The organism is Glaciimonas sp. Gout2 (assembly GCF_035018905.1).
GTDB lineage: Bacteria > Pseudomonadota > Gammaproteobacteria > Burkholderiales > Burkholderiaceae_D > Glaciimonas.
Window position 1 is genome coordinate 57,672 of the sequence record NZ_JASJXA010000007.1, and the last position, 57,671, is coordinate 115,342.

Below are 57,671 nucleotides of genomic sequence, written 5' to 3' on the forward strand. Positions count from 1 at the left end.
GCATTTACCCGCGCTAAATCGTCCTCGACATTATCGCCAGAATTACGGACTTTTGTCGATCAAAAATTGAGCCAGATGCCGCGCTAATAGCCATCCTATCTTAAATAAAATGTCCTTTAAAAAAACAATACAGCATTTGGCTTCGGCGCTTGGGCTACTGACTGCACCAATTACGCTTATTACCGCTATTGCCGCTATTGCGCTGAGTTACAGCGCCAGACTGCAATTCATTATCCGAAGGCGTGCGACGCAGAGTCAAGAGCGCCTTTCTATCGCCGGAATGGTCAAAATATCGTCTTATCCAAAAGCATGGATCAATGCGCGTCCTAACTCAAATTTTATCCGTCACCAAACATCCTCTCTGCGTACTCACCTCCGGCGGTGGTTATTTTTACTAATCGTCCTACCGTTACTGTTACTGACAGCATTGCCGGCACAAGCTATCGACTACACTTTTCCAGGCTATCTTCCGGCCGGTTGCAGCGGCGGTAGCGGCTCCTACACATGTGGCACCTTGTCTCTCGCTGCTGGCGATACGATCAGTATTTACGCCCCAGCCACCGTCACCGTAAATGGCGCTTTTTCTGCGGGCGCCAGTTGCCAGATCAATAAAGGGGGTTCGGCTTCGAATCTGAACTTCAACGTAAGCGGCGCAATCGGATTCGGCGCCAGTTGCATTTCGAACGCTAACTTAACTTCTGGTGGGGCAATTGATATCGGCGCTAATAGCACGCTCAGCGGCAATATCACCACGAATATCGGGGCCGTCACGGTGGGTGCCGGTACTGACATAAACGGCACTATCAGCACCGTTCAAGGCGCAGTAACAGTCGGCGCGGGAAGCTCAGTCAGCGGCAGTCTTACCACCATCCAGACTGGTGCGATCACGATTGGCGCGACGGTTATGATTGGTGGCAGCATTAGTACTGCTACCGGCGGCGTCGGTATCGGTGCAGGCACTAGCGTTGGTGGCTCCATTTCTAGTAGCGCTGTCGGTGCCATCACGTTAGGCGCATCAATAACTGTGAACGGAAACGTCGGTACCGCTTCCGGTAACATCGCTGTGGGAGCAAACACCACAGTCAGCGGTTTGATCTCAACGAATATGTCCGACCCTATTACTCTCGGTAACATGGCCATTATCAACAGCGTGTGTTGCCTGGCAACTGGTGACAGTAGCTGCGTGACCAATAACACCAACTTACCCTCGCCGCTTGTATGTCCAGCCCCAGCAGGTGCTGGCGGTGCATCGCATGTCAGTACCTTTGACTGCCTGGAAAAGGATAGCAATACGCCATGGGTAGCAACGGCAAGAAAACCGCTCTTTACTAAGCTGGTCAACGCTAACTTTACCTTCGACATCGCGGCGCTTAAATCCGATGGCACACTGGCGACCGGTTACAGCGGCACTACTAGCACCCCCAAGTCGGTCAGAGTGGATTTATTCAACGATACAACCCCACCGACCAGTTGCACAGCCCTGGCTAGCCAAACCCCTGTGGCATCTCAAACAGTGAACTTCTCCGTAAGTGCTGCCGGGCGCACGTCGACCGGCAATTTCAACCTTGCAAATGCCGCCCCAATATTACGGTGTCGCGTCCGGGAATGCACCGATAGTAGCTGTGGAAGCTTCACCGCTTTGGCTCCGGCTTGCTCTTCCGATCAGTTCTCGGTGCGCCCTTCCACGGTCACGCTATCGACCTCAGCAACGGCGACAGCACCCTCAACAACCGCACTCCCAATCATCAATGGAGGCAGTGGTTTCAGCCTGCTCGCTGCTACTCATGCCAATGATGGCTATGCGGGAGCCATGGCCCTCGACACCACAAAATTAACGGCTCAAACTACCACGCAAGCCGCAACGCAACAAAGCGGCGGCGTAGCCGGCATCCTGTCGCCCGCTACATTAGCCGTCAATACCAAAGCGATCAATGCGACTTATACCGAAGTGGGCTATCTTTATCTCGCCCCCGGTGCGTATCGCGACGACACGTTCACGGCCATAGATAGCGCCAATGGGGATTGCATAACAAGTACCTCAGCTGATAGCAATCTCTCTGATACCTTAATCGGAGGAAAATATGGCTGCAGCATTGGCAATACCGGCACACTGTCGTTCGGACGCTTCATACCGGATCACTTCGCCATAAGCCCTTCCCCGATCACCGCCGCGTGCGCCGCTTCCAGCACCCCTTTTAGTTATTTCGGACAAGACGGTTTCATTACTGCGTTTGGCTTGATGGCGCAAAACACGGCAAACGGTATCACCCAAAATTACACTGGCGTATTTGCCAAGTTAAATCTGACTAATTATGCTGGTTACCGTTTTAGTACGAGCGCATTGCCGACAGGATCAAACTTAACCAGCAGCGCCACCGGCGTGAGCGGCAACTGGACCAACGGCTCTGCCAGCGTATCAGCAGGCCAGCAAATCAGCCGACCAAATGTCGCAACAATAGAAACCTTCGTTACCGTACTTGCGGCACCAAGTGATGGTGAAGTCACAGCAAGCACACCCACCGCGGTCGGCAGTGCCACCAGATTGCGCTACGGACGGCTCAAGATGCAGAACGCGTACGGTTCAGAGTTATTGGCATTACCGATACCGCTTGAGGCCCAATACTGGACGGGGTCCTACTATGTCACCAATATGGCTGACAGCTGCACTGTCATCCCTGCATCCAGCATCAAAATGAATAACTATCTTAAGCAACTCAGTGCGTGCAAAACCCAGCTGTCTCCCGCTGGCAGTACAACACTGATTGCAGGAAAACTACCAGCACCGGGATTAATCCTCACCAAACCCGGTGCAAAAAATGCTGGCAGTGTGGACCTAACTGTCAACATCAGTACCAGCGCAACGGATAACACTTGCGTAAGCACAACCGAGTCGGCAGCCACCAGCGCCAACATTCCCTGGTTTGGTATCAACCCTGCTTCTCGAGCGACTTTTGGGCTTTATAAATCATCGATTATTTATCAGCGAGAGATGTACTAATTGGAATTAATTGGTATTAGTAATTTTTTTGACTTTCAGCGTTAGAGGCGCGCCAGAGGCGCATCTGCGGCACAAAATACAAGCGTCGTTCATGAAGAAGAAGCGGTGAATTTATTAAAAAAATTCCATGCGGCAATATTATAAGCACGAGGCCTTTATTACTATTTCAATCTAATAAAATTGATTAATAAAATTAAATTTCTGTACAGAAATACTTCACGAGACCTCGCGCCTTCATCACCGCAATTTAACGCGGATTAACCACATTTTATTATCAAATGTTAAATTTTTTAGTGCAAATCGTTATATATTCATTGCTGTAAATCAAAAGGCTTCTTCTTCCAATGTATTATTCAAATGTACTTTCTGAATAACGAATCAAGGGTGCATTTTTGGTTTTCCACGTGTAACTTTTGTTTGCATACTAAACAATTATTTCCGTAAAAGTAGTACAAGTCGTATCACTTCACACAGCCGACCAACGTTGATTCTCAGCATTGGTATTTTGTATTATTTAGCAACGGAGATATTTAATGAAAAAGCAGCAATCGGGTTTTACCCTCATCGAATTAGTCATGGTCATCGTTATTTTGGGAATATTGGCTGCGGTGGCCTTGCCTAAATTTGCCGATTTAAAATCCGACGCACAAGTTGCTGCGCTCGCAGGTGTTAAAGGATCAATTGAATCAGGTAGCGCAATTAACTATGCTGCCGTTATTGCCGGACATGGTACAACAACAATCGGCTTGAATTGCTCCACCGCTGCTTTAGCGGTGCTACAAGGCCCTCTGCCAGCAGGCTATTCATTGGACACAGGCGTTGCCATCGTATCTGGCGATAATGCATGCGTACTGACCGGCCTCGCACTACCTACATCGATTGCGCACATTGTCGGTATTTAATTCATAAAAGCGCACTGAACCAATTCTCCCGGGGACAACATGTTGCAGGACTCTGCAATCTTTCCCGGGTTTATTGCAATACACTTTTATGCCAAGTTGGTTTTGATAAAATCAAAGCCTTCCAGCTAGCAAAGGTATGACAATTTCAAAAAACAGTAATGGATTTACCTTGATCGAGCTGGTCATGGTGATCGTTATCACAGGCGTTATTGCCGTCGTCGCTATCCCGCGTTTCTCAGGACGCCAGACATTCCAAGCACGTGGCTTTTATGATCAAACTTTGTCAATGCTGCGTTACGCACAAAAAATCGCCATAGCACAACACACCCCAACGTTCGTCAATGTGAGCAGCGTAAACGGAACGATATGCCTTACCTATCTCTCCGATATCAATTGCACCAACAGCGATGCCAAACAAGTCGTGCTCGGTCCGTCTGACCAGCAAAAATTCAGTAAAGTCACACCAAACGGTATCACTATCGAATCAACAAACTCCTCGTTTTTTTTCTCAGCATTAGGGAAGCCATCGCCAGACGCGACCGTCCAGTTGTCCATCGTCGGCGATGGCATGAAAAGAATAATTACTGTTGAGCGAGAGACCGGATATGTCCACTAACACGTCTCTGAATCAGCAAAAAGGGATCTCGCTGATTGAACTCATTCTGTTCATCGTCATCGTTAGCGTGGGGATTGCAGGCATTCTATCGGTGATGAACATCACTACAAAAAATAGTGAAGATCCTGTGCAACGCAAGCAGGCGCTGGCAATAGCAAAATCAATGCTGGAGGAAATCAGCTTGCAACCCTTCACCTATTGCGCCCCATCCGACGCCAATGCGTTGACTGCTAACAGTGTCGGCGATTGTGCTGGCATCCCGGGAATAGCAAACGAAGACGATTTACCGTCGACGTCCCGCGTCAGCAACGTTGCGCAACGCGAAGCTGATAACGTGGCTGATTACAACAATTTTTCAATGAGTCCAATATTAGATATCTCAGGTACACCGATCACCGGACTCGCGTCCTACTCAGTATCGGTCGCCATCAAACAAGTTGGCGATACTTTAGCACCAGCAGCGGCCAAAAATGATGTTTTGCAAATTGACGTAAGAGCTGTATCAAGTTCTGCCGATATTACGGTCACGGGTTATCGTTTTCGTTATGCACCTAATGCCGTACCCTAATGCCATGTTAGCCACCTCAATCCGGCAGCGTGGTTTTACGCTGATCGAAGCGGTAATGGTCATCACCATCACCGGCATCATCGCCGCAGTGGTGGCGATCTTCATGCGTAGCCCGATTCAAGGCTATTTTGATCTGGAACGACGCGTGGAGGTCACCGACACAGCCGATACAGCACTGCGCCGAATTGGTCGAGACTTGCGCCTGGCGCTGCCAAATAGTGTGCGCAGCGTTGGCGCATCACCACTATGCCTGGAATACCTGCCAACAGCCAGCGGCGGACGCTATCGGGTTGATGCTCCCGGCGCAGCGCTCAATTTTACGGCCCCGACTACAACCTTCGACGTGCTATCAACCCTCAATCCAATACCCGCCAGCGGCGACCAATTGGTCGTCTATAATCTGGGAATACCTGGTGCGGATGCTTATTCCGGCGAGAATCGAGCAACTATTTCGACTGCCACCGCCAACAGTATTACACTGACTTCAGCAAAACAGTTTCCGTTTGCATCACCCGGCAATCGCTTTCAGATCATGCCAGCTGCGGAGCAAGCAGTGTTTTATGTTTGCACCAACAGCGGCACCGGGATTGATGCAGCCGGTAACGGAAACGGCAGCCTATATCGCTTATCGGGTTACGGAATTAACGCGGCCGCTCCCACCTCCTGCCCCGCAATACCAGCTAACGCGCCAGTGCTGGCACAAAATATCAGTCACTGCGAATTCACATATACGGTCGGCGTGACGCAACGCAACAGCTTGATTTCACTGCGTATCGCGATCACTAAAAACAATGAAACGGCCAGCCTCTACTATGCAGTTCATGTCAGTAACTCACCCTAAACGGGCCTTATCAAACGGAGGTTGCCGCTCCAGACCACATGCACAGCGCGGCTTTGCATTGATGACGGCTATTTTTTTATTGGTTGTATTAGCAGGGCTAGGCGCTGTCATGGTCACGCTTTCAACCGTGCAGCAAACAACTTCAGCGCAAGATTTACAGGGGTCGCGCGCGTATCAAGCTGCCCGGACCGGGATAGAATGGGGTGTGTATCAGGCCATGAAGCCCGAGCAGACCAATTTACCATCGGGCCAGACACCTTATGTTTGCCCCGCAAACCCGACAACCCTCAGTCACCTGGCTGGTGCTTTAACTGGTTTTAGTGTGCGGGTCGACTGTACATCGACGACCTACACGGAAGGACCAAATCAAATTGGTGCAATGCAGTTTATCGTCACGGCTAGTCTTGGGACACCCCGCAGTACCCAATACGTGGAGCGTCAGATGTCCGCAACGATCAGCACTTGCCGGACGGCTGGCGTGCCCTGCATTGAGTGAATCTTGGTATTTGGATATTGAATACTGAGCAAACAACGGGAACAGTTAGAAAGTGGGTCGTAGAGTAACCTGTCGAATGATGCATCATCTTGCCCTCTCCGGCGCTCTATCGTACGATCAAACTTATCGACTAATAGTAGGTAGCGAGATATCCGGCGCGTTCACTAATGCGCGTTTTATTTCGCCAGGAATCAAAGAGCACGAGCAATTGGTGGCAAATTAAACGTAAACTTCCGCAACCCGGCTCGTTTGCCTCACATATTAAATACACACTGCACATGGTGCAATGTAAGAAGTTTCAAGGAGCACTCATGGCCAGACCGGAAAAAATTCGTTTAGGTGAAATTTTACTGCAGCAAAAATTGCTATCCCAAGAACAATTGCAATTGGGATTAAGCGAGCAGCAGCGAACAGGACGAAAGTTGGGGCGTATTTTTGTTGAAAATGGTTTTGCGACGGAAGACGCTATTTCTGCCGCTCTGGCCCGCCAACTCCGCATTCCTTACATCCACCTCAAGCAGTACCATATCAAATCGAACATAGTGCTTCTCCTGCCTGAAATACAGGCGCGCCGGTTTCGCGCCATTGTTATGGAAGAGCAGCCCGCCGGACTATTAATCGGAATGGCTGATCCGACCGATTTGTTTGCATACGATGAAATTGCCCGCCTACTTAAGCGCGACATTACGCTCGCCGTTGTCAATGAAAGTGAACTCCTTCAAACCATCGACAGACTGTACCGCCGGACCAATGAAATTACGGGTTTGGCTCGCGAGCTAGAGCAAGAGCTCGGTGATAATAGTATCGATTTCGGCACTTTAGGGAGCGGAACTGGTCTGGAGGACGCCCCCGTCGTCAAGCTTCTGCAATCGGTATTTGATGATGCAACGCAAGTCGGTGCCTCGGATATTCATATCGAGCCACAAGAAAAACGACTACATATCCGATTTCGTATCGATGGCGTTTTACATTTGCAGACCGAAGCCGATATCAAGATTGCACCGTCGCTGGCGCTGCGACTGAAACTGATGGCGGATCTTGATATTTCAGAAAAACGTCTGCCGCAAGACGGACGCTTTGCGATCAAAGTCAAGCAACAACAGATCGACGTGCGGATGTCGACGATGCCGACGCAATATGGAGAATCAGTCGTCATGCGCCTGCTCAATCAGAGCGGCGGCATACTCAATCTGGATGCTATCGGTATGCCAAAGGAAATGCTAAAACGGTTTCGTGCAATCGTGCAGCGCCCTAACGGACTGGTGCTGGTAACAGGGCCAACCGGTAGCGGCAAGACAACAACGTTATACGGCGCATTGTCTGAACTCAATACGCTCGAGAAAAAACTCATCACGGTAGAAGATCCCGTCGAGTATCGGTTACCCGGCATCAATCAGGTACAAGTTAACGACAAAATCGAACTAAGCTTTTCCAGAGTTCTTCGCTCCGCTTTACGCCAGGATCCAGACGTCGTGTTAGTCGGAGAAATGCGCGATCAGGAAACCGCACAGATCGGCATGCGCGCCGCAATGACAGGCCACATGGTATTGTCGACGTTGCACACCAACGATGCTATCAGCACGCCGATACGTTTGCTCGACATGGGTGTGCCGGGTTATATGGTTGCCAGTTCCTTACAAGCAGTCGTCGCACAACGTTTACTGCGTTTAATTTGCGAAAGCTGCTCGGAAGACGCCACCTTACAAGTCAACGAAATTGAGTGGTTAAAGACTGAGCTTAAAGAGACCGTGAATACACACCAATACGCCCATGGTCGGGGCTGCACCCATTGCAACGGTACTGGTTATCGTGGTCGGGTCGGGGTCTATGAAATGCTTGAAATAACCAGAGAAGTGGCGGATGCAGCAAATGGCGATGATCCCGCCCTTTTTATGAAAGTAGCGCGAGCCCAGTTAGCCGGTGAAACCTTACGTCGTCATGCGGTGGCGTTGGTCCTGGAGCGACGAACGACGGTCAGCGAAGCAATGCGTATCAGTATTCAGCTTGAGGATTAAGCATGCCTTTCTTCGCATATAAAGCACGTAACGCCCGCGGTGAGCAAGTGCAAGGCGTCCTGGAAGGTAGCGATAGTAGCGGTATCGCCAGTCAGCTATTTAACGCCGGTATAACACCGATTGACATTACGCCGACCAGCGGCCCCATTAGCGGTACAAGTGCTGAAAATGACTGGTGGTCACGCCTCAACGAAGAAAAAGTCCGCTCCATCGACGTACAATTATTTAGTCGCCAACTTTATACTCTGCTAAAAGCCGGTATTCCTATCATGCGCGGCTTGGCTGGCTTACAGGAATCAGCAACCAACAAGTCATTTGCAAGAGTGCTAAAAGACATCAGGGAATCACTTGATGCTGGCCGAGAACTATCAGCGTCAATGCGGCGTCATCCACGCGTATTCTCCAATTTTTATCTGAATATGGTACGCGTCGGAGAAATGACTGGGCGTCTTGAGGAGGTTTTTCTACGGCTGTTCGGGCATCTCGAATTCGAGCGAGAAATGGGCGAAAGAGTACGGACCGCGATGCGCTACCCTTCTTTTGTAGTGGTGGCCATGCTGGCAGCCATGGTCGTCATCAATATCTTTGTCATTCCGTCCTTCGCCAATGTTTACGCTGGATTTCATGCCCAGTTACCCTTGCCAACACGGTTCTTAATGGCGACCTCTGCATTCACCGTCCATTATTGGCCCTTGCTGCTGGCGATCATTGCCGCCGCTGCGTTTGCATTCAAAACCTATCTCGCCACCGTCGATGGTTTGTACAAATGGGATAAACTTAAATTGCGCTTTCCTATTGTCGGCAAAATCATCTTAAAAGCGACGTTAGCCCGATTCGCGCGCAGCTTTGCGCTATCAAGTAAAAGCGGCGTACCAATCGTGATGGGACTTACCGTGGTCGCTCAAACAGTCGACAACAGTTATATCGCTAGTCGTATCGAACAAATGCGTGATGGCGTCGAACGTGGTGAAAGTATTTTACGTACAGCTTCAGTTACCGGTGTGTTTACACCGGTCGTTTTACAAATGATCGCAGTCGGCGAGGAAACTGGCGAGCTTGATGATTTGATGGACGAGATAGCAAGAATGTACGAGCATGAAGTCGATTACGAACTAAAGACGTTGTCTTCGCAAATAGAACCGATTTTGATCGGCGTGCTGGGCATCATCGTCCTGATCCTGGCGCTGGGCATCTTTTTGCCAATGTGGGACCTTGGTAAGGTCGCCATTAAAAATTAGCTTATTCGATGCTGATATTCTGCCATTTCAAAACTATTTGATGCAACCAAATTCAAAAGTTACAAATCCGCAATGTGAGAATACAGTTTGTATATTTCACTGAGTTTGAATGCGTTTGAAGCGAGCAACTCAACGAAAGTGCTATCCGTGATAGTGAATGAAATGCATTTGTGCATCTTACTCAGGGCGCAAAACCACAATGGTTTTCAGCTCGATCCAGCGGCCAACCGTCGCTATAAATTCATTGGCGGTACAAGGTTTAGTAAGATAGTCATCCATTCCTGCGGCGAGACAACGCTCGCGGTCACCCTTGATCGCACTGGCGGTGAGACCAATAATCGGCATTCTCGGGGCGCCGGTTGCGGCCTCTTTTTCTCTAAGAAGTCTGGTTGCCTCATAACCGTCCATTACCGGCATCATACAATCCATGAGAACCAAGTCAAAATGCCGCAGAGCAAGTGCATCGAGTGCTAACTCACCGTTTTCAACCTCTTCAACCACGCATCCCCTTTTTGTCAGCAGGATACGCACCAGTTGCCGGTTGATTTCTGTGTCCTCAATAACCAGTACGCGTGGTGCATACGTTTGCAATACTGGCGTTAATGGCAATGGTGCGAGGTTCGCTGGCGGAATACTTTCAATCGATGAGAGATCGACGGGTTCCTTCTCTGAAATCCGAGAGCGAATCCGGAACGTAAAACTTGATCCCAAACCTAAGCTGCTGACGCAACTGATTTGACCATGCATCAGCTCGACCAGGCGCTTGCATATGGCTAGGCCCAGGCCAGTACCGCCGTATTTGCGACTCGTCGTATTGTCTGCCTGTATAAACGGTTCAAATAAATTGATTTGCGCTTCCTCGCTGATCCCAATACCACTATCCAGAACCGAATACCGCAAATGCACCATATCCAGATTAGCAACATCAGCATGCGCGCTGAAGTAAATGGTTATCTTCCCCGATGGTGTGAATTTGATCGCATTGACAATCAGATTACCCAAAATCTGTCTTATCCGTATGGGATCTCCATCTACCCACTTTGGAGCAGTTAAGCTGATAGAGGTATCAATCACCAGGTTTTTTTGCTTGGCATTGGCTTTATGCAGATCAATGACATCGAATATCAGGTGGACCGGATCGAAGGAGATCATTTCGAACTCCATATGACCAGCTTCGATTTTTGAAAAATCCAAAATCTCGTTAAGAATTCGCATAAGTCCGCGCGCACCACTCCGCACGTTACTGGCATATGCCAGCTGGACGCTATCGAGTTTAGTCTCCAACATCAATTCCGACATCCCAATAATGCCATGCATCGGAGTACGGATTTCATGACTCATCATCGCCAGAAAGCGTGATTTTGATTCGTTGGCGGAGTCGGCTTGGGTCTTCAGTAAAAAGGCTTCTTTTGCGTCCTGCTCCCGCCGCTTCAGGACAATCGCGATCAGTACAAACGCAATCGATAGCGCAAGCAAGCTTACCAACGCAATACCACCCAACAATTGTACCGTTCCACGCCAACCACCGAGGAACAAATCTTCAGTGATGGTGACATTCACAATCAGCGGATAACCTCTGACTAACCGGATCGCACTCATCCGATACACTTTCTTGAAGTCATCTGCCGCCCGTGGACTTCTGGACAGAATAACGTCGTGGTTTTTATTTTCCTCAATTACTGCAAAGGTTGGACCTGCAAGGAATTTTTTTCCTAGCAGGGCGTTCGTAGGCGGCCAACGCGCAACTAATGTGTAATCTCGGAGATACAGCGACACGGCAGATTGATTACCAAGGCTAACATTTTTGTAAAAATCGCCAAAAAAATCGCTCGCCAGTCCTAACAGAACCACGCCAAGAAAATGCCCATTGGCATCCTCGATACGCCGGCTAATGTAGAAAAGCCATTTACCGTTAACTTTGTTTTGCACCGGTTGGCTGATAAATATACCGGGATCAGCGTTGTGGCTATGATATTTAAAATAGTCGCGATCACTCAGATTCAGTACCGGCACAGGAAACGAACGGGTAATATTTATTACTTCGCCATCTACACCGATAATAGTAGCTACATTGATTTGTGGCAGTCCACTGATTTTGTCATGCATCATCTGGTGAGTCGAAGAGGTTCTGAAGGCCTTTATTAACCCCGCTTGATCATGCACATTCGCAGACTCGACGTTCTCGACCAAACTATCCAGCACCAGCGAAGCCGACGTCATCGTCTGTGAAGTATTTTCCGCCAACACGAGAGACAAGTTACCAAGTTCCGTGCGCCACGCCTCTATCGTCCGATCATGCAATATCTTGGTTGACACGACGATTAATAATGCGAGCAACGTGATTACCACGATACCGATAACGGCCGTGGCCCTCCTCGCACTAAGGCGCCATCGTGCGTTCCCGAAATATAGCGTTCGCTTATCTGTCGATCGTGTCATTTGCATCGCATGCGATTTCCAGAACTTTTAAATAAACTGCGAACTAAACAATATCTTCACCACGGACGCATGCGGAAACAAGGCGTCGGTGGTAAGGCTTACCCTGCTAATTTTCACCACATTCGGGGTATCCCCGAAAATGCACAATACTATCTCGTACATCTTGCATCACCAACGAGAACAAGCGCCATAACTCGGGAAGATGATGATCTAGACGGCATGTCTGATCACCTAGCAACAAACTTTCCAACTCCACCAGTTTGGTCGTCAGTTCCACCGCGCCAACCAGCGATGTTGTACCTTTAAGTGAATGAATTTCATGCGACATCGCCTTAAACTCACCGACTAAAATCGCCGCTTTCAAACGTTCAAACATCGGTGCCGCGATCACAATAAACGTATGAGACAGCGCACGAAACGAATCAAGATCTTCGCCGGTTGCGTTGAACAGCACGCTTGGATCGATATACAGGTATGGGTTATGCCGCTTCATGGTACGTTGTGCACTAACTATTTATCCAGAAAACGCTAATACCCCGGTGTTAAGCAGGACGTTGAAGCAGGACGTTGAAAAATATTGCTCTTATCGTTGTATTTAGGTAAATTCGACCACAATCGCTTTCACCACAAATATTTCACGCATCATTAATGGCACCAGCCTTGTATATTTCACTGCCAGTGCGAACTGTTCTGCAATTATTTGAATGACAATTAAAGCATTATTTAACTGCAACCGAAGTACAAAGTACCATGGATTCTTTGCGAATCATCAGCAATTGGTATCAAAAATACACACCTGAGCGATCATTCTTCGTACGAAAAGAATCCTATACTCCTAATTGGTCACGCTTCTGACGACGTTTTGGGCGCAGCATGCACGTAAGTAGCCACGTAATTCGTCGTAGTTCATTGGTTTACTAAAAAAAACAACCCCTTCCGGAACACCACCACGCAAGTTAAGCTCCTCAGGCGTGAGGCTTGAAAGGATTGCAATGTTCATGTGTGCCAATTCCGGATATCGTAATATGGTATTGATAACTTCGTAACCATCGATCCCATCCATCACGATATCTGCCAGCAAAATACTCGGCCTGTGTGTTGCTATCTCAACCAGAGCCTGATAGCCATTCTCACAAAATCTCAGGTCGGCCGACAGGTTCCAGGATGAAATCTGTTTTTCATAGATTCCACGCTGGAGCGCATTATCCTCAACTACCAGGATTGATGCCTTTTTACCGGACGATGCCTCGCTCGCATTAACCTTTAACGCCGTCGTCAACGATGCTTTATAAGCTTGGACGGCAGCCATAGGAATACGACGGTGCCCTCCCCCGGTTTTCCAAGCTTCAATTACTCCAGCCTCAACTAATTGTTGAACCGACGTAACCGAAATTCCAAGTATTTGAGCGACCTTCTGTGTTGTACATATTTCAGAATAAGGCATTTATCTTCTTATATTCTCTAAAGTCTTATTTTAACCAAATTAAATAAATTTCCCAATAATTGGTTCGTTTCTAAAAGAGATGTTTTTAATCTCTATTTTTATCGCCATTCACTCTTCTTGACGGAGACATACACAATGCATGTTTCGCATAATCTAATATGCAATAAGAAACTCGGGAAACCTCATACCAACCAATTCAATTTGCAAAAAACGCTTTGTAAAAGCGATTAATTTCAGATTAAAGATGTCACCTTTTCCAAGACTCAATCAGCGTGAAAAAATCGCGAATATTTAACCAATACAAACGATCAAAACACACCAAAGCATCCAACCCATCCTGACAGTCACCCTTACAACGTTAAACCAAGACTCACAACATAGTCTTCATTAGTTTCATCATTCCCTAACAGTTCACGCATTTCTGAAAAAGCAATGCCAAACGTCTCATGAATACGAATCATCACATCGCCACTAATCCTAATCTTGCCATGGCGAACCTTACTGATTAAAGGCGGTGCAAGTTTCAATAGCCGACATAATGCTGCATCGTTTTTTAACGCTTTACGATGAAGCAGTTCGTCAAGCAACCGACTCTGATCATATCCTTGAGTTTTCTCGATATTTTCATTATTTTGATTATTTTCTAATGTCATTTTATGCTCCCTTTGAAGTGCTATATGATAAAAATTTAAATTCACAGACGCGCATTATTTTCGCCCCACACATGCTTCCTTGGCTGCGCAAGCCAAGGAAGCAAATCGTCGCCATTCATCGGCTTACCAAAGTAATATCCCTGCCCAGCATCACAGCCCAGTGCCTGAATAAAATCTGCATCGCTTCTTGACTCTATTCCCTCGGCAACTGTCGAGAGATTGAGATTTTTTGCCAAGTCAAATATCGACTGTAGTATTGCCACCGATCGTTGAGCACCTTGGGCACCAACTATAAAAGAGCGATCTACTTTAATTTCAGAAAATGGCATACGACTCAACTGTTGGAGAGAAGAATAGCCAGTCCCAAAATCGTCTAGCGACAAGTTAAATCCATGCATGCGCAAACGGGTAACGGTTTCTAGTAAACCATCATAGTCCGTTGCAAGCGCCGTTTCCGTTACCTCAACAGTGATTAATTCCGGCTCGATAGAATGTTCGTTTGCAATAGCACGCCAACGATTGGGAATGGCAACTTTCTGCAAAGTCGAGCGCGAAGCATTCAGTGCAATACCCATTTGTGGTGCGATATCACGCCATTTTTTCATTGCCTCAAGTGCTTTATGCAGCAACTGTTCGGTCAACTGATCAATAACTCCGCTCGCCTCCATCAATGGAACAAATTGCGATGGCGGGATTTCACCAAACGCCGGATGACACCAACGCGCCAGAATCTCAACCCCAACCGGATCCTGCCCAAATTGCACCTTAGGCTGGAAATAAGGAACAAATTGCTGGCACTCAAGCGCGACGATAAGATCATTTTTTGTCCACAACCTTGATGACGATTTCTCATCAATAACTGGCGCTGTTTCCAGCACCTCGACATCCAACATCATGATTTTTTTTAAATATAAAAAATCAATCGGCTTGATTAAACTACCGGCAATCCGGGCGCCACTATCCCGCGCCACTTTCTCTGCCGACCGCAATAAATCTTCAGTCACGGCTGAAACGAGTATGACTGATCCAATACGCTGGCCGGCCGCATAATGAAGAAATTCGATGCCGTCCATGACATCCATTCGCAAATCGCAAATCGTAAAATCAAATACAACGTTATTTATTTCCAGCAGTTCTAGTGCCTCGCGACCGTTGGCTGCCTCAGCAACGTAACCAATCCCCATTCCTTTCAATCTACCGACCAGCAACTTACGCTGAAATTCGTCGTCCTCCAGCACCAGCACTTTCTGATCAATAAAAAATTCAGATGGCTGTGCCAGTCTATTATTTGCCTTCGCATTTTCCACGTTCGTCGCTATATTTTTTGCCATATCAATCGGCGCGCGCTTCAACCATTTATTCACACATGCCCCTGATAACAATCTGACCCGTCTAAATCCTTAAGAAAAAATTCAGACACAACTTGACGCGACATTGTCGGCACCGTCGACAATGTATTTCTAACGATCAGATTGCTTTCTACCTCTTGCATTACCAGAAGAAGCATCGTCTTGATTTCGGAAAATTCAGCATCGCTGTATTTGAATAATTTTTGTCTGGCGTCAGTTTCAATATCCTGCATTTTTTCGCCGATACACGTCGCCCCAACGATGAACAGACAATTCGCCAGAGAATGCGCCTGATGGGCTATCTCCTTCAGATTTCCGATAGCTACAAACTCATCCAGGCGCTCAATCATTTCCGGATAAATCCGAAGAAAAACGCGTGACATAGCATCAAATGCATCCTCGTCATGCTCCACTGCGCGCATCAATATCGAAGGATCAGTGAGTTTGATATCGGCGCTCAAATCACTCCTTATTCCGCGGCGCTAAAAGCGTCTGTAGAAGTTGTACTTGTGTGGAAAATAGCGTTATCAAAGGTGTCGTTCAATAAGCACGCATCAATTTTTCGCAGCAGCGTTGCTCTATCGACTGGCTTGCTGAGTAATCCTGTCGCGTTGTATTTTTTTGCATCGTCGAACACTTCCTGCACGGTCATACCCGTATGGACGATGACCGGTATCGCGCCCAACGAGTCAGAATTTTTTATTTGTGTCAGAATTGAAATCCCATCAATGTGGGGCATAACGATATCAAGCAAAATCAGTGATGGTGTGCAGTTTCGCAATATTGATAGCGCTTGCAATCCATCTCTCGCTGCAATCACTTCATAGCCACCAGCGTACAGAGCATGTTGCAACATGTCGCTGTAGGTTACGTCATCATCAATAACAAGAATTAACTTCGATGTTGATAGCGGCATCCCCAATGAGACTAGGGAAAATTCTCGCGCTGCAATGACAGACTGTCTTCTATGGAATCCCTGATCCACTGCCGACTTCAACATGATCGGGTCCAACAATGGACGCCCCGGCAGAAGGGCATCAAATGGACCGGTAGGGTACAGCGCAGTTGCCAGTGTCAGCTGATCATCTCCGCAGAGCAATAATATCTGACATGAAATATCTAAAAAATGATCACATTCACGACTTAACATAATAATAAAATGTTCAGCTTCATGAATATTTGAAAAGGATAAAATCAGTACATCTGGATGCACTTCTCCGAACAGCTCAATTCCCTGCGGCGCATAGTATGTCGACCAGACCCCCGACGCTTCATGGACGACAGTCTCGTGCAAGGTAAGCGATTCAGCCATACTGTCTGTAACGATTAAAACTTTAGGATTCATTCATTTTCCATCATGGAGTGACGAGTGGCAGCACGGCATTCACCGCTTCCTCAATTTCAATGAACGTCCGATTCATCTCCTTCATCAGGATTTGTCTTGGATCATTTTCCGGGTCGCCCTTGACGTCATTTTGGATCAAGGCTATTTTTTCCATCGATCCGCACATCGTCGCAAATTTAAAAGCGCCAATTGCCAATGCCGATGTCTTTAATGTATGCGCAAGTGCAGAGATATCACGCCATTGCTTCAAGATAATCATGCTTCGCATTTTTTCCATACCAATACGAAGCGCCTCAAAAAACCGAACAAGAAAATGCCTGATAACTTCAATATCGTCGCCCACAAACTCGCGCAAAATATCTAGATCTATTGCCCGCCCATCTTTTTTATCGAGGCTGGCAAGATTCATTCGTCATCTTTCGGAATCCATTGGCTCAAGATTCTTTGGATGGTCGCAATTTGGGTAGGTTTCGATAAATAATCATCCATACCTGATTCAAAACAACGCGCTCTATCGTCGTCCATTGCACTCGCAGTAATCGCAATAATGCTGAGATGTCGACCCGTCATTTTTTCTTCCTGTCTAATTCTTTTGGTCATCTCATATCCATCCATCTTCGGCATCTGGCAGTCGGCAAGAACTATCAGGCATTCATTCTTTGATAGCCAGGCAATGGCATCCTCGCCATTCTGTAACACAACCACTTCATCGAACCCAATGCGTTTCAACTGAAACCTTAACAACTGTTGGTTCATCTCGTTATCTTCCACAACGACAATCGGTAGTCTGTTTTTTATCATTACGCGAGATAACTTTTTGTCGTCAATCGATCTATCCGATTCGATCTGACACGCATGTGTTTTAACGGAACCGTAAACGCAACGGTTGTCCCCACGCCTGGCGTCGATAGCAATATGATGATCCCACCCATTAATTCGACCAACTGACTGACAATGGCAAGACCCAAACCACTCCCCTCATGCGCGGCACGTTCGATACCATTCACTTGAAAGAATTTTTCAAATATCGCGCCTTGGTATTCAATCGGAATACCCGCCCCGGTATCGGTCATTGAGAACTTTATGCACTGTCTTTCAGCAGTTACTTTCAAAACTATTTCTCCGCTATCGGTGAACTTGATCGCGTTATGAAAAAGATTGTTTAACACCTGTACCACCCTCATATGATCGCACTGAATTTTCTCTGGAACATTGGGCGCGATGGATAACGAAATGGTAATATTTTTTGCAGTAGCGCTGCCGATGTGTGCATTAACTGCACGCGCTAATAGCGCGCGCAAATTCTCGTCTTTCATATTAAGGTCAACCTCACCCGCCTCAATCTTTCCGAGAAAAAGCAATGAGTTAACCAACAAGAGTAAATGCATGCCACTTTCATGAACGTACTGCGCAAATGACCGCTGCTGTGCATCAACCAGGTCTTCCTTGAGTAACTCCGCATAACCTAAAATGCCATTCAGCGGAGTGCGTAATTCGTGCGACATATTTGACAAAAAAAGCGTCTTTGCGCGATTTGCCGACTCTGCCTCTACTTCATGTAACGTCAGATGTCGTATAAGGAAAATGATCAAACCCGTCACGATCAAAATTACCAATGTAAACAGTGCGGCTAACGTAATGACTTGCCGGTAGGTACTATTAAAGGGTATCAATTCATCTTCTACGCTAATACCCACCACCACCAGTAATGGATACTTCCCCAATTTACGGTAGGAAAATATGCGATCACGACCATCAACTTCGCTCTTGGCGCGGAAATTACCAATTTTCTGCTGCACCATCTGCTTAAAGAGCGGCAAGTTTGCTAGCTTTTTCCCCACCACTTCGCTTTCGGCCGACCGCCATGCCAATACCATGCCATCTGTATCGGTGAGTGCGATAGAGCCGTGCTCACCCAGATTCACCGCACTGAAGAGTCGGGTAAAGTAAAGGGGGTCCATCGATGCCACCACCTCACCATTAAACGTTCCATCCGATTTATTAACCCGGCGTGTTAAAAAAATTTCTGATTTACCGGGAATGAGGGACTGAACCGGCTCGCTCAACAATAAATTTTCGGCGTCGCCCTTACCGTGTAGACGAATGGACTCAAGGTTAGGTCGCTTAACGTCGCCTGGAGGATGACTCGATAAGACTACGTTTGATCGCTCGTCAATCACACTCAGGAAATTAAATATTCTTCTCAAAATATGGCTAGATAAAAACTGTCCAATATCAAGTTGTTTACCGGACGTCTCATACTCATATTTAAGAAACTGCACAGCCTGATCGGCCACTTCAATCGTGCTGATCGTATGCGCCTCGAATGCCTGGGCAAAGCTGTCGGCATTTTTGGTAGTGGCAATCAGATATTTTTCTTTAGATTGACTCAGCTGATGAAGCGTGACTGTCCAAAGAATAACAATCAACACCACGGCAAAGGCAGACGGCAAAATAATTTGCCAATACTTACTTCGCCGACAGTGATAAAGCATAAATTAGCTCTCTTCTCACAGATTCTTAATAATGATTTTTCTACGCCTGCACTTACTCACCAGCACTTACTCAGTATTTACTCCGTAGTTACTCAAACATCACCAACACCAGCACCAACACCAACATTTGAAAATCTCGCTATCAGCAGCGCGTTATTATGCTAATTTTTACTTATAAAATCCATATATATGCGGCATTATCATTTAAATTGAATTTTTTATATTTATTGATTTTAACAAATTTATTAAAATTGTCAAATATGTTAAAATTAACCAACAGTATCACCGCAATACGTATTTATTTATCAATCAATAACGACATCCTGTGTATCAACGGGCTGCCCGCCTGCAACGGCAATGAATACGAAATGATCACATGCACACAAAAGCGATCGATACCTCTTTGCCCTGTACTGTTTTAATCGTAGAGGACAATCCTCTGCTGATTGGTCTATACAAGAACGCTTTAGCGGACATAAAAGACATCCGTTTCGTCATCGCCGCTAATGGGTTCCAGGGATTGATACAAACTTGTGAGTGCAGTCCTGACATCATCATTGCTGACCTTGATATGCCGGATCTTGACGGCTTCAAAATGCTCAATATTTTGCGAGTCGATCCAGCTTATCGTCATGTTCCGCTCATCATCATTTCGGGACTTAAAGAAGCAGATATTTTGGATAATGGGGGATTACCACCCGATGTTTCTTTTATTAAGAAAAAAGATTTTTCGCCAATCGCGCTACGTGCCCTCGTGACGCAAGGACTAAAGAGAACCAACAACAAGCCTGCGCCTCTTTAAGAAACAAAAAATTAACCCAAAATATGAGCGACAGCACAGCCCGTTCGCTACGGCGTCAATGGCTCATAAAAACTGCGCAATGGATTTAGTCATAATGCTTCGATCTAGCGATAGATTCCTCCAGCTCACAGCCATAATGGTCAAAGGGAGTGTTCCGCAAAACCACAGATTCAATCTGACACTCATTAACGCTGACAGGCTAGCCCCGCCATACGTAATCTGGCTGCCGATTTATTTAATGGCGCACGTTGCTCAAACGACAAATATACATATTAATGTATTATCATTATGCCCAAAATATCATAACTGACGACATCCAACATTTTCTGATATTTCATTATCAAAGACCTCGCACCAATTACACACTGCACAAAAATGGATGGCTTCAAATGGACATGCCGACTAAAGACAACACTTCAAAGATGATTCGGATTGTTGTAGTAGAAGACGACGATGCCTTCCGCGAAATCGTTGTACTCAGTCTTATCAATCGCGGTTATCAGGCCACCGGCGTTCACAATAGCGCGGCCTTGTATCGAGAATTAATCGAGAGACCGGCCGATATCGTGGTTTTGGATGTCGAGTTATCTGGGGATAACGGCTTCACCATCGCCAATCAACTCCGGGCAATGCAACGGACGCGCCTTCTTGGGATTATTATGCTCACGTCGCATAGTGATCTCCAGACGCGGGTGGATGGGCTGGAGAGTGGTGCAGATATGTTCCTTACCAAGCCAGCCAACCCCCGAGAGATCACCGCGAGCATAGATAGTCTTTACCGGCGCTTAAATCTGAATGCAGAAGCGCAAGGTAGCAGACCTTGGCGGTTTGTCAGAACCGAATGGAAGCTCATCGCTCCGTCAGGCGCTGAAATTATGCTGACGCATCTTGAAACGCTATTGGTCGACATCCTGGTTGAAGGTCGAGGACGCCCGGTAAGCAGGCGGACAATTATCTCCACCGCGTTGCAACAAGATCCGCTGGCCTATGACGAGCGCAGACTCGAAGCGGTGATCAGCCGACTACGCAGAAAAATTGCCAAAACTTACGGTTCATCGCAGCCGATCAAAGTTGCCCATTCAGTCGGTTATATATTTGCTGATCCAATTGAGCGCGAATAATTGTTACGAACAACATGATGCCTATGAACTGCAGCGGTTCATAGATAAGCATTTCGACTGAATCCAGCATTAAATCCGTAATGCCTCATGCAACTGCCAATGCAATACCGGGAAGTTGATTCTCAGAACAAGTCTGCGCTACTGCAGAATACCAACCGTATTTTTCTTTTCAGCTTACTCCAGCGACGTTATAGCGTTCCGCTTTCGCCTTCATCCGATTTTTAATTCTTGTCATGCCAAAAATCGCTCATGACACGACGGTCTTCAACAGTTTTCATATTCTCGGCCGTCCCATATACCCACCTTAATACACTTATTAACAGCATATCCAACAACGCTGTTTGTAATCCAAAATTTCTGCACACCCGGCTTTAATAGAAGAAGTCCGTAGCGCCCCCTCCAAATTGCTATTTAGTCACATAAATGTCAGCAAACGTAAGTATTCGTAGAGTTGCTGACACTTTCTACGCCTCAGAATCAGAGCCAGATAATTCGAGGTTGTCTCACTCCACATTGCTAAATCGATCGCACCACAAGCAAGATCGGCAGCGCAGTGTTTTAGCAGCCTCCAAATAGAAACCAAACACGAAAAAAAACGTCAGTTACTGGGCAGCCAACACAGGATCGGGCGATAACAAGGAAATGAAATCAAATGCCAAAATCAAACGGGCTCATTTTCAAACATCCCTTCGAACTTGAGCTAATAAAGCGATTAGCTGATGTCGTCGTTTTAGCTGCTGCGGCACCACTTGCCAGCTATTGGCGTTTCGGCGTCTCTCTCAATGCCACTTCCCCGATTCACACCATTATGCTTTGTCTTTGCTGCGCACTAGTGCTGTTTGGATTTCCGCAATCCGGGATGACAGTAGCCTGGCGCGGGCGCCTCATGCCGCATATGTTTGTGCGGCTGATGACGTCATGGGCAATGGTTTTATTAGTGGGACTACTAGTCAGCTTTCTGATTCACCGTGTTGGTGAACTGTCGCGGCTCTGGCTTTTTTATTGGTATCTGACGGGCATCGCCTTTTTATCACTTTATCGCGTCGCTATACATGGCGTTCTTAGTATCGTCCGCAGTCGCGGTTTCAACACCAAACGCGTCATGATTGTTGGATATGGTCACACTGGTCAAGAGATGCACCAAAGAGCGCGGCAACAAAATGGTTATGGATATGATGTCGTGGCGATATATGCAGACGACCAGGACGCCATCAATCTCCAGTCCACCCCCATCACCCTTATCAAGACGCTTGATGGGATAAATGATTACTTGCAGGAAAACAATATCCATGAAATCTGGATTACGTTGCCGATTAGTGCTTCAGCGCAATTGCTGGACATTCAATACATGCTAAGAAATGCGTTGGTGAATGTTCGTTGGGTACCCGATATGTTGGGCCTACAAATGATCAACAATAAAATGGTCGATTTTCTAGGTCTTGCCACAGTAGATTTAAACCGCCCTGTTTCCCATGGCCTACGCGGGCACGTCAAACATTTTTTCGATAAAATATTTTCCGCAATAGTCTTGACCATCTTACTGCCTTTGTTTGCTGCGATTGCAGTAGGGATTAAATGCTCTTCATCTGGTCCTATATTCTTTAAACAAGCGCGGCTCGGCATCAACGGCAAAAAATTTATGGTCTACAAATTTCGCTCGATGACGATGCATCAGGAATATGACGAGATTTCACAAGCGACACAAAACGACGCGCGTATCACACCCTTTGGACAACTACTCAGACGCACCAGCCTTGATGAACTTCCCCAGTTTATTAACGTACTCATCGGCGATATGTCAGTAGTGGGACCAAGACCGCACGCGCTCCAACACAATGCGAAGTACGAAGAAATCCTAGAGTTATATATGGCACGCCATCGTGTCAGGCCCGGCATTACAGGCTGGGCACAAATCCACGGCCTACGTGGAGAAACAGACACCGTCGACAAGATGGAAAAGCGCGTACAGTTTGATATGCATTACATCCAGAACTGGTCACTCCTGATGGATTTGCGCATCGTCATCTGGACAGCATTCAAGGGTTGGACAGGGGAAAACGCATATTAGTCCGCCCTACTACGACCACCGCACTGGGCATATTTCCGGCTAATCAATTTTCTAAAAATAGACGCAAATAGTGAGATCACGCACGGCCTCTCTGAGATTTGATTAAGACGTCAAACAGGCTTGTTTCGACACTATTGTCGGCCCAGCGAAGGCATGAAGTTAATGAGCTCTTCCGCCTTCAGGCGAAGCGGAAATCTCTATCACCAACATCTCCACATCTTTTCAGAATCGAACCACATGGCTCTTCCTCTTATCCCAGTCATTCTTTGCGGCGGCTCTGGCACGCGACTCTGGCCATTGTCACGTGATACATATCCAAAACAATTTTTGCGTTTGCTAGGTGGAGAAAGCCTATTGCAGCAAACCATGCAACGACTAAAAAAGATTGACGCGATGGGTGCGCCGCTATTGGTCTGCAATGAATCATCACGCTTTATTGCCGCAGAACAACTGCGCGAGATTGGAATCGTCGATGCAGAGATCCTTCTCGAGCCTATGCGACGTAACACGGCCCCTGCGATTGCCGTCGCTGCACTACATGCACTCGCTCAAGGGAATGATGCGATTTTGATGGTATTGCCGTCCGACCATGTCATCAAAAATCAGGTAACGTTTAGCGCCGCTATTCAGATAGCTTTAAGAGCGGCTGAAGACGGCAAGTTGGTGACGTTCGGCATTAACCCGCTTGGACCCGAAACTGGCTATGGCTATATCCGCGCCGGCACGGCATCTCACGGACAAGCACAACCCGTCTTGCAGTTTGTCGAAAAACCGGATCGCGACACTGCAGAAAAGTACCTCGCCAGCGGTAACTATTTTTGGAATAGCGGCATGTTCGTATTTCGTGCCAGCCGTTATATTGAAGAGCTGACACACTACCAACCAGAAATCGTAGCCGCCTGTCGCAATGCTTTAGAGTTGGCACAAAAAGATCTGGACTTCGTGCGACTAGATAATCAAGCCTACGCCAGCAGTCCTGATAAAGCGATTGACTATGCGGTAATGGAACGCACCGAGCATGCTTGCGTCGTTCCATTGGAAGCAGGCTGGAGTGACATTGGTTCGTGGGCTTCAGTCTGGGAAGCCTCCGACAAAGATGCCGATAGTAACGCCACCCATGGCGATGTCATGCTGCAAGACTGCCACGACTGTCTGGTGCACGGCACCACACGCCTGATCACAGCCATTGGCCTGCGCGATACAGTCATTGTAGAAACCGCCGATGCCATCCTCGTCATGAATAAAGAGCATGCGCAAAATACCAAAAATATAGTCGAAAAGCTGACCAAAATTAACCGCTCAGAGGCATCCCAGCATCGCGAAGTATCCCGCCCATGGGGATCTTATGACTCCATAGGAAACGGCAAACGTTTTCAGGTTAAACGTATTACGGTCAAACCCGGCGCCAAGCTATCACTACAAATGCATCACCATCGTGCAGAGCATTGGGTCGTGGTTACGGGTACCGCAAAAATTACCAATGGCGACCAGGAATATTTGCTCACTGAAAATCAGTCCACGTTTATCCCGGTAGGCGTCGTCCACTCACTGGAAAATCCAGGAAAAATACCGCTTGAACTAATCGAAATACAGTCCGGCACGTATTTGGGAGAAGACGACATCGTGCGACTGGAAGATCGATACGGTCGCGTCTAAAAAGGATTGGAAGGATATCAACCAACACAACGCTTCACTAATAGCGCTGTAGGTTAGTTGTTTTCTGGTTAGTTGTTTTTTGATCCGGGCGCACACTCGGGACAAGTTTTTATCCGTATGGGACTACACACCTCATTAAAATTTATATGCGACACCCACGTCAGCCAGCCCTTGTGTGACTGATGTGGCAAATACAAATGCCGAACATCTGACCGATCCCAACAAAAATCCTTCATGCACAAGACAATCACCAAAGCTATATTTCCCGTTGCCGGATTAGGTACCCGCTTTCTTCCTGCAACCAAAGCCAGCCCGAAAGAAATGCTACCGATTGTTGACAAACCCCTGATCCAGTACGCAGTCGAGGAAGCAGCAGCGGCAGGTATTACGCAAATGATTTTTGTGACCGGTCGCAACAAACGCGCAATCGAAGATCACTTCGACAAAGCCTATGAACTTGAAGCCGAACTAACCGCTAAAAACAAGCAAGAGTTACTAGACTTGCTGCGCGACATCAAACCCAAAAATGTGCAATGCATTTACGTCAGGCAGGCCGAAGCGCTAGGCTTGGGGCACGCAGTGCTCTGCGCCGAAAAGTTAGTGCACGGTGAGCCTTTCGCCGTCATCCTGGCCGATGACCTGTTGGACGGCAAGATACCAGTCATGCGGCAAATGACGGAACTCTATGCAGAACATGGCAGCAGCATTATCGGTGTAGAGGCCATTACCCTCGCACAAAGCAGATCTTATGGCGTGGTCGCAGGTACCAGAATGGATGACAAGTTACTGACACTGCACGGTATTGTAGAAAAACCAGCGCCAGAAAATGCCCCCTCCAATTTGGGTGTAGTTGGGCGCTACGTCTTGAATCCTTCGATTTTTCAATACCTGCACAACCTCCAACCCGGTGCTGGCGGCGAACTACAATTGACCGATGGCATTGCAGCGATGCTGGCCCATGAGCGAGTCCTTGCTTATCAATTTAAAGGTACCCGCTACGACTGCGGAAGCAAACAAGGCTATTTGCGGGCAACAGTCGAATTTGCGCTCAAACATCCAGAGGTAAGCGAAGAATTTCGGCACTTCCTGCGCAACCTCCCTTCAACGACATCCTCAGTAAATGAATTTGCGTCGGATGATAAACAAAGCGCACTCGCTACATCAACGTCTGTAGAAATCCCGTGAATCCACAAACAATTATGAAACCTCTTTTACAGCGCACGTGAGGCGACTGTTTTATTTGGTTAGTAGGATGATCAAATGACGTTAGTAACAAGTGGCGCAAGCATCCTGTCCAATTTTCGCGCACCACTATCACGCGCCTCATTGATTTCCTTTCAATTTTGATCCTTTACAACATGATTACTCTCTCCCCTACATTATTTAAAGCGTACGACATCCGCGGCATCGTCGGTCAAACACTGGATGCATCGATCGCCTACGATATTGGTCGGGCATTTGGGGCAGCCGTCCTGGCACAGGGCGAACATGCGGCAATCGTCGGCCGTGATGGCCGCCTCTCAGGGCCGGAGCTATCGACCGCACTGGTAAATGGCTTGCAATCAACCGGCGTGACCGTAATCGATCTCGGCGTTGTCACTACGCCCATGGTGTATTACGCCACCAACGTACTAAGCACTACTTCTGGCATTATGGTCACCGGCAGCCACAATCCTGCGGATCACAACGGATTTAAAATGGTACTGGGTGGCGAAGCGATATATGGCGACACTATTCAATTGCTATACCAGGCGATATGCGATCAAGCAATCGTCAAATCGACAGCGCAACCAAAAGAACCGGAAGAACCTGGCCAATATCGTCCGCACGACATCAAAGATTACTACCTCAAACGCATCACCAGCAACGTAAAACTGCAACGTCCAATGAAGATTGCCATTGACTGTGGTAACGGCGTAGCGGGCGCATTTGCCGCCGAGTTATATCGTGCAATGGGCTGTGAAGTCATTGAACTATTTTGCGAAGTCGACGGCAGATTCCCCAACCATCACCCCGATCCGGCCGATCCAAAAAATTTGCAGGACTTAATTCGCTGTCTAAGTGAGACTGACGCTGAGATTGGATTGGCCTTCGATGGCGACGGAGACCGTTTGGGCGTGGTGACCAAAGATGGTCAGATCATTTATCCAGATCGCCAGTTAATGCTATTTGCCAAAGATGTCCTGACACGTCATCCTGGCACTGAAATTTTATATGACGTCAAATGTACGAGACACCTCGCTCCCTGGATTATTGAACATGGCGGTAAGCCATTGATGTGCAAGACAGGTCATTCACTGGTCAAGGCAAAAATGCGGGAAACCCGTGCGCCACTCGGCGGGGAAATGAGTGGACATGTATTCTTTAAAGACCGCTGGTACGGCTTTGATGACGGCATGTACGCGGGAGCGCGTCTGCTGGAACTGCTTAGCAACGAAACCGATCCTTCGGCGATCCTTAATGGACTGCCACAATCGATCAGCACGCCAGAGTTACATATCAAACTTAATGAGGGCGAAAGTGTTCCACTGATCGCACACTTGCTGAGCCACGCCACATTCCCCGGCGCAGTTGAAGTGATAAAAATTGACGGCTTGCGCGTCGAATACCCCGATGGTTTTGGACTAGCCCGCGCATCCAACACGACCTCTGTCATTGTCATGCGTTTTGAAGCTGAATCAGTGGAAGCGTTAGGCCGTATACAAAATGCCTTTAAACGGGTGATCTTGGACGCCAGGCCGGATGCAGTCTTGCCTTATTAATGCAATCACATTGCCTTAATAAGGCAGGAGGGTGAGCTGCCACTCCGGTCGACGCAAGTGGCAGAACTAAAGGCGCGACACCTAAGCATATCGGGTACAAATCGTAGCCCTATGATGCCGGACTACCTTTATTCACCCTCTGGAAAAACGCGACTATTAAGTCTATTAAGCCCATCAATTCGCAACGCAGCAGCTTCCGCCAGCATCTGAGATGACGTTCCCGCCAGCCGCAGCAAACGCTCGGTATCTCTAATATTCAGTAACGGCCTCGCATCACCGCTGTCTCTATCCATCATGCTGAAATGGACCAGCTCAATGCATGTTTGTATTCCCAGACAAACATCTTTAGCCAACGCATAAAATTCCGCAGTTGGTTCATTTCTGTGGTGGATGGGTAGCCATGAAAATGCCTGGTGAAGTGACTCTGGCTCTGTTGAGGACGATGGCGGTGTCGTGTTCGGTTTGCTCATGATTGCGTTTCCGAACTGTCATGTTGGGATAGGTGATTAAACCGTGCAGATTGATTCAGGTCAGGCGAGACGGCATTCAGCATTGTTTGGTCCTCTTTTGCGGTTAAACCGCGCCCCGTTATCAAGCGGGGTGGGCGGCAAATGGCAGGGTTGATAAACTGGCGCAAAAAAGAAAACCAGCAAGCCCTAAGGCTTCCCTGCCACCGCCGCCCGTTGAGGACGTACGAAGACAGACACACGTAAAAAAACGGCATTGCGCCGTTTGTGCGCTTTTTTGCATTCAGGTTATCAAGCCTGTTCCCTTTTTTTTCAGGGACGAAAAGAGTATAAAGCATCACCGCGACTTCTGGGAAGTGTAGATTTTCAGTCGGTAAACAATTGCCGTGCAATATTTAACCCTCTTGCTCGCCGACATCAATTAAAACGGTATACTTATGCACCGGATGAGGCAGTTCAAGTGATTCATCAACGCGTAAAATTTAGCTGACCAAATCGCGGTGACTAACGCCGCGCCTATTTATGTTTCCATGGATGAGTATTACCAGACTTGCCGATACCACAGTGATGCTTCCGCTTGCAGCGGCGTGCACAGTTTGGTTAGCGTGCGGGCGCGCCTGGCGCATGGCTTTCTGGTGGTGCCTGCTATTCGCCCTGGGCTTGACACTCGTTGCAGCAACAAAAATCGCTTTTATCGGATGGGGTATCGGCATTCAGGCACTTGATTTCACTGGATTCAGTGGACATGCCATGCGAACTACCGCGGTCATGCCAGTACTGTTTTATTTATTGTTGCAAAAATCATCTCCCACTGTACGAACTCTTGGCGTGCTGCTCGGAATCGCTTTAGGCGTGTTAATCGGCATATCACGGCTGGCTGTGCAGGTGCATTCTGTCTCAGAGGTTGTCAGCGGCTGTATTCTGGGCGCATTCGTCAGTGTCGGCTTTATTTGGATTTCAAGCACTCTACCTAAACCAATCTTGCATCGTTGGTTAATTGCACTGAGTCTGATTGTTTTGATTCCCGCGCCGATGGCAAAGCCAGCACCGACAGATCGATGGCTGAATGCCATTTCCCTATCCATCTCAGGACACGAAAAACCGTTCGAACGTGGATACTCTGGGAAAAGTCACTGCTGCGTGTCAGAACCGGATTAATGATTCTCCACTAGCAATTAGTTTAAATATAGAACCGCAGCGCGCAAGGTTGCCGCGCTGCCTTAATGACCTCTACGTTCGGGAGCCTGCCGACCACACCATAAATAAAAGCTTCATGTAGCACGGGCAAGCGATGCTTCCAAGGCAATAGAATCCGGTCAATCCCAAAGCAAGATTATTGACTCTTACTTTTGGGCAATCGAATGCCAGACGCTATGCTCTCAAAATCTCTCTTCGGCACAGTGTCACTCACTGGCAAATACCGTTCAAGTAATATCTCGTACTGCATCAAAACGTCCGGCCAGGTAAATGCCTCTTGAAAACGACGTTGACCGTGTTGTCGCAGTTTTGCTAGCTTCGCTGGATTAACAAGCAACTCATCCATCGCACGCGCAAAGTCAGCTGCTCCATTAAAATATACCGCGCCCTCGCCCGCCACCCAACGATTAAAACGATTGTCATGCGCAATCACTGGATTGCCTGCACCCATCGCCTCGACCAATGAAGGGTTAGTTCCACCTACTTGATGTCCGTGCACGTACGCGGCGCTATGCAAACGTAAAGCCTGAACCACCGCCTTATCGTATATCGCACCAACAAAACGCACTTCGTCGCTAGCGGCTTCCAGCACAGAGCGATGATATGCATTATTTTGCTGGTAATTACCTAGCACGACCAATTGATAACCGCGTGGTCTTGCAGAGAAACCCTGCACCACTTCCAAAATAGAATTTTCAGGCTCGGCTCGCGCAATGACGGTCAAATATCGGCCTGCCTCCAACCCCAATGCATGGACCGGCTCAAGCGGTGCGGTGGTCACGCTATCCGCCCCGTAAGGTATGGTGGTGATCTTATTGGCTGACACGCGCGATTGTAAATGCGCCTTGATTTGCGGGTGATCTGCCACCAGATGATTACCTAGCCAGCAGCCAGCCCAGTCATTTAGCCAAAACCATAATTTGGCGCACTTACCCCACTTAACGCGCGACCATTCGATACCGTCCATGTTGATCAGGTTCGGAACTTCTTTGATCCGCAACAGCGCACAAAATATTGCCGTGTTATAGCCAAGCGTCAGACATAAATCGCCAAACTTAGCTGCATGCACCGTGGCCTTCCAGTCAAAAAGCATCGTACCCTTAGATCCGGTTTGTGACACAGGAATACGAACACGCTCGACACCCCGCCAGGTATCTTCGAATAGTGTGCCAGCACCATCCTCTTGACAATACACGATGACCCGCCAACCTCGCGCCACCAAGTAAAGTGCCAAGTGTTCAGCAAATGTTTCAAAGCCGCCGTGCGCAGCAGGTATCCCGCGCGTGCCAAGGATACGTAAGGTTCGAACCAAACTACTCACAATTGTTTCCTCCCAAAGTTTTTTTATTGCTTTAAATATGCTTGCTCGATGCTTTACGCATCACTTCATTCAATTGCGTCGCATAGCCTGTTAAACAGAACAGTGCTGCAGAGGGTTATGAGAATGTGCAAGTACCTAATATTTTTTTAAAATTATTTTTATCCAATACCTATGATGTTGAGCAGTTTTTTATCAACCCATCTACGAATTATGCGAGCCGTATAAATTCGGAAGAATAAAAAACATTTATTTTCAAGGCTTGGCTCGACCAAAAACATCCTGCACTTGCTCAAGATAACTAAAGCCCATTTTTTTTGTTGGCTCAATATAAGACCCCTCTCCAAACTCATTCCAGCAACAGATCACACCCATGCGACGTGTGAGCGCGACGTGACTGTCCATGAAACTTTTGGCGACCTCTAAGTGCTTCCTAAACTCCTGCGGTGTTGAAATAGATTTATCATGCTCAGCATCGCTGCTACCGCCCCAAGGCCGCTTATCCCAACCCGAGGTCATGGGCACAATCAATGGAAGATTTCCTTTTTCAGAAAAGCGCTGCCAGTGCTCCCTATATCCGCGATCAAGCTCGGTATAACTGTGCGACTGAGCAGGAGTATCCGGACCTTGGTGGTAGTTGTATGCTGAAAAAGCAGCATATCCCGACGTTTTTGCATAGGAACTGATCATTGGTACATTTGCCCCTGAGCCAGCGACAAAATCGATTCCAGGCCATCCATTTTCTCGAGCAATTGTCTGCGCACTTTCGAGTAACTCCTTCGTAGTACTTCCAAAAGATTCAGCTTGCTTTTTTAGCTCATCAGCAGAAAATATATAGACTACCGGTCTGCCATCAATTCGCATAAATTCTGGACGGGGAAAATAATACTTTACCCAATACCGGACCATTACTAGCCAATCGTCATGACTCTTCGGCATACCGTCGTGGTTTGCCCAAAGGATTGAAAATTTTAATTTGTCGCGGTTGGGTGCACGCATAAATGCAGCCAATGCATGCTCCAGATAGACGTGTTGACCAATACCAAAATACCAGTCAAAAACCACAAAATTAATGCCATATTTATTCATCCAGTCGATTTGCTGGTGCATGACATTGTCAGCACCTTCATCATACCAACCCAGTGCTGGCTCTTTATCGGGAAAAGCCTTCAAACGGTCCCATGGATTATCTGCAGGGGCATGAGGCTGATGATTTTTCCAACCAGGAAAATAGAACACGCCGACTTGATAGTCCTGCCTTGTTGCAGGCGTCGCGGTCGTGCTCAGTCCCAGTATACAAATACTCAGAACCAGCCTTGTAATCATTACTAACATTCGCATATGTCAAAACCTTTGAAATCTCTAATGGTTGCTAAGTAACAAGCGCGTACTTGACATGCTGGCCCATCCCACGTGAACGACAACGCACGTTCACGACCAACAGCAGAAAGTCGACCACGCTCTAGAGGATTATCGAGAAGCCGCTGTATCGCCGCCGCCAATGCATCGACGTCATCCGGTGCTACTAGCAGTCCTGCATCTCCGACAACCTCAGGAATTGCCGTTGTATTACTCGCGATGACTGGCACTCCAGCGGCCATTGCCTCCAGCGGAGGCATGCCGAATCCTTCTGCAAAGGCAGGATATACAAACAAACAGGCGTGTCGATATAGGACCGGGAGTTCAACATCGGACACATTTTCAAGAACGTGTACGCGTTCACAAAGGTCTAATCGCGTAATCGTCGTAAAAACGTCATCGAATCGAAAATCTCGTTGTCCGATTAGTACCAGGTCGGGGACCTCTCCCTTTAACAACGCGTAAGCTTCAATCAAACTACGGTGGTTTTTGCGCGGCTCCAGACGGCCAACAGAAAGAATATAGCCTCTTGAAACTAGTTTCCACTGCTCCAGCAAGTGCCCACCCTCTTTGCCCGGTGTAAACCGCGTGAGATCAGCACCATTCAGCGCCACCGAAATACGACTTTCAGGAACGCCGTAAAGCCTTGTAATCTCAGATCGGGAAAATTCACTTACCGCAAATACGTGCGCCGCATTCTTAGCTGCCAAGCGCATAAGCACCCGAGAGCGCAGCACGAATATCGGCTCAAAATACTCAGGATGCGTCTCAAACAATACGTCATGAATCGTCACCATTCCCTTGCAGGGCAATGGCCACGGCAGAATATATTGGGTGTGAACAATGTCAAGTTTGTACTTACGAGAAAGCCGTGGAAGCTGCCAGTAAAGCCGCTTTAACGGATTGGCGTGCGGCATCTTTATGCTGTGAACATTAGATGAGGAAAAGATGGACGACAAGGTAGGCAGTATTTCTGGCTTATCCAAAAATAGAAAAAAATCGATATCAGGAGATTGTGCGATTACCCTGGAAAATAATTCCAATACGTGCGTACGTGAGCCTTGAAATTTACCATCAAGGACATGAAAATCAATGCCAATTCGGGGTCTCATGCACAAGCACCTGATTTTTCATGTTGTTTAATATACTCACGCATACTGCGAACCAACTGCTCCGCGCGCGAAGATGAAAATTTTTCCCGCGCAGCATCACGGTCTGCCGTGAAATCATTGTCCGGCGCATCAAGTGCCTCAAGCACTTGAGTAGAAAAATCCTCAGGTGTATCGGCACAACGAAAATGGCGCGTAACCTCCGCAGGAAGTCCCGTCAATCCCTGCGTTGTAGATACTAATTGTGACGGGCTGAATAGCATTTCAACCGACTTCACATTAACGCCACTGCCGGAAAATACTGGATTCACCAGTACACGCGCATCCCTGAGTATCGGCACCACGTCGTCCGGATCCATAATCAAACAGACACCATGCTTGTGTGCGGCAGCGATAATTTTCTCAACTGGGCGTGAGCCAGCAATGAATATTCGCAGCGTTGGACGCACGGCTCGTAATCGCCCAATCACCTCTTCCAACAGCCACATGACGCCATCTACATTATTCGGGGCGAAAAGATTACCCAAATAACCAACATCAAAATTAGGCTCCTCTTCTCTGGGGCTGCTCAAACGCGCTGCAAATATCGGATCTACCATCGGCGGTAGCCACTCGCCATTATTCATACCGGCATCTTTCCAAAAACGTAAATCATCTATCGAAATATCGAAAAATCTTGTGGCATGCCGTAAAGTTGCCAACTCAAAATTATGCAGATGTAAAAGATTTAATCCCCAAACCAACCGGTCACGCAGACTCGTTGCTTTAGCAACTTGTCGACGCATATACAAATGCTCGATATTGTGTGATCGACAGACCATAGGAATGTCCTCTGCATCCGCAACCTCACTCGCTAAAATGCCACCATAAATACTTTCAAGCCAAACAGCATCTGGCTTAAATGCCTGTATAAGTGTCAATAATTCTGCACGATCTTTCGCTGCGAGTACGCGTGACGCGACGTGAGAGGGCCAGCGAAATAATCGAAGTAATCTAATAATTCGCTGAAAGATGGACCGTTCGATCACGTAAAAATTAAGACCGGAAACCTGCTCACGCATAGCTCCCAAAGCCCATTCCGTAGGCATCTCGTCTCGTCTATCGCCGCTCCAGAAAACGAGAAAAATTTCGACACCTGCAGCCTTTAACGCGCAAAGGCGACGCCATACATCAACACGTCCACCATGGTTGGCAGGATACGGGGCTTCGTTACAGATAAAAATCAAACGCACGTGATACCCTCTTTTTAATTTTTATAAGATAAATATTGAGTCAAAATTGTTGTATATTGTTTTTACATAAATTATGTAAATAATTTAGTTATTTATTTAATTCAATATCATTGTAAAAAGTACAAAAGATGATAAAAGCGGCTTCAAACTCACGGCGTTTCAAATACACTAAAGCCTCAAAGCAGATTGACCGGAATACACTCCAATAGTGCTGAGGGGTATGGCGACGTGCAAAAAGCAGGCGATTACGGTATAGATAATGCAGAGACTTGGCTGAGGGGAGCGACCGGTGGCTAGAACCAATCGAAGCCCCTTCTTTATGTAATACAACGCTACCTGGTTCCCACGCCAGAATAAATTTCCCCTTTGCCCGCATAGCCCAATCTATCTCCTCGAAATAGAGAAAATAATCTTCGCACATCAATCCTACGTCTTTGAGAAACGCGCGCGAAACCATCATCGAAGCACCAACCACATAGTCCAGCGATTGTTCGATCAACTTCTGATTACGAGGCACCGAGAGTTCTTCACCTAAGCCGAGATGAGCGCCTATACCACGCTTGAAATCAAAACGTGAACCGCCCAACGCCTGCACCGTATCTGGCGCATCGAAATACGCCAGAGTAGACCCACATATGCCAATTTTTGAATCAGCCAGCATGCGTGACAATAATGCGACGAGCGATGATGCATTGACGACCGTATCATTATTCAATAGCCAGATGAAGTCGTAATCGTGAGCCAAAGCGTATCGAATACCGACGTTATTACCTCCGGCAAAACCTAAATTCCCCCCCGTATTGATCAACACCAATGAAGGATCATCTGTGTTACCACCCTCTTCCGCCCGATCTCTGTCGTACTCAGCCCAACGTAGCGGGCGCACAGCATGCGTGGTAACAAAAGCGGGCTGCGTCAGATTCTTATCCGCACCATTGGCCCAATCACGAATATGGGCCATAGAATCATCTTGCGACCCGTTGTCGCACACTATGACACGCGACCCATTTGGCAACGTCGGAAAGAGACTGTCAAGACATGCGATGGTGTCGCGCCAGCCATTCCAATTTAGGAGAACGACAGCTATTGGTGGCGACATCAACTTTTCCGTTCAAGGTGAATAGGATTACCCGACACATTTAACGAGTTATTTTCTGTTCGAGCCGAAAGTAACAATCCAAGAAATATGTAAAATAATGGAAACAATTCCGACAGCGCATGAACAAATAATAAAAATAGAGAAAAAGTCGCAATAGAAATTGCCAACATGTGTTGAAGTTTTATCCCGTTTTTAATGGAAACTTTATGCCACGAAATTTTAAATGCCATAATGAAAATAGCCATTAGCAATAACATAGAAATTATTCCACTCTCTAGTCCTACTAATAAAAAATAATTATCGACAATATTACCCAGTCGACCGATGCCGACACCCTCAACAGCATGTGTTGGGCCAAAACCAGTCAAAGGTGAGGAGAATATTTTAGGTATAGCCGTTTGCAATACTTTGAAACGATAGAAAGAGCTGTTGCTCTCTTCACGGGTAGTTCCTTTTAGCAACTGCATTATCCAGGTGCCGATGCCGAAAACAATGACGAAGCTCCACCCAGTAGCTTGCGTGAAAAGAAAAATTTTTAACACACCATTTTTACATCGAAGCCACCATCCGGCACTATTTATCAGAATGATTGCCAACGCTGTCATCAAGAGCAAAGCCAAGCCTGAGCGTGTACCTGAAAGGAATGAGCAAGTTACAAGCCCAATCAAAGAAATGAACCAAATTATTTTTTTCCAACCAGAGGAATAACGAAAGACCCACCAAGCAAGCGGAAGCATTGCGGCAGCGTATTGGGCTAAAACTAAAGGATGTGCGAAGGTTCCGTTTGCCCTGTAACGTAAATCCCGTGTTTTATCTGCGAATGCTAAAGCAGTCGTAGTATTAGCATATGAAACAATGGATTTTAATAAATTCACTTTTACTATGAACTCTACAGTCGTTATTATTGCCACAAAAATACTGGCAAGAACCAAAGCTTTCACAATCGACTTTATATCTTCGTTATCGCGAACTATGCAAATTACAGATAACATTAAAACGATATTTGTAAAAATCTCTTCCTTAATATAGCCATAAATATAAATTATCGGATAAGGATCTAAGCCGAATGACAATACCCTGAAGAAATGATAAAGGGCTAGTAAACTAAACAGAATCCAATATTGGGAGATACATTTTCCAATACGATTGAATTCAAATTTAGAAAATAAAAACTGATAGATCATCAATCCAAACAACATCATTTTTATAAGACGTGGTGGTGCCAAATTGGGCAATCCACCAACCTTTAATTCACCGTATCCAGGCCATAAAAAAATAGTGAAAATCAAAACCAGTAATATCCAACGCAGAACAGTTGCGCTCTCAATACGCCGAACCGACGTGTTTGATACTTTAAATGTCGTATTTAAATACATAATCAGTTATGCAAAGCTGCATCAAAACGTGAAACCGCAACATCCCAAGTAAATTCGGCGATATAGCGCTGCGCCTTCTTGCTCTGCTCAATGCGAGCATTGCTATCGTTGAGCAAATGCAAAAGTGGTGGAACCAGTGAGTCAGGGGTACGTGCCCGACCAAACCGTGTCGTCTCCCCGTTAACGCCATATTCTCGATGTCCGCCAATATCGGTTAACACGGTGGCGGCACTACAAAGCATTGCTTCAGCGGGCGGTAAAGGCCACCCTTCTGCCCAGGATGGCGAGAGAAATATCGCGGCGCGGTTATATAGGCTGCGCAGTAAGTCCTGCGATGGCAACTGGTGATACTCAAACCATGGCTCCAGACCTGCTGGCTCCTGAGGGACGCCAAAAAGAATAACCTTCAGATCAGGTACGCTGACCTTGGCGGTACGCAAAGCGGTCAGACCATCGACAGATCCTTTCCAATCAAAGTTGTGATAAAGCATGATGACGGTATGGGGATCTCGGGATGCTGCCGGAATATCTGTACCGAAGGCAACAAAGTCAACGCCATTAGGAATGTAATGCGCGGTATGCCCCTCACCGATGGCTATTTGTCGCAACCAATCTGCTATCACTATCTTTTGTAACGGTAACCGCCAAGTGGCAAGAACGCGATCACGGTCACCGCTCCACTCCTCAAAGTGCTGAATGAAGTAGAATTTTTTTCCACAACTGACTGGCAGCTTTACGGCGATTTCGGCTGTTTCCCACGCTGTTGCGATGAGTGCATCAGCCTTGCCGAGTGAGGACGGAGTCATACTCAGGACCATGCGCATCTTCACACGAGGGTCAACCTTAAACCAATCAGTGGGAAGCCAGTCGCCTTTTAAGCGCGACTTGGCATAACGCGCCCATTGTCTAAGTGCTGTTGCATCAGGCACCATGATCATCTGGTGGGTCACCGTGACATCATGACCCCGCGCGACCAAGCCGTTCGCATACTCATAGACAACCTTATACCCACCAACAGGATGGTGTCCCGGTGTAGGAAGAAGAAAATTTATTTTCACGAAGTGAGCCCCTTCAGTTTTTCGATCAAGACTCTTGGAGTCAACAGCGCCCGATCGCGGATAGGTGGTACTGCCTTTTCCAAATGGGCTTTAATTTCTTTACGCGATGCAAAGACGCGCTCGACCATGGGTATCAAATTACCTTCAATATCCTCAATATTTACGACGTTTTCATCTTGACCCAACATACTCATGATGCCATTGGTCTTACGTTCATAGGCAATCGCAACAATAGGCGTCCCAGTGCACATGGTCAAAATATTGGCGTGCATCCGAGTTCCAATAAGCATTTCAAATCGACTGTAGAGTACTTGCAAAGCAAGCGGAGAAAGATCTTCATCAAGAACGCGTACGCGATTTATATTCCGCATTCTTTTTACTACCTCACGCGACACTTCAACGTCCCTGCCACCAGAAAGAATGCATTGCGGGACAAAAAAAGCGGTACCGTTGGTAAGCTCTATCATTCGGTCTGTCGCTTGTGCGACCTCAACTAAATATTTTTCCATCCAAACTTCGGGATGGGCCTTGCTTGGAAAGTTATGTTCGCGCACCGATACGCCTACCCATGGTTGTGGGTACTGATTTAACGACTCCGCAACTGATGCAAATTCGCTGGTACCGCGCCCATCATCTGCTAATCCAAATGCTGCATCTGGCACCAATACGACTCGGTCCATTGCGACACCATATTCTTTCAGTCGCTTCAACGAAAATTCCTCGCGCACAGAAATAACATCCATTTTTTTTAGTATTTCTTCAGCCCACTTCCTATGCACTCCCTCAAATGGCCCAAGTGATTGTGCATAAATTACAACTGGCTTACCCGCAGCTTTTGCCATGCTGAGCGTTAACCAATGAAATAACCAGTAATCCTCACCCAAGGTCGTCGCTTGCAAATATCCCCCTGGAAGGGAAACAACCAAATCACATTCCAAAATTTCACGCGCTGTGGGCGCAATGCAACCAAGAAGACGATATCCAAATTGCTTCGGTAGGCAAATACGAATCAGGAGCCATGCCCGAAATACCAAAACTACCATTCCCAGCACCAATCGCAATAACGTTGGCGACCAGGTTCCCGACTTATGAATACATTTTGACACCCGCCCTGAAGGGTCTAATGGCATGGCAACGACGCGCTCTTTGTAGCGCTGTGCATCCAGAACGTGAGTGAACGATGTGAACGAAAGTTCAACATCAGGAACAAACTGACGCAGCGCCTGTGCCGTCGCAATTAATAATGCTGCATCGCCTTTGTTATTCCATGTGAAGCTACCAGCTACAAAAATTCGTTTCATTTTTACTCTGTAATGTTGAAAAATTATGAGACGGAAACAAATTTCTTCTTTAGGACGATGAAGACACCCTGAACATCTTTTTTATCGGGAAATATCTGTGGCATCGGTACTTGTAACCCTTTGGGAAACGCCAAAAGCGTTACCACCAATCTGACGAGCGCACCAGTGAGCATCGCCAATACCACACCCCACACACCAATACGGGGAACAAGAAAATATGCAACCATCACCATGCAAAGCAGTCCAGAAATTTGCCGAGTCACGATCAAGTGAGGTTTACCCAATGAATTAAATGCTTGTGCCAATACCCAGGACGATGTTCCTAAAATGCATTCCAATACCAGTACCGGAAACATCCATCCGCTAGCTCCAAAGTCTGGACCAAATATTAGTGGGAACAGTGGGATAGCCAATAATGAGGCAGGGATCGCAACCACCAATGTCGCCCAGAATGTAAGACGAAAAACTTTCGCGGTACTGGAGACGACCTCTTCTTTAGGTTTTCCTATATTGCGCGGAAATAAAATGGTCGCTGCTGAATTCTGGATATTTGCAACAACTCTGGACATGCCAAATGCTAAGCTGTACACGCCAAGCTCACGTAAAGAAAGCGCCCCGCTAATCCATATTTTGTCTATCTGTTGGGTGGCGACACCCAATACTTCGACCGCCCATACGCTTGCTCCATATCCACAGAGCATTAATATATGTATACGTGTTTGTTTCAAAGAAAAGCCCAAAATTTTGGTCGCTTCACGAGTAGACCAACTCAAAGCAAGCAACTGCGTCACAGCAGTGCCGATAGCCAGACGCTCCGGAGTAATCCCAATCGAGAGATATAACGAAATGATGGCGATCACCTGAAACGCTATTGGCACTATTTTTAGCGCATTGAAAAGCCGCAAATTCTCTATTAATTGCGCACAACCTCCGATATAAATTGAGGCCGATATAACTGGCAGCATGAAGGCTAGATAAATTTTTGCGAAGTGAAGTTGTGGTGCTGATAGAAATGGAAGTGCATGTGATAAAAGACGCCAACCAACAACGGCGGAAACGATCGATACTAGAAATGTTGCCCATAAACCGGCCGCAAAAAATTGTGCGCAGCGCGAACGATCTTGGCGCGCATAGTAAACGAACGCGGTCTGTAATCCAACGGTCATTGATCCTGCCAAGACTGTCGGCCAAAGCTGAATTGCAGCAAGTATTCCCCGACCATCGGCACCTAACAATCTTGCCGATAGCACAGAATAGACTATCGTCATCAATAACGCCGCAATGCTTGAGCCAATGGTGCGTATAAATAATGAGAAAAATGAATGTGAACTCACGCTTGTGAACCTCTACGAACTATATTCTGCAAAATGCCGATTCCAATATTTTTGACTCTGGAAGAAAGAAGGATTGCCATAACGACAAATACACCGCCTCCAGCGAGGATCGACGAAAAGTGCAGGATCAATGGATTAACATCGGCTCTCTCTCCAATAGCGAGGATGAGAAAGCTAACTCCTACCATTCCAGCTAATGCAAGGAACATTGGTGCGAGACTAAGTAGATAATCCCGCAATCGCATATCAAGCATATTTTTCAAAAAATACATCTGGATTGGTATGCCTATCGCAGACCGCATAGCCCAAAGAATTGCCGCAAAAATGACTCCGTATGCAGGCAATAAAAGTAGCGACCCCGACCACAACAATGCGCTAAATAGTGCGACCCCTAAATTGACCGATGTTCTCCCGGACGCAGCGAACGCGACTGTATGGATAAAAGTGAATGCCTGGACGACCCCCATACCAAAAATGATATGCACGTATGGACCAGCACCCACCCATTGCGGGCCAAACACTAATCCCAGCAGAGAGGAGGTATTAAGTGCAGCAAGCATAAAAATAGGGGGGGCCGTCAGGGAGACGATATGCAGCAGATCAAGAAAGTGCCGCCGAAATTCAACAGTTACTGCCTGATAACGTGCAAGGTATGGCAACATGACCGAAGCAACAGGCATGCATACGAGTTGAAATAAAATATCATAGAGTCTTACCGCTAGAGAGTACATTCCTAGCGCAGATGCGCCAAAGAAAGCACCGACGGCGATTTGGTCCAGCCGGCTCATTCCCGCTTCAAGTACTCTGGTTAAAAAAGTATTTGCAGCGATGCGGCTGACTGACTTCAAACTGGATTGTGAAAAGACCAAAGAGGGTCTCCATGCAGCGCTGTAGATTGCCACCAATGTTCCGGTAACGGCGTTAATAACGTGAAGCGCAAGCACAGCTAATAAAGCATATCCATTCCATGCCATATATATGCCAACCACACCACCTACAAATGTGGCCGACACATTACGTATGGCTATAGCTCGGTATTCAAGTCCCCGACGCAACCAGGAAATAGACGACAAACCAACAGCTGTTGCAAAACTGGCGATTGCGACAGCGCGCAACGCAAAAATGAGTCCCGGTTCGTGAAGTACCCGCGCCAACAGCGGCGCAAACATTGCGACAATGATCCCGACGATCCCTGCCACACTGACTTGCGCCCAGAACACGGTGCTAAAGAAACGTTGGTCTTTTGCATCCTGATGACGGACGAATTGATCACTCAGTCCCAAATCAATCACTGCATCAAGAAATACCCCGACCGCTAAAGCCAGTGCCATCACGCCCAGTGGACCAGGACCAAGCTTGCGCGTAAGAGGTATAAAAAATGCGAACGAAAGACCTCTAGTAGCGAAGGAGTTAATGAAAGACCAAAAAGATGCTGACTTTATAGAGTTATCCATCGCGTTACTCCTTCACCTGCCAATGAAGATACGATATGGTCATGTCGATTACGCAAAATCATACTTGCGGTCCTCCGATAAGAATGCGTCTACGAGAGGTGGAGACCGCCGCCATTACAGCATTCACGAATTTTTCCTGGTATTCGAAGGCCGTTACCGCATTATCATCAATACTAGACACGCGAAATAGCAGGCCGTCCGCTATACGTCCGCTGAGACCATACGCTGCACGGGCCAAGCCCTGTTCAATATTGCCACGTACGATCTTGTCGCCTATCCGCACCCAATAGGTCACCGGCTCAACCCGCGTTCCTAGACGGGTCTCCAATCGCATCGCAGGCACTTCATGGCCGTCAACTAGCAAACCAACTTTTTCTACACCACTGATACTAAAGCCCTGCGATGAATAACAGACTTCAGGGCGGTGTATTTGGAGATCACGTTTTTGATCACCACCATAAGCGATGGCAAGCATGATGCGATACCCATCGCTATTGATGTAAGTGCGCAAGAATGTTTGGTTATAAATTTTATCGATTATTTCTTTCTGAACGGCATCAACCACCAAAACAGTTGGTTGTGACTCTTCTCGCCAGTCACCGAATGCCTTAGGAATCATGGTCTGCAGATCGAAAGTCGGGGCCAAGGCAGCTAACTTATGCGTCGGACGTAAAAAAATTGAAAGCCCAAAAGCAGTCAGCATTAGTACAAGAAGAACCCAGGATCTGAATGAGGGCTTTATCACGTCGCACGCTCCGCAATATGAATACTTCTTCTACGACGGACTTTGTCGACAGCTTGAAGGGCGGAGTCAATACCCATTATCAATAGAAGTGCACTGGTAAACAACACCATTCCTGCAAAACCATGCAAAAATCCTTGTCCCGCACCGTCTCCAAAGTAGAAGGTAATGAGTGTCAACACCATCACTCTGATCACGTTGGAAATAAACGAAATCGGTATAATTAAGGCGGCGAGCGAAATATTCCGGAATAGAGACTCATTCCGTACTAAATTGAGATAGAGCAAACCCAACGATTCAAGCGCAAAGAGTGTGTGCAAACCAGCACAAGCATCTGCCACCAACAGTTGATATTGACCAATCTGCAGGATCACTCCACTGCGGGCGATTGGATAATTCATCCAATACAAAACATGCTCAACGACGTAGGAAACAGCCATTTTCATCGGCATGGTCATCACATCGACCACAGTGCCTGGCAATGGCATCATAAAGAGCATGAAAAAAAATGGAAACCATTGGACTTTCAGCGCTGAATAACCGCGTAAAAGGAGGACACTGGCTAATAAAATACAAATAAATGAACCGGTTTCAAGGATCGCAATTTCTTGCGAACGCCCTATGATGTAAATCAGCAAACCAAATAATAAAATCGGCCATCCTGCTTTCGAAGTCGGTTTTTTTCCACTGGCCTTTAACATTTTCGGCCACTGCCGATATATCAACCAAATAGAGAGAGCAAGGATAAGTGGACCGTGCGCCTGTTCTTCACTACTCCACAGTCCTGTTGCGAGACCGTAGAAAGTCGGAACAAACAAGACCGATAACCCAACCAAAACAGGCCACCAGTTGGCGAGTAGGCCTCGCCATTCTGCTGGCTGGATGGCGAAGTGATCAGCCAGGTTCGTTGACATTAATAATCGACCAATACAGAGCCAACTATTTCTGCCCCAACTCGTGTTAGTTGTTGGGCCATCGCGTTAATATCAGCAAGACGCGTCGTATTCTTACGTGCGATTAAAAGCACACCCGTCGCGCGCGCAGCAATTGCCAGTGCATCCGCACCAGCGGAAAAAGCCGATACGTCATAAATGACAATCTCAAATAACTTAGATATATTGAGCGTCAACGCGCTAAAGGATCTGCGGCTAATTAGTTCTTGTGGATTAGGTGGCAATGTCCCTGCTTGCAAAACAGACAGGTTATCGAAGTACTCTACTTCTGCGATCACATCTAAATCTGCGCGTCCGCCAAGAATGTCTGATAGCCCTTGCTTACCAGACAAATTAAATATCTCATGTTGCCGTGGATTACGGAGATTGGCATCGACTAGCAATGTTTGCTCACCAAGCTGCGAAAATACGACAGCCAGATTAGCGGCAAACAAACTGGCTCCCTCGCCTGGATTGACACTGACGATGGCCAGTGTCTTATGACCATTGGCGAACCAACGCAACATTAGCTGACTGCGAATTGTCCGTAATACTTCTGCCTGTTCACCGAAAGGTTCATAGACGGTAACCAGTTCCTGTGCGAAGTTGCCTAGACCTGGCTCTAAGTAAGAATAGTCAAACTGACGAGCGAGGACCTGTTGAATATCAGCCTCGGTAATCAATCCCAGACTTTGTGCGGCTTCACCAAACCGCATATCTTTTGCTTTTTGCTGGCGCAGGATCTCCTCAGCATCTTCGAGAGTAATCTTGCCCATGTCAACCAGCAGGCGTCCTATACTGGATTCACGCACTGGATTGAGGGGCAGCACGGAAGTAGTAGGGTTAAGTTGGTTCATCTGACGTTCCATGGCTCAATTCGCCTTCGTATTGAGTCGCAAAAATCGGTTAAAAAATCTGACACGCTCACGTGTAGGTGGTTTCCACTGCAACACACCAAGAACAGGTGCTTGAAGCACTTCGAGCATATCTTCAGTGGATCTGACGCGCCGATCCATCAACTCTGCCATTAAGCCAAAACCGAGGCCTAGCATAGTGCCTAAAAAGATAGCTACGAGCGTATTGAGAATGACTCGTGGATTAGAGGGCAAAATCGGGGCGATCGCCGGATTCAAGATGGCGATGTCGGTTTGATTCGACTGTCCTTCGATATTAGTCTGGCTATAACGAAGCGCGGCGCCTTCGTACGCCCGCTGTGCATTCTCCATCTCAGTAGTTAAGACCTTCAGCTCGTCGCGCGCGCTATTAAGTACCATTACTTTATTTGTTTGAACTGCCAAAGCAGAACGGATTTCGGCTTCGCGCTGCTGGAAAATATGCGCGTTTCCAGCGACGCCACTGGTAGCTAATTTAATTTGTTCATCCAGATTTGAGCGCAGCTTGTCAAGTTCAGACTTGGCTGACAAATATTGTGGATGGTTTTTTGCAACGTGCTGTGACGTATCAGCAAACTTTGCTTCTGCAATTGATAGACTAGCTTTCAGATTTTGGATCAGAGAGTTGGCCAGGACGTCCGGTGAAGCACCTGCACTACCTTGTGCCTGACGCTGACGAGAATTAGCTTCCATAGACAGACCTTGTGCCTGCACTAATTGAGTCGACAAATCATTGAGTCTTGCTGACTCGACGTCTAGGCGGTTATCGGCGTTTACGATACCGTGCGCTTGCTGGTACACAGACAATTTATTCTGGGTCTGTTCAAGTTTTTCCCGTAACTGTTTAAGTTGATTATTGAAGTATCCAGAGGCTTTTTGCGATGGTTCAATTTTAAGCTGAGTACTAACTTGCAAATAAGCCGAAGCGAAAGCGTTTGCTACAACCGCGGTAAATTGTGGATCCGCCCCCTTAAAACTAATGTCAATGACACTGCTTTCGCGGGAAGGTACTACGTCCATTTTTTTGAGTAAAAGATCAGCCAGCCAGTCTCGAATTGTGCCGTCACCTTCGGTGGCGGTGATGAATTGTGCCTTGACAACAGGACCTTCAGCCAATTTAAGATCATCGACTACTCTTAACGCGACACTGCGGCTACTAATAATATCCACCTGGGTAGCCATATATCCCGGCATGAGCACTGCTGGCAATACAATCCCAGTGACCGGATCAATACCCTTGTAATTAACGACTAAAGAAGTTGTCGCCTTGTAACTTTTTGGCAATATTAAACTCACTACCAGCGTAGTGACAACAGTGGCAAGAAGCGTGATTAAAATGATTTTGTAACGGGCGCGCAGGATAAGCAGAAACTGGGTGAAATTCATTTTTTACTCTCGAAACATGACTAGTGCGCTCAGGCGGATATAAGACTTACAGCAACATCGAAATGTTTGAAAAATGCGTGACTTCTGATCACCGCCAATAAGACTTGCAGTTAAAAACGATGGTGGATTTAATTAGATATTGTGTCGTTGAGCGAAAAGCCACCTCAAAACCTTCCTGGAGACGGTTTCGCTATGACTACTTCTCGGAACAACTTAATTATAGGAAATAAAAATATCAGGAACTCTACCAAATCCTACATTTCCTGATATTTATGATCGACAGCGTCGATAAATTTTTACACGCTGTGATTGTTGGCACTCAGTCGTGGACGCTCCTCACATTGAGGTCCGTTTGAATGAGGATCGGTTTTGTGGCTCTGCTTAGATGTTGCAGAAAAAAAATCAAAACAGACTTTCCCGCACGTACAACACATCATCCGAGCCAACCAGGTCATCATGCTTGGCAACAATTTCTTGCAGGACACCTTTTTCGTCGCGACGCTTTAAACGTACGTTGCGCGCTGTTCCTCTTTGGCTCAAACCACCGCCGACTGACAAAGCCTGTAACACGGTCATATTACGTTCGAGGCGATAGGTCCCCGGGCGCTGAACTTCGCCATAAATATAAAAGCGCGGTGCACGCTCTACATAAATAACGTCTCCACCTATCAACCCCTGATTCTGTTTCATATCGCCGGTACGGACCATTTCAATCAGGTCGATGACCTCTTTTTCGGTCTTGCCATTACGGGTACGGATCAACGTAACGGTGTCACCCGCATCCGCATTGCCACCGCCCGCCAGCGCGAGGATATCGGTCAAGCTGCGTTGACCGTCAATCGGATAGCGCCCTGGACGATTGACCTGCCCTAGCACGGATACCTGCTGGCTTTGCATCAGCGTGACGATCACATTTACCTGCGCGTTGTGAATGAAGCTGCCAGCCTCTAACAAGCTGGCAATTTTCTTCTCAACGACCGATGACGAGACGCCACCGACCTGGACCTCACCAATCAATGGAAAGGAGATGCTGCCTGCTTCGCTGACGCGGGTTTCAAGCAACAGATCTGGATGATCGTAGACAGATATTCTGATCACATCACCAGCGCCGAGTTGCACGTCTGCGGCAAAGGCGGCACTCATTAATGGGTTACTGAAGGTGCCGCTTAATGCACCAATTACTAGCGCTAATATTACCAACCAATATTTTTTCATTTTGACCAATTCTATTTTTACTTTAAATACGTTAATGGCAAATTTTGTTCTGAATCGAGCAAAAATTTACTATCGGTACCGCGCATTACCACGTAGAGAGTTTTACTTTAGTCCGGCGACACCGCGATCAATATGATTTGCGGCCTCTGTTTTGTCTTCTACCGGCTTGGCGACGGGATCTGACGCTGCAGCTTCCTTATTGACCAACCCATCATTGAGGTATTCGATCTTGGCTGTTGTGTGTAAGCGTGCAACTTCTGTGGCTTCTGCTTCTTTATTTTTTTGGATTATCAGGAATCGCTCAATTTGCGGTGATGCGGCCTGCGCATTGATCGAAGCTTCCTTCATATCCTGCATGGCAATCAAAAGAGTGCGAGGGCCCTCTTTAATGGTAAAGAGCTGTCCCTTGGACATGGTTTTCATGGCCTTTAAAATATCGGGCGATAGATCCACACTAGTACGTGTGACATGTGTTGGGAGGAATTCAATCTTTTTACCATCCAACCAGGTTGCCACCTCATCTAGCGATTTTGCGGAGTTCATCACCGCAACCAGTTCCGGACTAAGGTTTCTGGTATCAACGACCAATTCCTTCAACTCAAATTGTTTGCGTTGTAAAAATAAATCTGGATTTTTTTGATAAAAATTATCTATATCCGATGTAGAGGGTTTACTGATATTTATAATTTTTTTCTGCAAATATGCCTGGGCTAAAATCTGTACTTTAGAGCGCTCAATTGCCTGCATTATCAAAGGATCGCGATCAAGCTTGTCATCCTGCGCTGCTTTAACAAGTAGTTGTCGATCAATCAGTCCATCTAATATTTGCTTGTTGGTGAACTTCTGCTGATCGCCGGTCCGCTGCAATTCATCGTTCAATTGAAGCACCGTAATATCTTGTCCATTGACGCGCGCCAGGGATTGACCGGGCGCCTTTTCTTTGTCACCGCATGCTGACAACGTTGCAGCCAAAAACAAAAGTAATGCAGCACCGGCGATACGTCTGGTTGGCGTCATCGTCATGATTACGTGGCGTAATGAAATGGTGGCATTCATGGAAACTTCACTCCTTCAGCGATCTGCTTAAATGGGGGACTTACAAATATATCGACCACTTTATGGGTCACGTAGAGAGCAAAGATAAATTTCTTAGTACATGTTAAAACCAAAAATTTTTGTCTGATCATCGTGCAAATTTAAAACTCATAGTGCGCACTCACATGCGCGCCATTGGCCTTAAATCCTAATTGCGTGATCGTAGAACTCAAGGTTTCATGAAATATTGCTGCACTTACTTGCAGGTGTGAATAGGGAAGGTAAGTTACCGCTACCGATGCTCTGCGATCGCTATCGCTACGCGTGGACGGCGTGACTCCGCGTATAACAGCCACGCCGTTATAATCGCGCTGCTCCAGGTTGTAAGAGCTATCAATACGAACTTTGGATGCAACGTCCCAACCAGCAGTTAGATTTACACCACGGACCAAAGCGTAATTGGCAGTGAGATCGGCCACTGCACTAATCTCGCGCCAGACATTTAAGGTAAGGCCGATCTTGCCAGTTGCTGCCAGATTTCCGACAAACCGGGCGTTCGCACCATTAAAGTTTTCTGTTGAGAAAGTATCGTAGGTTCGCTGCACCCAACCACCGAGAAACTGTATCCGTGATTTTCCGGTCACCTGCCAATCTACTTTGCCTTTAAATTCATTTTGAATATAGTTGGCACCCAGAACCGACCCATGGCAATCGCTATCGGGGCAACCGCCACGAAGATGGCGTAATTGAACGCCGATGGTGCTGCTGCTAGGAGCCAGATAATCAAGGCCAAGTTCGGTGGTATTCTGCGTTTGATCGCTACCGCGCAATGCAGTAAGATCGTACGATAACTGGTAACGACTAACCGCCCCGCGCACTCGCCAGTCTGCACCGAGCCGCCATGCGGCATCCAGAGAATTAGTCCACTGCCGCCGCACGTTTCCCTGAAGCTGTACGTTGTTTTGACTAGTACGGAAACTGTCAAACGGGGTCAGCGACGCTGAATAGTTTGTGGAGGCATTTCCCTCAAGGTTGTTGCCCAAATGCCAGTTCCAGTTGGCGAGCAAATCCTCGCCAGTGTTATCAAACTGTCTGAAATGGTCAAAGCTGGAACGATTAAGGCTAATGTCGGCGGTAAAGTGTTGCAGACTTATTTGCTTGTCAAACCGAAATCCACCGGCGGCACGTCTCACTGTATCCGACATTTGATTAGAGCCTTGCGTGGCCTTAGCAGCCGCGCTATCGTAGAAACGCAACAGATTATCCTCATAAAACAAAGTGTAATTTGCATAAGGAGTCACAATATTGGGAATACTACCATCGCCCATAGCAGCAAATGCTGACACGGAGAAGAGTGCACTTGAAATGATTGATAACGCGCACAGGGAGCGCGCGGTGTAGCTGCGGTTATTTTGAAGCGGATGCATATGAAATGTGTGTTTCAGTCAAACTGAAAATATCGCTACTCGGCTTTTAGATTGGCTATTAATTTTCTGTAACTTAATTCTGCGATTTACCTCAATGAGGCGTTTTAGTGCTGCCGGCAAATTTTATCAACTGTTTAACCATGGACCATTTTTTAGCCTCCCGAGAACCGGTAAGGCAGTTACTTTTTCTAACCGATAAGAGCAATGGCGAATCGTCACACGATAGTCAATTATTTGTTCCCTTATGTAGCAGCCAACAGAGGTTTCCCAAAAAAATATAGCGACACCTCGTATTGGTGGCTCTCTTTAAATTTCTGTTTTGGCCAAAATAAACGTATTTTTTAAGCCAATATTTCAAAAAATTGAAATTAAACGCATCACTTATACATCTGTTTTTTTAGATGATTTACGGCGTGCTTTAAAAGTGATGAAACCAAGGCCTAAAAACATCATTGCGTAGCTTGATGGTTCTGGAACTGCCGATACAGGAAAAACGTGAGAGGTGACGAGCGGTGCTGGAGTAGTACTAAAAGTGCCCACACCATTTGCGCCAAAGTCTGCCAAATAGTCTGACGGTGAAGTCAATGCGGTGCTCAATGCACTAAACGACAGGCTCATACTTGAGTAAGCTGGATTGATGCTTGCAAAATTTAAGAAGTCAGATGTGTATGTAATATTTTGAGTATTACCGGAGGCGTTGATCGACGCGCTAAAGCCATTGTTAATACCCAAAAGCGTCGTAGGAAGCGTTTTTGTAGTGATGACCGCGGTTAACAAATTACTTAGCCCGATAATAGGAACATCGCGCGTGATCTTAATCGTCATCGTACTATCTAGCGGTTGTGCATCGTAACCTATCGCTACTATATTTTGCTCTGCAGTCGAAGTCGATGATGTCATCGTAAGATGAGCAGCTTGATTGCCTGTCAAACTCGCATTAAGTCCGCCAAGGCCAGCGTTACTAAAAAAGAAGTTTACAGGATCGTTGACTGCACCGAACGTAGCCGTATTGTTAGAGATGATATTCTTGAACGTAAAATAATCGTTATTCGTTGAGTCAGCAAAGGTAGCGAACGTTAAACCATTGTTAGGAGCAGTAACATTTGCGGCGGTTGCAGGCATTGGACTAGCGAAAGCCATGAATGCAGTCAGCATCAACGGCGCAGTTGCTGTCAAGAGTAAGATTTTTTTCAGCATCGGTTTCATAATTAATCTCTTTTTTTGTTAAGAATTTTTACCAGGATTGCTGGTTTTCCCCATCTGCGCCAAGACACTAATCCCGTCATCGTCGATTCATTCAAGAAATTTTTATGACTTCATAAAATTTATCTCAAATTACTAAACTATAAAACTCGTGTCGCCATTCAAATATTATATTGAACCTACATACAAGTATTCTTACCAAATTCGACAATTACTGACATTCAATCCAAATAACTCTTGGATTACTAACTCTCGCCTCTTTTAACCCTTGCAATCAGAATCCCTTTTGTACCTGAACCCATAATCTGGCCGAGGCCGTGGTGCCTACCAACTTTGGCGTCGCGCCAATCGGCGCTGCTAGTCCGGTGGTAACACTCCATCCTTGCAAACCAAACCAACTTAAACCAACACCAGCGCCGGAGATGGTTGCGGCATTGGGGCCACTGACAAACACTGTCTTCTCCACTTGTACCCGACCGCTATCGACAAAGGCAACTGCTTGCCATAATCCCTGAGTCGGCAAAGCCAGGTTATGACGTAACTCAAGCGTCACTAGAACCCCTTGTGCGCCTGCCATTGCGCTGACGTCATAAGCCCTTACGCTATTTGGTCCGCCAAGAATAAATTGCTCGGATGAATCCAGATTATTGTTAGCCATCTGGCCCGTAACAGCGACGTATAAGGCATTGGATGAGGATAACTGTTGCAATCGCGCAATAGAAAAATTGACTTTTAGATAGCCGCCCTGGGTACGCGCTCCAGCGACATCGCCAACCTGTGCTGCGGCGTTGTCAAAGGTGAGGTTGCCAAACGCGGTGCTCAGGTTGAAGTTGGTTATCCCACTGCTGTCTCTGTGATCCCCGGCAAGGATTGCCATCAACGCATTGGTGTGCCGATCGGTCTGCGTGTTATTTATATCGACGTGATCGCGCAACTGCTTGTGGTCGAACTCTAACTGGCCGTATAGGTTGCCGTTTACGCTTCGAATAAAAGGATGAGAAAGCTGTAACGTTTGAACCTCTGCAGTACCGTGCGCACCCAGATTAGAGAGTCCATTTGAAAGACGGTAATTTAAAGCCGAGACTGCCGCGCCTAATCGCGTGCCCTGTCCATCCAGCAAAAATTGGTATCCCAGACGCCCATAGTTCAATCCCTTGCCAGAGGTAAGACCGTTCAGGGTCAGCGAATCGCCCTGGTGAAATGGACTATTTACGTTGAGACCAGCGCTTAATCGAGTGCGACCGGTGTAGCGGCTACCAGTATTATCAAGGCCTAAGCTGCTGCTATAAGGCGCTCCGGGCGTAATGTCTACCAGGAAATCTGAGGTTCCCAATACTGCTCCTGGACGCAAGGTAGAGTTAACAATTACCCCAGGAATATCGGCAAGCAATAACAGACTACGATCCAGAGAATCCTGGGCAACCGGCGCGCCACTTTTCAGCGGGCTAAGCGTGGCCTTCAGTGGACTGTCTGAAACGCCACTGGTATTTTGAAGATTGATAGCGCCATATCTGGCTTCAAGCACGGCAATCTGTACAGTTCCGCTGTTAAGTGTCTGAGCCGGAATATAGGCTTGTGCCAACAGGTAACCGTGTGCGTGGTAGTACTGGGTAATACGGGCCGCTAACGCGTTCAGATCCCCTAGAGTGAGCGACTTACCTTCACCCGACACGACCAGAACATGTAAGTCTGCCGTTGGTAGCAAAGTATTGCCGATGATGTCGATACGACTAACCAGAAATGCCGCAGATGGCGGAACCTGACTAATTGCGGGCTGTTCAATAGTCAATTCTGGACGTAAGGTTGGTAGCGGTGCTGAAGGTGGTTGAACCTCTTGCAGGATCTGTCCTCCCCCAAACGGCGCCGCCGCGAGTGCGACACCAAATGGATAAACCAGCGCCAGGAACAGCGCCAAACTAAGTGCATGAGGAATGTGAACGCGGTCTGAGCGCGAGCGTGAGCGATGTGGCAAGGTCATGTGATCGATAGCATTAGATGTGGAAAACCTTTGGTGGCGTGAGGTCTGTTTCCGAAAATATTGGATGATCATGGCGAGACGCCATTTGGCAAGCGCACGCCGGCGTCCTGCACATTGAGATCAAGACCCGGTTGGAAATCTGAAACACTTCCGCTAGCTTCAATCGGGTTGTAACGTGTTTTTTTGTGGTTGCCGGTAAAGTTTGCAATCGCGCTTGAAGAGGCAATACCGTAAGGAGTTGGGATAGCACTATCAGTATTGAGAAACGATTGAATGAAGGCCATCGACATGATCGGCTCTGATGCCGAAATAAGGTTGGCGCTATCGACTCCTCCGATTAAGGTGTAATTGCTCGCCAGACCCGTGCCATCGTTCAGCGCCAGGTTGCCGAGAGAAACGACCGGTTGAATGCCGATATTTTTGCTGGCAAGTGTGCCGCTACCTGTTAACGCCAGTGTTTCACCATTGGATCCGGAAACCGTACCGCTGGTACCGAAAATTCCGGCACTGGCATTAGTCGACCCATCAATCAAACGCGAGCCGTTGAGATTGACGATAGCCGGTGTGATGCTAGCGGTGGTCGCGGCAGCGCTGCTGAATACATAATTGCCTGCATCAATACCGCTGTCAGCGATGCCTGTAACGCTTACGATTTTTTGCTGACCGACATTTTTGTCAGTGAAATTGGCAGCGGCATTGGTAAAGGCCACTTTATCTGTGCCTAATACACCGGCACTAGTCAATGTCACGGTATCAATCGCGTTGCCGTTATAGACCTTGTCGGTTCCAACAGCATTAACCGTGATAGCCAACGGTGTGATGTTGGCAGTAGTCGTTGCGACGGTGTTGATGCTGTAGTTACCGGCGTCAATACCGGTCTTGATGATGCCTGTGACGTTCACTGTTTTAGTTTGACCAACGTTCTTGTCGGTAAAGTTAGCGGCGCTATTGGCAAAGATCACCGTATCCAGATTTAATACGCCAGTGCTAGCTAATGTGACGGTATCGATAGTATTGGCGTTATACACTTTGTCAGTGCCAGTGGCGTTGACGGTGATTGCTAGCTGCGTGATGTTTGCGGTCGCGGTTGCTGCAGTGTTGATACTGTAATTACCTGCATCGAGACCAGTCTTGGTAATACCGGTGACGTTCACCGTTTTACTCTGACCGACGTTCTTATCGGTAAAGTTAGCAGCGCTATTGGCAAAGGTCACCGCGTCCATACTCAGCACACCGGTGCTGGCTAATGTGACGGCATCCGTGGTATTCGCGTCATAGACTTTAGTATGGCCAGTAGCATTAACCGTGATGGCTAATGGTGTGATGGTGGCTGTGTCGATGCCGCCGACTAAAGTGTAATTGCTGGCCTGGCCCGTGCCACTGACAAGCTGCAATGAACCGAGTGATTGGACGCTACGCGATCCAACCGATTTATTACTCAAACTACCGCTACCAGATAGTGACAAACTCTCTCCACTCACGCCTGTTGCGATAGTGCCGAAAATATTCGCGTCGGCATCAATGAGGGCGTCATAAATTCGGGCGCCGGTCAGATTAATCACTTTAGCGCTAATGCTACCTGTTCCGTTGTCCCTTGATGGAAGCGTGTAATTGGATAGTAACGTGCCATTGGCGGCCGTCAGATTACCAGCCGTTAAAGCGCCGCCCGTAATGCTCAGGTTATTGCCCACGTCAGGCTGTGAGAAGTTGCCCGTCACGCCACTTTTAACAACCGCGCCCTGACCACTTATAAAACCGGTAAAGACGGTATGACTACCGCTCAGGTCAGCCATCGTGCTGCCGTCATATGCTCTTGTCGCTGTCGAGGTTGCACTCAAGGTTGCCGGCGTAATTATTGCAGTCAAACCGGTAGGTTGCGTGATGGCGTAGTTAGTCCCACCCACTCCCGTCAATGTCATCGCAGTGGTCACTGTATCGTTACCGACATTACCGTTATTGCCAAGCGTGCCTGTCGTGGCATTACCCAACGTTGGCGTGTCCTGATTGTACAAAGTGCCAGCGAGGGTCGCACCGGTGAGGATGTCAACGGTTGTGCCATCGTAGACACGCGACGTGGTCGCGACACCTATCACCGTCAATGGCGCGGGCGTAATCCTCAGTGCGGTTGCGTTTCCTGCCGCTGCAACAAAAGTATAATTGCCGTTATTCGCGGTTAGGCCGCTGCCATCGATAGAATAGGCGCCGACATTGCTAGTACTTGTTGCAGTCCTATTATCGAATGCAAGAGTGCCCGTAGTAGCATTGGATAAAGTTTCGCCGTGCACAAAACCGGTGACGCTGCCGGCTTGAACGCTAGGTATATTAAGACCGTATTGATAGCTTACTGGCGTCGCCACGTAAGTCAATATTGCAGGCGTAATGTTACCGATGCCGTTATCACTTGCAGGCAATGTGTAGTTGGTCAGCAATGTGCCGTTATTGGCGGTCAGATCGCCGGTCGTTAGCGCGCCGCCTGTGATGGCTAGAGCGGAGCCAAAGTTGGGTTGCGAGAAAGTGCCGGTGACGCCGCTTTTAACACTTGCACCCTGACCGCTGACGAAACCACTGAAAGTGGTATGGGTTCCGCTCAGATTCGCCACATTGGTCCCGTCATAGGCTCTGCTGACTGCGGAGGTGGCGCTCAAGATTGCAGGACTAATCACTGCAGTCAATCCAGTCGGTTGCGTGACGATATAATTGCTGCTCCCAGGACCCGTCAACGTCATGGCTGTCGTCACCGTATCGGTACCAACATTTCCACTCGAGCTAAGTGTGCCTGTTGCAAAATTACCCAGTATCGGGGCATCGGGAAGGTAAACAGTGCCGCTGAGGGTAGCGCCGGTTAGTACATCAACCGTCGTGCCGTCGTAAACACGCGGCGTGGTTGAAACATGAAGCACCGACAGAGGTGCGGGCGTGATCGTCCCATTGCCTACTGCGGATACTGGAAATATGTAGTTATTGGAATTAGTTCCGGTTGCTGTCGAAAAATTATTTGCAGTCAAACTCGCTGATACTGATTCTGGCCCTGCATTCGCCGATCCATACGTGCCAACAGTCTGGTTGATTGCCGCACCCTGCGATCCGACAAATCCTGACAACATGAAATTTGTGTTGGTTAATGCCGCCGGTGTAGTGTTGTCATAGGTTTTAGTCGGATTACCGACAATTATGGCCGTGAGTTGGGCGGGCGTGATCGTACCAAGTCCAGCGGCAGTCGGCGGTAGCGCGTAATTGGACAATTGTGTGCCGGCGCTTGCAACAAAATCTGAAAGCACGAGCGTCGATGCCACGCTAACATTCGTTCCCGCATCAGGTGATGTGTAGTTAGCTGTAGCCGATTGCGGAACCGCAGCGCTTTGGCCTGCGACGAAACCGCTCAATGTATAGTTTGCCGCGGTCAGGGTTGTTGAGGAGGAACTGTCGTATGACTTGGTAGGATTACCAATAATCACCGCAGTGATAACAGCTGGCGTAATATCCGCTGTCAGACCGGTTGGTTGACTTAACACGTAGTTTCCGGCTTGCGCTCCAGCGAGCGCAAATCCGCTTGCTCCGACAGCCAACTGGTTGCCGATATTAACCGAACCGAACGTGCCGGTTGCTCCAGACGTTATCAATGTCACGCTGTCCTGTCCTGCTGATCCGGTCAAAATTCCGGACAAGTTAGCGCTTGCGTCATTCAACGTCGCCGCATTAGTCGCGTCGTAGGATTTATTACTTGCTGTAACGCCCAGTATGCTTAATGATGCCTGGGTGATATTAGCCGCCAATCCTGTGATGGGTTGTAAAACATAGTTGCCAATGGCACTACCGGAAAGCGAGAATCCAGTTGGCGATACAGCCAGATTATTGCCCGCACTGGCAGTCGAGAACGTTCCGGAAGCACTTCCATCGACAAGCGTAACGTTAGCAACATCGCTGGCAACCACGCCGCTCAACAATGCATTGGTTGTATTCAACACATCTGCCGTTGTAGTGTTGTAGACCTTATCAGTTGCCAATACCCCTCTGACATAAAGTGGTGCAGGCGTAATATGGCCCGTCCCTACAGCCGATGTCGGCAGCACATAGTTTGTAAGCACCGCACCGTTTGGCGTGAAATCAGACGACATCAGCGTGGCTGTAATGGCCTGTGCGCCAGCGTTTGGCGCGGCATAATTGATTAATGCAGATTGATTGATCTGTGCGCTTTCACTACCAATAAATCCAGAGATGACGTAATTTGAAGCACTCAATACGGTGGACGTCGCACCGTTATAAGTTTTGGTTGGATTATTGACGATCAAGACCGAAAGCGGAATCGGTGTAATCGTGCCAGTCCCGTAAGCGGTGGTCGGCAATGTGTAGTTAGTCAGAGTAGTGCCTGCATTGGCGACGAAGTCTTGCGTGGTCAGCGTGGCACTAACAGGCTGGGCGCCTGCATTGACGGACGAATAATGCCCAACCGTTTGATTAACTGAAGCACCGTCACCATGCACAAATCCTGATAGAGAATAGTTAGACGAATTCAATGTCGCCACCGAGGAGCCATCATAAGATTTTGACGGATTGTTGATGATGGAGGCTTGCACATTCATCAAAATAGCGAGAGGCGTGATCGTTCCGAAACCGGAAACGCTGGCAGGAAGAATATAGTTCGACAGCAATGTGCCTTGTCCAGCGGTATAGTCCGACGGAAGCACGCTGGTCGTAATGGCTTCGACCCCGACATTGGCAGAAGCATAAACACCGCTTGCATGACTAAT

At 47.4% G+C, this 57,671-nt stretch carries 47 protein-coding genes (2 of these 47 cut by a window edge); 16 read left to right on the forward strand and 31 right to left on the reverse strand.

Annotation, left to right across the window (positions count from 1 at the left end; genetic code table 11):
- The 9 genes from QN379_RS07155 to QN379_RS07195 form a co-directional block, all read left to right on the forward strand.
- Positions 1-87, forward strand: partial view of a tetratricopeptide repeat protein gene (locus QN379_RS07155; protein ID WP_323506343.1) — the end only. The gene continues 1,206 nt to the left of window position 1, outside the view; only the last 87 of its 1,293 coding nucleotides appear in the window; its start codon lies off the left edge, out of view; its stop codon occupies positions 85-87.
- 22 nt (positions 88-109) lie between these two features.
- The gene (locus QN379_RS07160; protein ID WP_323506344.1) at positions 110-2,998 is read left to right on the forward strand and encodes a DUF6701 domain-containing protein; all 2,889 of its coding nucleotides are present in this window, start codon (positions 110-112) and stop codon (positions 2,996-2,998) included.
- Between the two features lie 533 nt (positions 2,999-3,531).
- Positions 3,532-3,900: a type II secretion system protein gene (locus QN379_RS07165; RefSeq protein WP_322237971.1), complete on the forward strand. Its 369-nt coding sequence runs from the start codon at positions 3,532-3,534 to the stop codon at positions 3,898-3,900.
- 136 nt (positions 3,901-4,036) lie between these two features.
- Complete coding sequence (locus QN379_RS07170) at positions 4,037-4,516, forward strand: GspH/FimT family pseudopilin (protein ID WP_323506345.1); 480 nt, start codon at positions 4,037-4,039, stop codon at positions 4,514-4,516.
- Positions 4,506-5,084 (forward strand): prepilin-type N-terminal cleavage/methylation domain-containing protein, encoded by a 579-nt coding sequence (locus tag QN379_RS07175; RefSeq protein WP_323506346.1) that lies wholly within the window; start codon positions 4,506-4,508, stop codon positions 5,082-5,084. The genes QN379_RS07170 and QN379_RS07175 overlap by 11 nt, the downstream gene beginning before the upstream one ends.
- Positions 5,071-5,925, forward strand: a complete 855-nt coding sequence (locus QN379_RS07180; protein WP_323506347.1) for a type II secretion system protein — start codon at positions 5,071-5,073, stop codon at positions 5,923-5,925. Before QN379_RS07175 ends, QN379_RS07180 begins: the two co-directional genes overlap by 14 nt.
- Positions 5,906-6,421, forward strand: coding sequence for a hypothetical protein (locus QN379_RS07185; RefSeq protein ID WP_322237963.1), 516 nt, complete (start codon positions 5,906-5,908; stop codon positions 6,419-6,421). The genes QN379_RS07180 and QN379_RS07185 overlap by 20 nt, the downstream gene beginning before the upstream one ends.
- A 311-nt stretch (positions 6,422-6,732) precedes the next feature.
- Positions 6,733-8,436: a GspE/PulE family protein gene (locus QN379_RS07190; protein WP_323506348.1), complete on the forward strand. Its 1,704-nt coding sequence runs from the start codon at positions 6,733-6,735 to the stop codon at positions 8,434-8,436.
- 2 nt (positions 8,437-8,438) lie between these two features.
- Positions 8,439-9,674 carry a type II secretion system F family protein gene (locus QN379_RS07195; RefSeq protein WP_322237959.1) on the forward strand — a complete coding sequence of 412 codons (1,236 nt, stop codon included), beginning with the start codon at positions 8,439-8,441 and terminating at the stop codon, positions 9,672-9,674.
- Positions 9,675-9,851: 177 nt separating this feature from the next.
- Here the strand turns inward: QN379_RS07195 and QN379_RS07200 are convergent, their stop codons facing one another.
- The 10 genes from QN379_RS07200 to QN379_RS07245 form a co-directional block, all read right to left on the reverse strand.
- Entirely contained in the window at positions 9,852-12,113 is a 2,262-nt protein-coding gene (locus tag QN379_RS07200) for a hybrid sensor histidine kinase/response regulator (RefSeq protein ID WP_323506349.1), read from the reverse strand.
- A 106-nt stretch (positions 12,114-12,219) separates the two neighbouring features.
- Positions 12,220-12,606: an Hpt domain-containing protein gene (locus QN379_RS07205; RefSeq protein ID WP_323506350.1), complete on the reverse strand. Its 387-nt coding sequence runs from the start codon at positions 12,604-12,606 to the stop codon at positions 12,220-12,222.
- 342 nt (positions 12,607-12,948) lie between these two features.
- A complete protein-coding gene (locus tag QN379_RS07210; protein WP_322237952.1) occupies positions 12,949-13,557 on the reverse strand; it encodes a response regulator in 609 nt (202 codons plus the stop codon).
- A 350-nt stretch (positions 13,558-13,907) separates the two neighbouring features.
- Positions 13,908-14,210 (reverse strand): hypothetical protein, encoded by a 303-nt coding sequence (locus QN379_RS07215; RefSeq protein ID WP_323506351.1) that lies wholly within the window; start codon positions 14,208-14,210, stop codon positions 13,908-13,910.
- Positions 14,211-14,251: 41 nt separating this feature from the next.
- Positions 14,252-15,574: an EAL domain-containing response regulator gene (locus QN379_RS07220; protein ID WP_323506352.1), complete on the reverse strand. Its 1,323-nt coding sequence runs from the start codon at positions 15,572-15,574 to the stop codon at positions 14,252-14,254.
- Entirely contained in the window at positions 15,571-16,020 is a 450-nt protein-coding gene (locus QN379_RS07225; RefSeq protein ID WP_323506353.1) for an Hpt domain-containing protein, read from the reverse strand. The genes QN379_RS07220 and QN379_RS07225 overlap by 4 nt, the downstream gene beginning before the upstream one ends.
- Positions 16,021-16,028: 8 nt before the next feature.
- Complete coding sequence (locus QN379_RS07230) at positions 16,029-16,904, reverse strand: response regulator (protein ID WP_322237941.1); 876 nt, start codon at positions 16,902-16,904, stop codon at positions 16,029-16,031.
- Positions 16,905-16,914: 10 nt separating this feature from the next.
- The gene (locus QN379_RS07235) at positions 16,915-17,313 is read right to left on the reverse strand and encodes an Hpt domain-containing protein (RefSeq protein ID WP_322237939.1); all 399 of its coding nucleotides are present in this window, start codon (positions 17,311-17,313) and stop codon (positions 16,915-16,917) included.
- The gene (locus QN379_RS07240) at positions 17,310-17,705 is read right to left on the reverse strand and encodes a response regulator (protein ID WP_323506354.1); all 396 of its coding nucleotides are present in this window, start codon (positions 17,703-17,705) and stop codon (positions 17,310-17,312) included. The genes QN379_RS07235 and QN379_RS07240 overlap by 4 nt, the downstream gene beginning before the upstream one ends.
- The gene (locus tag QN379_RS07245; protein WP_323506355.1) at positions 17,705-19,399 is read right to left on the reverse strand and encodes an ATP-binding protein; all 1,695 of its coding nucleotides are present in this window, start codon (positions 19,397-19,399) and stop codon (positions 17,705-17,707) included. The genes QN379_RS07240 and QN379_RS07245 overlap by 1 nt, the downstream gene beginning before the upstream one ends.
- A gap of 376 nt (positions 19,400-19,775) precedes the next feature.
- On the opposite strand from QN379_RS07245, the gene QN379_RS07250 reads away from it, so the two are divergent.
- The 6 genes from QN379_RS07250 to QN379_RS07275 all read left to right on the forward strand — a co-directional run bounded on the left by QN379_RS07250 (position 19,776) and on the right by QN379_RS07275 (position 27,808).
- A complete protein-coding gene (locus tag QN379_RS07250; protein WP_323506356.1) occupies positions 19,776-20,201 on the forward strand; it encodes a response regulator in 426 nt (141 codons plus the stop codon).
- Positions 20,202-20,590: 389 nt separating this feature from the next.
- Entirely contained in the window at positions 20,591-21,322 is a 732-nt protein-coding gene (locus QN379_RS07255; protein ID WP_322237932.1) for a response regulator transcription factor, read from the forward strand.
- 652 nt (positions 21,323-21,974) lie between these two features.
- Entirely contained in the window at positions 21,975-23,390 is a 1,416-nt protein-coding gene (locus QN379_RS07260; RefSeq protein ID WP_323506357.1) for an undecaprenyl-phosphate glucose phosphotransferase, read from the forward strand.
- Positions 23,391-23,627: 237 nt separating this feature from the next.
- Positions 23,628-25,046 (forward strand): mannose-1-phosphate guanylyltransferase/mannose-6-phosphate isomerase, encoded by a 1,419-nt coding sequence (locus QN379_RS07265; RefSeq protein ID WP_322237928.1) that lies wholly within the window; start codon positions 23,628-23,630, stop codon positions 25,044-25,046.
- 234 nt (positions 25,047-25,280) lie between these two features.
- A complete protein-coding gene (gene galU, locus QN379_RS07270) occupies positions 25,281-26,231 on the forward strand; it encodes a UTP--glucose-1-phosphate uridylyltransferase GalU (RefSeq protein ID WP_322237926.1) in 951 nt (316 codons plus the stop codon).
- Positions 26,232-26,404: 173 nt separating this feature from the next.
- Positions 26,405-27,808 (forward strand): phosphomannomutase/phosphoglucomutase, encoded by a 1,404-nt coding sequence (locus tag QN379_RS07275; RefSeq protein WP_322237924.1) that lies wholly within the window; start codon positions 26,405-26,407, stop codon positions 27,806-27,808.
- Positions 27,809-27,936: 128 nt separating this feature from the next.
- On the opposite strand, the gene QN379_RS07280 is transcribed toward QN379_RS07275, so the two are convergent.
- A complete protein-coding gene (locus QN379_RS07280; protein WP_323506358.1) occupies positions 27,937-28,278 on the reverse strand; it encodes a hypothetical protein in 342 nt (113 codons plus the stop codon).
- 531 nt (positions 28,279-28,809) lie between these two features.
- Between QN379_RS07280 and QN379_RS07285 the strand changes: the two genes are divergently transcribed.
- Positions 28,810-29,433 carry a phosphatase PAP2 family protein gene (locus QN379_RS07285; protein ID WP_323506359.1) on the forward strand — a complete coding sequence of 208 codons (624 nt, stop codon included), beginning with the start codon at positions 28,810-28,812 and terminating at the stop codon, positions 29,431-29,433.
- A 175-nt stretch (positions 29,434-29,608) separates the two neighbouring features.
- On the opposite strand, the gene QN379_RS07290 is transcribed toward QN379_RS07285, so the two are convergent.
- From QN379_RS07290 to QN379_RS07385, 20 genes are all read right to left on the reverse strand, one after another.
- A complete protein-coding gene (locus QN379_RS07290; RefSeq protein WP_323506360.1) occupies positions 29,609-30,793 on the reverse strand; it encodes a DUF1972 domain-containing protein in 1,185 nt (394 codons plus the stop codon).
- A gap of 252 nt (positions 30,794-31,045) precedes the next feature.
- Positions 31,046-32,131, reverse strand: coding sequence for a glycoside hydrolase family 99-like domain-containing protein (locus QN379_RS07295; protein WP_323506361.1), 1,086 nt, complete (start codon positions 32,129-32,131; stop codon positions 31,046-31,048).
- On the reverse strand, positions 32,119-33,261 hold the full coding sequence (locus QN379_RS07300) for a glycosyltransferase family 1 protein (RefSeq protein WP_323506362.1): 1,143 nt from the start codon (positions 33,259-33,261) through the stop codon (positions 32,119-32,121). The genes QN379_RS07295 and QN379_RS07300 overlap by 13 nt, the downstream gene beginning before the upstream one ends.
- The gene (locus tag QN379_RS07305) at positions 33,258-34,490 is read right to left on the reverse strand and encodes a glycosyltransferase (RefSeq protein ID WP_323506363.1); all 1,233 of its coding nucleotides are present in this window, start codon (positions 34,488-34,490) and stop codon (positions 33,258-33,260) included. Before QN379_RS07305 ends, QN379_RS07300 begins: the two co-directional genes overlap by 4 nt.
- 88 nt (positions 34,491-34,578) lie before the next feature.
- Positions 34,579-35,451 carry a glycosyltransferase family 2 protein gene (locus tag QN379_RS07310; protein ID WP_323506364.1) on the reverse strand — a complete coding sequence of 291 codons (873 nt, stop codon included), beginning with the start codon at positions 35,449-35,451 and terminating at the stop codon, positions 34,579-34,581.
- A gap of 137 nt (positions 35,452-35,588) precedes the next feature.
- Positions 35,589-36,965, reverse strand: coding sequence for a hypothetical protein (locus tag QN379_RS07315; protein ID WP_323506365.1), 1,377 nt, complete (start codon positions 36,963-36,965; stop codon positions 35,589-35,591).
- Between the two features lie 2 nt (positions 36,966-36,967).
- Positions 36,968-38,023 carry a glycosyltransferase family 4 protein gene (locus QN379_RS07320; protein ID WP_323506366.1) on the reverse strand — a complete coding sequence of 352 codons (1,056 nt, stop codon included), beginning with the start codon at positions 38,021-38,023 and terminating at the stop codon, positions 36,968-36,970.
- Positions 38,020-39,324 (reverse strand): polysaccharide pyruvyl transferase family protein, encoded by a 1,305-nt coding sequence (locus tag QN379_RS07325; protein WP_323506367.1) that lies wholly within the window; start codon positions 39,322-39,324, stop codon positions 38,020-38,022. The genes QN379_RS07320 and QN379_RS07325 overlap by 4 nt, the downstream gene beginning before the upstream one ends.
- A 23-nt stretch (positions 39,325-39,347) precedes the next feature.
- Positions 39,348-40,592: a lipopolysaccharide biosynthesis protein gene (locus QN379_RS07330; protein ID WP_323506368.1), complete on the reverse strand. Its 1,245-nt coding sequence runs from the start codon at positions 40,590-40,592 to the stop codon at positions 39,348-39,350.
- A 62-nt stretch (positions 40,593-40,654) separates the two neighbouring features.
- The gene (locus QN379_RS07335) at positions 40,655-42,112 is read right to left on the reverse strand and encodes an oligosaccharide flippase family protein (RefSeq protein WP_323506369.1); all 1,458 of its coding nucleotides are present in this window, start codon (positions 42,110-42,112) and stop codon (positions 40,655-40,657) included.
- Between the two features lie 58 nt (positions 42,113-42,170).
- The gene (gene epsI / locus QN379_RS07340) at positions 42,171-42,857 is read right to left on the reverse strand and encodes an exosortase-associated protein EpsI, B-type (RefSeq protein WP_323506370.1); all 687 of its coding nucleotides are present in this window, start codon (positions 42,855-42,857) and stop codon (positions 42,171-42,173) included.
- Positions 42,854-43,768 carry an exosortase B gene (xrtB, locus tag QN379_RS07345; RefSeq protein ID WP_323506371.1) on the reverse strand — a complete coding sequence of 305 codons (915 nt, stop codon included), beginning with the start codon at positions 43,766-43,768 and terminating at the stop codon, positions 42,854-42,856. The genes epsI and xrtB overlap by 4 nt, the downstream gene beginning before the upstream one ends.
- Positions 43,768-44,643: a chain length determinant protein tyrosine kinase EpsG gene (gene epsG, locus QN379_RS07350; protein ID WP_323506372.1), complete on the reverse strand. Its 876-nt coding sequence runs from the start codon at positions 44,641-44,643 to the stop codon at positions 43,768-43,770. The genes xrtB and epsG overlap by 1 nt, the downstream gene beginning before the upstream one ends.
- A gap of 15 nt (positions 44,644-44,658) precedes the next feature.
- Positions 44,659-46,065, reverse strand: coding sequence for a chain length determinant protein EpsF (gene epsF / locus QN379_RS07355; RefSeq protein WP_323506373.1), 1,407 nt, complete (start codon positions 46,063-46,065; stop codon positions 44,659-44,661).
- A gap of 402 nt (positions 46,066-46,467) precedes the next feature.
- On the reverse strand, positions 46,468-47,280 hold the full coding sequence (gene epsE / locus QN379_RS07360) for a polysaccharide export protein EpsE (RefSeq protein ID WP_323506374.1): 813 nt from the start codon (positions 47,278-47,280) through the stop codon (positions 46,468-46,470).
- A gap of 102 nt (positions 47,281-47,382) precedes the next feature.
- The gene (locus QN379_RS07365) at positions 47,383-48,336 is read right to left on the reverse strand and encodes an EpsD family peptidyl-prolyl cis-trans isomerase (protein ID WP_323506375.1); all 954 of its coding nucleotides are present in this window, start codon (positions 48,334-48,336) and stop codon (positions 47,383-47,385) included.
- Positions 48,337-48,476: 140 nt separating this feature from the next.
- Positions 48,477-49,742: an XrtB/PEP-CTERM-associated polysaccharide biosynthesis outer membrane protein EpsL gene (gene epsL, locus QN379_RS07370; protein WP_322237890.1), complete on the reverse strand. Its 1,266-nt coding sequence runs from the start codon at positions 49,740-49,742 to the stop codon at positions 48,477-48,479.
- Between the two features lie 381 nt (positions 49,743-50,123).
- Complete coding sequence (locus QN379_RS07375; RefSeq protein ID WP_323506376.1) at positions 50,124-50,948, reverse strand: PEP-CTERM sorting domain-containing protein; 825 nt, start codon at positions 50,946-50,948, stop codon at positions 50,124-50,126.
- Between the two features lie 271 nt (positions 50,949-51,219).
- Complete coding sequence (locus tag QN379_RS07380; RefSeq protein WP_323506377.1) at positions 51,220-52,923, reverse strand: ShlB/FhaC/HecB family hemolysin secretion/activation protein; 1,704 nt, start codon at positions 52,921-52,923, stop codon at positions 51,220-51,222.
- A 68-nt stretch (positions 52,924-52,991) separates the two neighbouring features.
- On the reverse strand, positions 52,992-57,671 hold the 3' portion of the coding sequence (locus QN379_RS07385) for a YDG domain-containing protein (protein WP_323506378.1). It continues 3,114 nt past the right edge of the window; the window shows 4,680 of its 7,794 coding nt (coding positions 3,115-7,794); the start codon falls outside the window, past its right edge; it ends in the stop codon at positions 52,992-52,994.

Excerpts from the sequence above, each read along its gene's own strand:
- QN379_RS07160 (WP_323506344.1), top strand. The coding sequence starts at position 110 with ATGTCCTTTAAAAAAACAATACAGCATTTGGCTTCGGCGCTTGGGCTA.
- QN379_RS07165 (WP_322237971.1), top strand. The coding sequence starts at position 3,532 with ATGAAAAAGCAGCAATCGGGTTTTACCCTCATCGAATTAGTCATGGTC.
- QN379_RS07170 (WP_323506345.1), top strand. The coding sequence starts at position 4,037 with ATGACAATTTCAAAAAACAGTAATGGATTTACCTTGATCGAGCTGGTC.
- QN379_RS07175 (WP_323506346.1), top strand. The coding sequence starts at position 4,506 with ATGTCCACTAACACGTCTCTGAATCAGCAAAAAGGGATCTCGCTGATT.
- QN379_RS07180 (WP_323506347.1), top strand. The coding sequence starts at position 5,071 with ATGCCGTACCCTAATGCCATGTTAGCCACCTCAATCCGGCAGCGTGGT.
- QN379_RS07185 (WP_322237963.1), top strand. The coding sequence starts at position 5,906 with ATGTCAGTAACTCACCCTAAACGGGCCTTATCAAACGGAGGTTGCCGC.
- QN379_RS07190 (WP_323506348.1), top strand. The coding sequence starts at position 6,733 with ATGGCCAGACCGGAAAAAATTCGTTTAGGTGAAATTTTACTGCAGCAA.
- QN379_RS07195 (WP_322237959.1), top strand. The coding sequence starts at position 8,439 with ATGCCTTTCTTCGCATATAAAGCACGTAACGCCCGCGGTGAGCAAGTG.
- QN379_RS07200 (WP_323506349.1), bottom strand. The coding sequence starts at position 12,113 with ATGACACGATCGACAGATAAGCGAACGCTATATTTCGGGAACGCACGA.
- QN379_RS07205 (WP_323506350.1), bottom strand. The coding sequence starts at position 12,606 with ATGAAGCGGCATAACCCATACCTGTATATCGATCCAAGCGTGCTGTTC.
- QN379_RS07210 (WP_322237952.1), bottom strand. The coding sequence starts at position 13,557 with ATGCCTTATTCTGAAATATGTACAACACAGAAGGTCGCTCAAATACTT.
- QN379_RS07215 (WP_323506351.1), bottom strand. The coding sequence starts at position 14,210 with ATGACATTAGAAAATAATCAAAATAATGAAAATATCGAGAAAACTCAA.
- QN379_RS07230 (WP_322237941.1), bottom strand. The coding sequence starts at position 16,904 with ATGAATCCTAAAGTTTTAATCGTTACAGACAGTATGGCTGAATCGCTT.
- QN379_RS07235 (WP_322237939.1), bottom strand. The coding sequence starts at position 17,313 with ATGAATCTTGCCAGCCTCGATAAAAAAGATGGGCGGGCAATAGATCTA.
- QN379_RS07240 (WP_323506354.1), bottom strand. The coding sequence starts at position 17,705 with ATGATAAAAAACAGACTACCGATTGTCGTTGTGGAAGATAACGAGATG.
- QN379_RS07245 (WP_323506355.1), bottom strand. The coding sequence starts at position 19,399 with ATGCTTTATCACTGTCGGCGAAGTAAGTATTGGCAAATTATTTTGCCG.
- QN379_RS07250 (WP_323506356.1), top strand. The coding sequence starts at position 19,776 with ATGCACACAAAAGCGATCGATACCTCTTTGCCCTGTACTGTTTTAATC.
- QN379_RS07255 (WP_322237932.1), top strand. The coding sequence starts at position 20,591 with ATGGACATGCCGACTAAAGACAACACTTCAAAGATGATTCGGATTGTT.
- QN379_RS07260 (WP_323506357.1), top strand. The coding sequence starts at position 21,975 with ATGCCAAAATCAAACGGGCTCATTTTCAAACATCCCTTCGAACTTGAG.
- QN379_RS07265 (WP_322237928.1), top strand. The coding sequence starts at position 23,628 with ATGGCTCTTCCTCTTATCCCAGTCATTCTTTGCGGCGGCTCTGGCACG.
- galU (WP_322237926.1), top strand. The coding sequence starts at position 25,281 with ATGCACAAGACAATCACCAAAGCTATATTTCCCGTTGCCGGATTAGGT.
- QN379_RS07275 (WP_322237924.1), top strand. The coding sequence starts at position 26,405 with ATGATTACTCTCTCCCCTACATTATTTAAAGCGTACGACATCCGCGGC.
- QN379_RS07280 (WP_323506358.1), bottom strand. The coding sequence starts at position 28,278 with ATGAGCAAACCGAACACGACACCGCCATCGTCCTCAACAGAGCCAGAG.
- QN379_RS07285 (WP_323506359.1), top strand. The coding sequence starts at position 28,810 with ATGAGTATTACCAGACTTGCCGATACCACAGTGATGCTTCCGCTTGCA.
- QN379_RS07295 (WP_323506361.1), bottom strand. The coding sequence starts at position 32,131 with ATGCGAATGTTAGTAATGATTACAAGGCTGGTTCTGAGTATTTGTATA.
- QN379_RS07300 (WP_323506362.1), bottom strand. The coding sequence starts at position 33,261 with ATGAGACCCCGAATTGGCATTGATTTTCATGTCCTTGATGGTAAATTT.
- QN379_RS07310 (WP_323506364.1), bottom strand. The coding sequence starts at position 35,451 with ATGGCCCATATTCGTGATTGGGCCAATGGTGCGGATAAGAATCTGACG.
- QN379_RS07315 (WP_323506365.1), bottom strand. The coding sequence starts at position 36,965 with ATGTATTTAAATACGACATTTAAAGTATCAAACACGTCGGTTCGGCGT.
- QN379_RS07325 (WP_323506367.1), bottom strand. The coding sequence starts at position 39,324 with ATGAAACGAATTTTTGTAGCTGGTAGCTTCACATGGAATAACAAAGGC.
- QN379_RS07330 (WP_323506368.1), bottom strand. The coding sequence starts at position 40,592 with ATGACGATAGTCTATTCTGTGCTATCGGCAAGATTGTTAGGTGCCGAT.
- QN379_RS07335 (WP_323506369.1), bottom strand. The coding sequence starts at position 42,112 with ATGGATAACTCTATAAAGTCAGCATCTTTTTGGTCTTTCATTAACTCC.
- xrtB (WP_323506371.1), bottom strand. The coding sequence starts at position 43,768 with ATGTCAACGAACCTGGCTGATCACTTCGCCATCCAGCCAGCAGAATGG.
- epsG (WP_323506372.1), bottom strand. The coding sequence starts at position 44,643 with ATGAACCAACTTAACCCTACTACTTCCGTGCTGCCCCTCAATCCAGTG.
- epsF (WP_323506373.1), bottom strand. The coding sequence starts at position 46,065 with ATGAATTTCACCCAGTTTCTGCTTATCCTGCGCGCCCGTTACAAAATC.
- epsE (WP_323506374.1), bottom strand. The coding sequence starts at position 47,280 with ATGAAAAAATATTGGTTGGTAATATTAGCGCTAGTAATTGGTGCATTA.
- QN379_RS07365 (WP_323506375.1), bottom strand. The coding sequence starts at position 48,336 with ATGAATGCCACCATTTCATTACGCCACGTAATCATGACGATGACGCCA.
- epsL (WP_322237890.1), bottom strand. The coding sequence starts at position 49,742 with ATGCATCCGCTTCAAAATAACCGCAGCTACACCGCGCGCTCCCTGTGC.
- QN379_RS07375 (WP_323506376.1), bottom strand. The coding sequence starts at position 50,948 with ATGAAACCGATGCTGAAAAAAATCTTACTCTTGACAGCAACTGCGCCG.
- QN379_RS07380 (WP_323506377.1), bottom strand. The coding sequence starts at position 52,923 with ATGACCTTGCCACATCGCTCACGCTCGCGCTCAGACCGCGTTCACATT.